The sequence below is a fragment of the Streptomyces sp. NPDC005820 genome, assembly GCF_040630255.1.
Classification (GTDB): domain Bacteria; phylum Actinomycetota; class Actinomycetes; order Streptomycetales; family Streptomycetaceae; genus Streptomyces.
The window spans coordinates 115,344-160,113 of the sequence record NZ_JBEXXE010000026.1 but is presented as its reverse complement, the minus strand read 5'-3'; the positions used below and the strand labels follow the sequence as shown (position 1 = coordinate 160,113).

The window sequence follows — 44,770 nt, the reverse complement described above, 5'->3', positions numbered from 1 at the left end:
ACGAAAGCTTCCTTTGTACTTGCCTGAGAGACTCTCTCAGGTTTTCCTCCGGGCTTCCCTTCGGTCTTGCGTTTCCGACTCTATCAGACCTTTTCGGTGTCCGATTTCCTCGGTGCTTTCCAGGTTCTCGCTCTCGCGTTTCCCTTTCCGGCGGTTCCGACTCTATCAGATCCTTTCGGCGTCTGATTCCCAGTCAGCGGGGTTGTCTTCCCGGCCCTTCGGCCGTTCCGACGTCTCAAACCTTAGCGGATCCTCTCGGCAGTTCCTAATCGAGCTGCCGGCCCCAAATCGAATTGAATTCGGGCACGCCGAATTCGACCCCGTTGGGAGATCGTGCTGATGGTTTGAGGTGCCGCTGCTGCGGCGGGAGTGTCATCGAAGAACCGTTCCGGCTCCCCGACAACCCGAAGAACTCTACGCGCCCGGCAGAGGTGCGTCAAGCATCGCCTGTCAAGATCTTTTCGGACCGGGTCAGTCCAGGTCGCTGAGCCGCCCGCCGGCGTCCGGCTGGGCGTGCTCGACCCGGCGCAGGAGTCTGGTCAGGACGTCGCCGAGGGTCGTGCGCTCCTCGGCCGAGAGGTCCTGGAGCAGATCCTCCTCGAAGACGGTGGCCAGACGCATCGCCTCCAGCCACTTCTCCCTCCCCTCCGGCGTCAGCTCCACGATGACGCGCACCCGGTTGGACTCGTCCCGTTCCCGGGTCACCAGTCCCTCCGCGACCATGCGGTCGATCCGGTGGGTCATCGCGGCCGGCGTCAGACCGAGGCGCTTGGCCAGGTCGCTGGGGCCCAGGCGATAAGGGGCGCCGGAGAGGACGAGGGCCTTGAGGACCTCCCACTCGGCGTTGCTGATGCCCAGCTCGGCGGTCTGGCGGCCGTAGGCGACGTTCATCCGGCGGTTGAGCCGGGAGAGCGCCGAGACGATCTTCTCGACCTGGGGGTCGAGGCCCCGGAACTCGCGCTGGTAGGCGGCGATCTGTTCTTCGAGCGTCGGCTCCGTGACGCCGGGGGTCTCGGCCATGTGCGCAGTATCGCACGCACTTCCTTTGCCTTGAAGTCCTTCGATCTGTACTGTTTAGCTTCGAACTTTAGGTTTGAAGTCTTCACTCCTAACTAGTGAGAGAGGTGAACGTGACCAGGGCCAAGGGCGCAGCGATGCGCCGGATCCACGTGGGCAACGCACTCAGCGCGTTCGGGCTCGGCTTCACGGTCCCCTACCTGTACGTCTATGTGGCGCAGGTACGGGGACTGGGGGCCATGACGGCGGGGCTCGTCCTCGCCGTCTTCGCCGTGGCCGCGCTGATCGTGCTGCCGTTCGCCGGACGGGCGATCGTGCGGCGCGGTCCACTGCCGGTCCTGCTGGCCGCCCTGGTCACCGCTGCCGTCGGGGCGCTGGGTCTGGGGCTGGCCGGTACCGCCACCGCCGTACTGGCGGCGTCGGCCGCGTTGGGCGCGGGGCAGGCCGTGATGCAGCCGGCGCTGGCGACGATGATCGTGGACTGTTCGACGACCGAGACGCGGTCGCGGGCGTTCGCCATGCAGTTCTTCCTGCAGAACCTGGGGCTGGGCATCGGCGGGCTCATCGGCGGTCATCTCGTCGACGCCACGCGCGTGTCGTCGTTCACGCTGCTGTTCGCGATCGAGGCGGCGATGTTCCTGCTGCTGGCCGTGGTGATGGCGACCGTGCGGGTGCCGTCCGCGCCGCGGGTCGGGGACGCGCCCCGGCAGTCGGCCAGGGGCAGTTGGCGGCAGCTGCTCGGCAACCGGGCCATGGTGCAGTTGTCCGTACTGGGCTTCGTGCTGTTCTTCGCCTGCTACGGCCAGTTCGAGTCGGGGCTGAGCGCGTACGGGGTCGAGGCCGTCGGGATCTCGACGTCGGCGCTCGGTACGGCGCTGGCCGCCAACACGGCCATGATCGTCGTCGCCCAGTTCGCCGTGCTGCGGTTCGTCGAGCGGCAGAAGCGGTCGCGGGTGATCGCGGCCGTGGGGCTGATCTGGGCCGTGGCGTGGGTCGTGGCGGGGTACGCCGGGCTGGGGCACGGCAGCCGGGAGATGGCGACGGCGGCGTTCGTGTCGACGTACGCGCTGTTCGGGCTCGGTGAGGCGATGCTGTCGCCGACGGTGGCGCCGTTGGTGGCCGATCTGGCGCCGAGCGGGATGGCGGGGCAGTACAACTCCGCGTTCGCCCTGGTGAAGCAGCTCGCGCTGGCCCTGGGGCCGGCGGTGGGCGGGCCGATGGGGGCCTCGCTGCACGCGCCGTACATCGTGACGTTCCTGCTGTTCTCGCTCGGGATCACCTACCTGGCGCTGCGGCTGGGGCGGCAGCTGACCGCCGTACAGGATCAGCCGTGGCTGGTGCGGAACCGGGTGGTGGCCAAGGGTGGGGCCGTTGTGGAGCCGGTGGCTGCGGAGGCGTGAGACGGGTGAAGGCGGTCGTCGTCCCGGGGGACGGCGGCCGCCTTCTTGCTGTCAGCGGACGGCGGTCACCAGGGTGACGGTGAAGGGAAAGGCCGTGGTGTCCGGGGGGAGGCGGTCGATGACGGTGCGGGCCGTCCGGGTGAAGATCGGGTCGTCTCCCGTCTCGGCGACGGTCTGGCCCCAGCCGGTGGCGGAGAGGTGGCCGGGGACGTACTGCTCCAATGGGGGGAGGCCGATGGTGAAGGTGAGGGTGCGGCGGGTCGTGTCGTGGAAGCCTGCGCGGTCGACGGCGGTGGTCAGGCGGTCGGCGCCCTGGAAGGCCGCTTCGTAGGCCGTCGTCGACTGCGGGCCGTCGTGCTCCTCGATGGCCGCGCGGACGGCGACGAAGTACGGGGAGTCGGCGAGGTGGGACCAGACGGTGGCGGCGAAGCGGCCTCCGGGGCGGGTGACGCGGGCCGTTTCGCGCAGGACCGCGTCGAGGTCGGGGAAGAACTGGGCACCCTGCTGACAGAGGACGGCGTCGAAGGCCGCGGCGGGGTGGGGGAGGTCGTCCGCGGGGGCGCGGGTGAACTCGATGTCCGGGTAGAGGCGGGGGTGGCACGCTTCGGCGATCTTGAGCATGCCCTCGTTGATGTCCACGCCGGTGACCCGGCCGGTGGGGCCCGCCTGGGCGGCCGCGGCACGGGCCGCGAAGCCGGTGCCGCAGGCGAGGTCGAGGACGGTGGCGCCGGGAAAGAGGTCCGCGGCGTCCACGAGTGCGGTGACGAAGGGCGCCATGAGAGGCGCGACGTAGTGTTCGTAGCGCTCGGGGGCGCTTCCCTTGAGGTGAAAGCCCGTTGCGTCTGCCATTGGGAAGCAATTAGCACCGGGGGGCGGGTTCGCCTAGGCCGTCGGCAGGACGAACTCGCACCACACCGCCTTTCCGCCGCCCGGCGTGCGTCGGCTGCCCCAGTTCGAGGCGATCGTGGCGACGATCGCGATGCCCCGGCCGGACTCGTCGCCCGGTTCGGCGCGGCGGCGGCGCGGGAGGTGGTCGTCGCCGTCGGTGACCTCGATGATCAGCCGGCGGTCGGTGCGGCGCAGCCGCAGCCGCATGGGTGGGGTGCCGTGCTGGAGGGAGTTGGCGACGAGTTCGCTGGTGGCGAGGACGCCCGCGTCGTGGAGGTCGCCGGGGAAGCGCCAGCTGGTGAGGACGCCGGAGGCGAAGGCACGCGCGCGTGGGGCGGCTTCGACGCCGCCGAGGAGTTCGAGGGCGGCGTTGCGGAAGAGCTCGGCGTCGGCGCCGGTGCGGGCGGGGTGCTGGAGGACGAGGACGGCGACGTCGTCGTCGTGGTCGGCGGTGACGCCGGCCGAGCGGACCAGGCGGTCGCAGACGACCTGGGGGGTGCCGGTGGCGCCGGCGAGGGCGCGCTCCAGGGCGGCGATGCCCTCGTCGAGGTCCTCGTCGCGGCGTTCGACCAGGCCGTCGGTGTAGAGGACGGCGGTGGAGCCGGGGCCGAGGGGGATGGAGCCGGAGGCGTGCATCCAGCCGCCGGTGCCGAGGGGCGGGCCGGTGGGTTCGTCGGCGCGCTGGACGTGTCCGGTGTCGTCGCGGACCAGGATGGGGAGGTGGCCGGCCGAGGCGTACACCAGGCGGCCCTCGTTGGGGTCGTGGACGGCGTAGACGCAGGTGGCGATCTGGTTGGCGTCGATCTCGGTGGCGAGGCCGTCGAGGAGGTTGAGGACCTCGTGCGGGGGGAGGTCGAGGCGGGCGTAGGCGCGCACGGCGGTGCGGAGCTGGCCCATGACGGCCGCCGCGCGGACGCCTCGGCCCATGACGTCGCCGATGACGAGGGCGGTGCGGCCGCCGCCGAGGGTGATGACGTCGTACCAGTCGCCGCCGACGGCGGCTTCGGTGCCGCCGGGCTGGTAGGTGGCGGCGATCCGCAGGTCGTCCGGTTGTTCGAGTTCCTGGGGGAGGAGGGAGCGCTGGAGGGTGACGGCGGTCTCGCGCTGGCGGCGTTCGCTGGCGCGCAGGCGTTCGGCGGCCTCGGCGTGGTCGGTGACGTCGGTGGCGAAGACGAGGACAGCGCTGTCGGCTCTGTCGGCGGAGCCCGGGCCTTCGCCGTCGGCGTCGGCGACGGGGGTGCAGGTGAAGGTGTAGTGGCGGCCGTCGGGGGCCTTGCGGGACTTCAGGGTGCGGGGTTTGCCGCTGCGCAGGGCCTGGTCGAGGAGGGGCATGAGACCGAGGTCGCGCAGTTCCGGGAGGGCCTCGGCCGCCGGTTCGCCGCAGGGGCGTGCGCCGAAGGCCGCCGTGTAGGCGTCGTTGACGTAGGCGAGGCGGTGGTCGGGGCCGTGGACGAGGGCGACGAGGGCCGGGACGCGGTCGAGGACCTCACGGACCGGGAGTTCGTCGACGGCGGGCACGGGCGGCGGCTCGTCGGTCAGTTGTTCGGCGCGGGCCGCGGGTACGGAGCCCTCGCTCCGTCGGTCCGTGGTGGTGACCGTGTGCTCGGCCCGCGCGGCGGCGCGGCGCTGAGTTCCGGGGAGCCGGGAGCTCCAGCGCGTGAAGTTCACGAATCCTTGCCTCGTGTAGTCGTCGTCGGCCGGCTCCGGGCCCGGCCTGGGCTCCGGGGGCCGCGCGGCGGTGGCCGCACATTGTTGCAGCACCCGGGGTGTGGAGCACTGGGGAACAGCCTCCGAGTGGGGGCTATGAGCAGGGAGCAGTCTGGCAGGGTGGCCGCGGTCCGGGCCGACATTCGTCAGACGTGGGGGCGGCCGGGGGAGTTCCTGGTTCGGGTCAGGACGACCCCTTCGGGTCGTCGGGCGACTCGTCAGAAGGCTTTCCACCGGCAGCGAGTTCGAACTCGGCGCGAGGATGTTCGAGGGATCCCAGGGAGACGATCTCGCGTTTGAAGAGCCCGGAGAGGATCCATTCGGCGAGCACGCGCGCCTTGCGGTTGAAGGTGGGCACGCGGCTGAGGTGGTAGGCGCGGTGCATGAACCAGGCGGGGTAGCCCTTGAGCTTGCGGCCGTAGACGTGGGCGACGCCCTTGTGGAGGCCGAGTGAGGCGACCGAGCCGACGTACTTGTGGGAGTACGTCTGGAGGGGTTCGCCGCGCAGGGAGTGCGCGATGTTGTCGCCGAGGACCTTGGCCTGGCGGACGGCGTGCTGGGCGTTGGGGGCGGTCTCGGCGCCGGGTTCGGCGGCGGTGACGTCGGGGACGGCGGCCGCGTCTCCGGCCGCCCACGCGTGCGTGACGCCGTCGATGGTCAGCTCGGGGGTGCATTTCAGCCGACCTCGTGCGGTGCGGGGGAGGTCGGTGGCGGCGAGCACGGGGTGGGGTTTGACGCCGGCGGTCCACACGACCGTACGGGTCGGGAAACGGGCGCCGTCGCTGAGGACGGCGATGCGGTCGGCGCAGGACTCCAGGCGGGTGTTCAGGCGGACGTCGATGTTGCGGCGGCGCAGTTCACTGACGGTGTAGCGGCCCATGTCCTCGCCGACCTCCGGCAGGATCCGGTCGGAGGCCTCGACGAGGATCCACTTCATGTCCTCGGGCTTGACGTTGTGGTAGTAGCGCGTGGTGTAGCGGGCCATGTCCTCCAGTTCGCCGAGCGCCTCCACTCCGGCGAAGCCGCCGCCGACGAAGACGAAGGTGAGGGCGGCGTCGCGGATCGCGGGGTCGCGGGTGGAGGAGGCGATGTCCATCTGTTCGATGACGTGGTTGCGCAGGCCGATGGCCTCCTCGACGGTCTTGAAGCCGATGGCGTGGTCGGCGAGGCCGGGGATGGGGAGCGTGCGGGCGACGGAGCCGGGCGCGAGGACGAGTTCGTCGTACGTCAGCTGCTGGGCGCCGGTGCCCTCCTCCTCGGTGGCGAGAGTGGTGAGGGTGGCGGTGCGTTTGGCGTGGTCGACGGCGGTGACCTCGCCGACGAGGACCCTGCAGTGCGGCAGGACGCGGCGCAGCGGGACGACGACGTGGCGGGGGGAGACCGCGCCGGCGGCGGCCTCGGGGAGGAACGGCTGATAGGTCATGTAGGGCTCGGGGGTGACGACGGTGATCTCCGCGTCGCCCCGGGCGAGTTCCTGTTTCAGATTTCGCTGGAGCCGCAGTGCCGTGTACATCCCGACGTAGCCGCCGCCGACAACGAGAATGCGCGCACGTTCCTTCACCATCCCATGACGCACCCGACGCCGGAGTTTGTCCACAGCCCCGACCATTTGTGTGACCGCGAGTCGAGTGGGCGCGGGGTTGGCCGAAACACCGGCGTGCGGGGCAGATGTGCAGGTCAGAAGGTGTGCGCCGGGGTGCGGGAGGGGGTGCATTCGGGACGTAAACGACCCGTACTCCGATCGGGGGGCGCTCCGTGCGGAACCTGCCCCTTCTGAATTGACTGCCTCTCAACTATGTTCGTGTCGACGGGGTGTCAGGGGGAAGCGTGTTCCACGGGTCCGCGACGGGCGGGCCGGGAAGCGGTCCCCTGTTCCACGCGCCCCGGAATTCGATGGCGGGGAGAGTCTCCGGGGGGAGACGTCATTACCGGGGGATCATTCATGCACATTCAGGACACACATTGGTCGTCCGCCTCCGCGCTTGCGCACGGGGGCGGAGTGAGCGCGGCGGTGGGCAACGGACGCGGGGACGGCCCGCGGACCACACCGCTGCGCGTGGACGCACAGCGCAATCTGGAACACGTCCTGCGGGCGGCGCGCGAGGTGTTCGGCGAGCTGGGCTACGGCGCGCCGATGGAGGACGTGGCGCGGCGCGCGCGCGTGGGCGTGGGGACCGTGTACCGGCGGTTCCCTAGCAAGGACGTCCTGGTCCGGCGGATAGCCGAGGAGGAGACCTCCCGGCTGACCGACCAGGCACGGGCGGCGCTGGGGCAGGAGGACGAACCGTGGTCGGCGCTGTCGCGCTTCCTGCGGACCTCGGTGGCCTCGGGTGCCGGGCGGCTGCTGCCGCCGCAGGTGCTGCGGGTCGGCGCCTTCGCCGAGGACGGCACGGAGGGCCCGGGAACCGAGGAGGCGCGGGTGCCGCAGCAGCGGACCCAGCCGGGCAGCGGTGAGCTGCGGCTGGTCTCCGAGGGCGGCGCGGCCACGGGTGCCTCGATGGGCTCCGCGAGCGCGGTCGGCTCCACGGGCTCGGTCGGCTCCACGGGCTCGGTCGGCTCCGTCGGCTCCGTGGGTGACGATGCGGGGGCGGCGGCGCTGCTCGACGTGGTGGGCCGGCTCGTGGAGCGGGCGCGGGCGGCGGGTGAGCTGCGGCCCGACGTGTCGGTGTCGGAAGTCCTGCTGGTGATCGCGACGGCGGCGCCCTCGCTGCCGGACCCGGCGCAGCAGGCGGCGGCTTCGGCGCGGCTGCTGGACATCCTGCTGGAAGGGCTGCGCTCGCGGCCGTCCTCCTGAGGGAGCGGTCGCGGGTCACTCGAAGGGGTGGGCGGGGCGGGGGCGTGTCGACGCTCTCGCCCCGACCCGCGCCGCTCGCACATTCGGGGCAGTACGGGAATGCGACAGGTCCCCACGGATGAGTGGAGGGCCCGTCCCGTCCGGTCCTGACCAAAAGCCGCTATGGCACTCTGACCCGGTGTCGGGACCGGTAGGGCAGGCGGCGGGGGCTTTCCGCGATGAGCGTTGACGGGCGGGACGAGCAGGTACCGAGCCAGGGCAGGCGCACCCCGTCGGGGGGCGGCGTCCCCGCGCAGTGGGAGCGCTCCGGCGACGGCGCCCTGCCGCCGCCCCGGGATCTGCCGCCCGCCGACACCGATCTGATCGCCCGGATGCGCGGGGGCGACGACACGGCGTACGAGGAGCTGTACCGGCGCCATGCCGACGCCGTGCGCCGCTACGCGCGCACCTGCTGCCGGGACGCCCACACCGCCGACGACCTCACCGCCGAGGTCTTCGCCCGCATGCTCCAGGCCGTACGCGGCGGCTCCGGGCCCGAGTACGCCGTCCGCGCCTATCTGCTCACCTCCGTCCGGCGCGTCGCCGCGGGCTGGACGCGGTCGGCGAAGCGCGAACAGCTCGTGGACGACTTCGCGCTGTTCGCCGCCCAGGCGGGCCTCGCCTCGGAGGCCTCCGACGACACGGCGTCCCTGGGCTCCTTCGGAGCGGGCCTGGACCTCGGCGCCGATGTGCGCGCCCTGCACGAGGCCGAACAGTCCATGGCCATGCGGGCCTTCCGCTCCCTGCCCGAGCGCTGGCAGGCCGTGCTGTGGCACACCGAGGTCGAGGACGAGTCGCCGAGCGAGGTCGCGATGCTCTTCGGCCTCGACGCCAACGGCACGCGCGTGCTCGCCAGCCGCGCCCGCGAGGGCCTCAAGCAGGCCTACCTCCAGGCCCACGTCAGCGCCACCCTCACCAGCGACGAGGAGTGCGCCCGCTACGCCGACCAGCTCGGCACGTACGCCCGCCGCCGGCTGCGCACCCGGGCCGAGCGCGGGCTGCGCAAGCACCTGGAGGAGTGCGCCAAGTGCCGGCTCGCCGCCCTGCAGATCGAGGAAGTGGCGAGCAGCATCCCCGCCGTCGTACCGGTCGCGGTCATCGGCTGGTTCGGCGCCGCCGGATACGCCAAGGCGCTCGGGCTCATCGCCGGCGGTGCCGGGGCGGCGGGTGCCGCGGGCGCGGCTGCCGCGGCGAGCGGGAGCGCCGCCGGCGGGGCGGCCGGAAGTGGCGGTGCCGCCGGCGGGGCGGCCGGAAGCAGCGGTGGGTCGGGTGGGAGCGCGGCTGCCTCGGAGGGGGTGGGTGCGCCCGTGAAGGCCGGGATCGCCGCCGGTGTCGTCGCGGTCGCGGCCGCCGCGGTGGCCCTCGCCCTCGTCGGCGACGAGAGCCCCGTCCAGCCTCCCGAGGCCGCCCCCGCGGCCTCCGCGCCCGTGGTGCGCCCGCAGGACCCGACGCCCGCGCCCACGCGCACGACGGAGTCGCCCGAGCCGGAGGAACCCCCGGCGATCGTCCCCGCCGCGGCCCCGACCCGGACGCCCCCTCCCACCCCGCGCCGCACCTCCGCGCCGGCAACGGCCCTCACGCCCACGCCCACGTCCACTCCGACGCCCGCACCGCCCCCGACGCCCACGCCGACCCCCAGCCGGCGCCCCGCGCCCGCTCCCCCGCCCGCCCCGGCCGTCTTCCCGCTGAGCGAGCTGTCCTTCGACGTCAACGGCGACGGCACCGGACCCGAGATCCGGCTGAGCGGCAGCAGTTGGGTGTGGCAGCGCTACGAGGTGTCCATCGCCGACCGGCGGTACGCGCGCGGGGTGACCGTCCACGGCCGGTCCTCCGTCACCGTCGACCTCAACCGCGCCTGCACCTCCTACGACGCACTGGTCGGCCTGGACGACCTGACGCTGAACCTCGGCGAGGTGACGTTCGCCGTCTACGCCGACGGGGCCCGTCTGTGGACGTCCGGGACGGTGAAGGGCGGTGATCCCGCCGTGCCCGTCCATGTGGACCTCGGCGGCCGGGCCACCGTCCGGCTGGTGGTCGAGCCGCACAGCCCCTTCGACGGGGTGGCTCTCGCGGACTGGGCCGAGTCGAAGTTCAGCTGCCCGTAGCGGCCGGCGGGCTCACGGCCGGCGCCGGGTGGGCCCGTACGGCCTCGGCGAGTTCCTTCATCACCTCGGTCACCGTCAGGTCGGCGCCCCGGGCCCGCTCGGCGGCGTGACGCTCGGCCCCCAGGGCCCGACGGGCCTGCGACTCCGCGCGTTCGAGGCGCCCGCGCCGCAGGGCGGCACGGGGATACGGGCCGCGCAGCCGGTCGGCCGCCGCCAGCAGCCCGACCGTGCGCGGGAAGTCGCCGAGCTGGGCCAGCTGATCCGCCGCGCCGTCCACGAGCCCCGAGACGATCGCCTCGGTGCACTGGTCGGCCACCGCCCGGCGCAGCCCTTCGGCGAGCATCGGCAGGGCGTGCTCCGGGCCGGACTCCACGGCGGTGAGCCCCGCGTCGAGCAGGGTCAGGGCGGCGATGAACTGCGGCGGCGGAGTACCTTGCCGCACCGCCTCGAGGGTCGCGTCGCACAGCTCGCGCGCGCGGACGACGTCCTCCTCCTCCAGCGCGATGCAGGCGCGCAGCAGGATCACGAAGGCCTGGGCGTCCGCCACTCCCTGACGGTCGGCGGCGGCACTCGCCTCGTCCAGGACGACCATGGCGCCGGGGAGATCGCCCGACCGGTAGGCGATCTCCGCGAGCCGGGCCATCAGGAACGGCGCCTCGGCGTACGCGCCGACCTCGTAGGCGAGCCGCAGCGCCTCCCGGTACTCCGCCTCCGCCTGCGCGAACCGGCCGCGCACCATCTCCGCCTCGGCGGCCGCGCTGCACACCTGGGCCAGCATCCAGCGGTCGCCGACCCGCCGGCTGATCGCGCGCAGCTCCGCCAGGTCGTCGTCCACGCCGTCCATCCCGCCGGGGGAGTCGACCACCATGTGCGTACGGAACATCAGGGTGCAGCCCAGCTCCCAGTCGCCGCCGTGGGTCCGGCAGTTGGCGACGGCCGCGTCCAGGATGCCGCGTACGTCGAGCGTGCCCCGCATCTCGAAGGCGGCCGCCACCGGCCAGACCAGCCCGGGCATCCTGGCCGCCGCCGGGCCGCCCGGCTGGAAGCGGGCCCGCAGGCGCAGGAGATAGGCCCGGTAGCGGGGGTCGCCTTCGACCTCTCCGGGCTCGGACTCGGAGAGCAGGAACACGTGCAGCATCCGCAGGTCCATCCGCTGCGCATGCCGGGAGTGACCGCCGGACCCGTCGTCGTCGGCGTCGCCCTCGGTGTCCGGCTGGGCGAGGAAGGCCTCGACCGGGTCCACGGCGGCCATACGGGCGGCGAGGTCGGTGGGGACGGGGAGGGAGCGGCAGGTGAGTGCGGATGCCGTCGGGGTGGGGTGCGCGGTGTCCGTCGGCGGGGCGGGGAGCGTGTCCAGGGCCGTGCCCAGGCGCAGGGTGCGGTCGGCCCAGGCGGCGCCTTCCTGGCGGTAGTTGCGCAGCCACCAGAACCAGCCCATGGCGAGACAGAGGGCGGCGGCCTGCTCCTCGTCGGCCGCGGTGATCGCGCGCCCGGTCGCCACCCGGATGTTGTCCAGCTCGGTCTCCAGGCGGGAGATCCAGGGGAGTTGCTCGGCGGAGCGGAGCAGGGGGTCGGCGCGCTCCACGAGCGCGCGCACCCAGGCGCGGTGCCGTCGCTCGGCCGCCACGCGTGCGTGCGGCTCCTCGGCGGCGCGCTCCACGGCGTACTCGTGGATCGTCTCCAGCATGCGGTAGCGCATGCCTTCGCCGCCTTCCTCGCGGCCGTCGCCGTCGCCGTCGGGCGTGTGCGGGGCGGCCAGGACCAGGGACTTGTCGACCAGCGCTCCGACGAGGTCGGCGACCGGGCCGGTGCACACGGCCTCGGCGGCCTCCAGGTCCCAGCCGCCCGCGAAGACGGACAGCTCACGCAGCAGGGTCCGCTCCGCTTCGTCGAGCAGGTCCCAGGACCAGTCGACGACGGCCCGCAGGGTCTGCTGGCGGGGCAGGGCCGTACGGCTGCCGGAAGTGAGGAGGCGGAAGCGGTCGTCGAGGCGGTCGGCGATCTGCCGGGGGGTGAGCAGCCGGAGCCGGGCGGCGGCCAGCTCGATGGCCAGGGGCAGTCCGTCGAGGCGTCGGCAGATCTCCGCGACCGCCTGCTCGTCCCGGTCGGGCGGGGCGGCGGCCGTGGTGGGGCGTACGGCGGCGGCGCGCTCCCGGAAGAGGCGGTGCGCCTGGTCGGGGAGGAGGGGGTCGACCGGGCGGACCGACTCGCCGGGGACGCCCAGGGGTTCACGGCTGGTGGCGAGGATCGTGAGCCCGGGGCAGCGGGTGAGGAGGGTTTCGGCGAGGGCGGCGGCCGCGCCGATGACATGCTCGCAGTTGTCAAGGATCAGGAGTCGGCTGCGCGTGGCGCAGTACTCGACGAGCAGGGCGACCGGGTCGTCCTGCGGTGTCGCGAGGTCGGTGGCCATCAGGACCGTCTCGCGCAGACCGAGGGCGCTGACCACCGCGCCCGGTACCGCCTCCGGCCGGTCGAGCGGCGCCAGCTCGACCAGCCACGCCTGCGGGAGCCCGGCGGCGGCTTCCTCGGCGAGACGGGTCTTTCCCGAGCCGCCCGGTCCGGTGAGGGTGACGAGGCGGGCCCTGTGCAAGTCCGAACGGATGGCGTCGATCTCGGGTTCCCGGCCCACGAAAGAGGTAAGACGCGGACGGATGTTGCCGTTTCGCTCGGGCGGTGCGGCGGGTGCCGTCCGGGGCCGGGGCGCGGGGCGGGCGAGGAGTTCGGCGTGGAGGGCGCGCAGTTCGGGGCCCGGGTCGGCGCCGAGGGCGTCGGCGAGGGTGCGGCGGGCGGTCTCGTAGGCGGCGAGGGCGTCGGCGGCACGGCCCGTGTCGCGCAGGGCGCGGATGAGGAGGGCGTGCAGGGGTTCGTCGTACGGGTGTGCGGTGGTGAGTTCTCTGAGGCGGGGTACGGCTTCGCGGGCGCGGCCGAGGAGGAGGTCGGCCTCGGCGCGGGCGCGGGTGGCTTCGAGGTGGAGGGCCTCGGGGCGGGCGGCGGGGGTGCGGTCGGGGAGGTCGGCGAGGGCGGGGCCGCGCCAGAGGGCGAGGGCGGTGTCGAGGGTGCGGGCGGCGGTTTCGGGGTCGCCGCCCTGGTGGAGGGTGGTGGTGGCCTCGCGTACGAGGCGTTCGAAGACGTGGAGGTCGACGTCGTCCTCGGTGGCGGTGAGGCGGTAGCCGCCGGGGATGGAGCTGACGGTGTCCTTGCCGAGGGTGCGGCGGAGGCGGCCGACGAGGGCCTGGAGGGCGGCGGGGGCGTCCTGGGGCGGGGCTTCGGGCCAGATCTCGTCGATGAGGGTTTCGGGGGGCGTGGGGTGGCCCGGGCGGAGGGCGAGGGCGGTGAGGAGGGCGCGGAGGCGGGGGGCGGTGAGGGGTATGGGGGTGCCCTGGTCGTCCTCGGTCTGGGTGACGCCCAGGATGTTGATCCGCACGGGGTCATTGTCGCCGGGGGGTGGGGTGGGGGCACGGGGTTTGCGAAGCGGGGTGTGTTGGGCCGGGGGTTGGGCTGATGAACGTCGGCTCCTGCTCACCCTGAGCCGGTGCCGACCGGGACGGGGTCTCGCTCACCGGCGCCGGCCGGGCACCGCCGCGCCCACCCGTGCCGCCCCAAATGAACTGCGCGAGCAGCCACAGGCGGGCCCGGGGCTGAGGTGAGCAGAACAATCGGCCAACGCAACCGCACCCCACCCAGGGGCGCGGGGAACTGCGCGATCAGCCACAGGCGGGCCCGCGCCCGAACGACGGGCCCGCGGCACGCCAAGGACAGCGCACCGCAGCGTGAAAGGGGAGGCGAGTTTCCCCACCCCCCGGCTCAGCCTCCGGAGGACACCGCTCGGCGTTGGGGGGCGATTCCCGCCGGTACCGCGCGGGCGCGGGCCGGGGTGCCGGTCCAGCAGGTGCCTCGGCGGGAGAGCAGGCGGCGGAGCCAGAGTTCGAGGGAGATCAGGTCGGCGAGGCCGTCCAGGGGGAGGGGTTCGCCGGAGGCCGCCGCGCGGACCGCCTTGCGGACGACCCGGGCCTCGATCAGGCCCGCTTCCGCGAGGAGGGGCGCGTCGAAGAGGGTGAGGAGGGTGTCGGTGGCGAGGCGGAGGCCGTTGCGGGCGGCGGTGGCGGTGGTGCCGTGGGCGGGGGCGCCCCAGCCGGGCGGCAGGTCGGTGATGCCGGCGCCCTTGAGGACGGTCCGCAGGATCGCGGCACGCGCGCCCGGCTGCACGCGCAGTGTCTCGGGGAGGGCGCGGCAGGCACGGACGACCTGGTTGTCGAGGAAGGGGGCGTGCAGGCGCTGGGAGCGGATCTCGGCGGCCTGTTCGAGGATGCGCAGGTCGGCCGCGTGCCGGGTGAGGGCTGCACGCGCGCGGTAGTCGCCCGGACGCTGGCCGGGGCCGACCCCGGCGCGATGGGCCGAATTCTGCAGAAGAACCGATACTTCAGCCAGCGCCTCACCCGTCAGCCAGCGTGCCGCGGGGCCGGGTCCGGCCCAGGTCAGCGCCGCCAGCGAGGCACCGACCGCGCCTCCCGGGTCGTCCTCGAAGCTGCGGTGCAGCAGGCGGTCTGCGAGGTTCTCGACGCCCGCGCGGTACGGCGTACGGGCGAGTCTTCGGGCCGCGCCGTACACGCGCGCGGGGACGAGGACCGAGCCGTCCGCCTTGGTGAGGGCGGCCACCGGGCGGACCAGATGGCGGCGTTTGCGGTCCATGAGCAGGTCGGCGAGGCGGGCCGGGTGGGCGTCCAGGACCTGCCGGGCGCCGTAGCCGGTGAAGTGGTCTGCGCTGCCCGCTCCGAGGCGGGCGCGGTGGCGGGCGGCGGTGACCAGGCTGGGGCCGGGTTCGTCGGTCAGCGGGCCGTCCAGGTCGGCGTACGGCAGGGTCTCCTCGGCGCCGGTCACGACGACGTGGTGCAGGCGCGGGTTGGCCGCCAGGGCGCCGGCCCGTTGCAGTTCCTCCTCACGCGCGCGTGTCGTCAGGTCGTTGAAGGTGACCGCCAGCAGCCGCTCCCCCGCGCCCGTGCCGTGGCCCAGGACGGTGCCCGGCATTCCGGGCAGGCCGGCGGCGAGCAGGGCCAGCGTGCCGGAGGCCGGGCCGCCGGAGAGGTCGGCGCCGATGCCCGGGACCGGCATCCCGCGCGCGGCGCGCCGCTCGGCGGGACCCATTCCGGGCACGGGACCGGGATCGATGTCGGGCACGTGTCTGGGCGCGGACAGACGCGCGCGTACGGCGTCTACGAGCGCGTCGCGGACGGCGTCGACCGCGCTGTCCGGGTCGGCCGGCGGGGCCGCCACGGCGAGGGACGCGACCGGGTCGTAGCCGGCGATCTCACGCGCCCCGGCGCGCAGGATCAGCGCATGCCCCGGCGGAACGCGCCGCACGCCGTCGTACGGGGTGGAGTCGTGCAGGGCGGCGGGGACGTCCGGGGCGGCCAGGAGTGCGGCCAGGTGGCCGAAGTCGAGGTTGGCCTCGATGAGGTCGGCGAGCGGCAGCGCGGCCGTGGCGTAGGCGGTTCCGCCTGCCCACGGGGTGTGGAAGACGGGGCGGGCGCCCGCGAGGTCGCCGCAGACGGTGACCCGGCGGCCGACCTGGACGACGGCGGTGTAGCTGCCCGGCCAGGCCGTCAGATGGCGCAGTGCGCCCCCGCGCGCGGCGAACAGTCCGACGCGCAGCTGCTCGTCGCTCGCCCCGCAGGTGCCGAGGACCGCGATGCGGGTCCGGGCGTCGGCCTTGACCACCCGCACCTCGTCGGGGCGCCAGTCGCCGACCGCCCACAGCGGATCGGGGTCGCCCCACAGGAGTTGGGAGCCGACGGGGTGCAAGGTCTCCCCGTCGTAGCCGACTTGACCGCCGTAGGTGTCGCCGCCGTCGTAACGGCCTTCGTCGCGGCCGCCGTAACCGACGGCCGCGCCCAGCGCACCCGCGGCGGTGCTGCTCCACCCCACCAACCACCGCATCGACGCCTCCACGGGCTGTGGACAACCGAGTGCACCGTACGAACGGTTCACCATGCTGCCACGAAGAACGCGCCACAGAGGGAGGCGACGCCGCTTGCGATCCGGGAAGCGCACCCGCGTCAACGCGTCGGCGCCGGCCTGCGCGGCCGTGGGTACCCCGGTGTCTGCGGCATGAATGCGCCCCCGGTACGCTCCCCCAAGACGCCCTGTGCGCCCTCGATTTCCATGGTCGGAGGCGTTGTCACCCATGGAACGCAGGGTCGATTTTCGGCCAAATCCGGCGCGGGCGATTCCTGTTGGCCTTCGCGCGCGCAGGCTCCGCACACGCTCCGTGCACACGCGCGTAACGCCATGAGTCGCGCCGGCCCGGGAGACGTAAGGCGCCTCCCGGACCGTTCCGCCGCCCGCGGGGATGAAGGCGGCGGTGTCCCCCAGCCCACTGGATCCAGTACAGCGGGCCGACCCACGCACGACCCATGGAACCGCTCCCCCGATGGCCGGAGAAGAGCGCACGCGCAGGCGCACGGCCACACAGCGGGAGCACGCGGCGACGGACGGTACCGAGAGCCGTACTGCAGTACGGACCACAATCCCGCCAACCGGCAGAATGCCCCTTAACGCTTGGGATGCGGCGAACTACGCTGGGTTTACGAATGCCGCGTGGTTATGCCAGAGCGGCAGCCGGATGTGTCGAGGGGTGGCGCAATGTCCAGGGAGCAACGCGGGCCGAACGAAAAGCTCGGCGCCGTTCTCGCCCTCGCGGGAATCAGCAACGCAGGACTCGCGCGACGCGTCAACGACCTTGGCGCTCAACGCGGGTTGACTCTTCGCTACGACAAGACGTCCGTGGCGCGCTGGGTGTCGAAGGGCATGGTGCCGCAGGGCGCCGCGCCGCACCTCATCGCGGCCGCCATCGGGCAGAAGCTCGGCCGCCCGGTGCCGCTCCACGAGATCGGCCTGGCGGACGCGGACCCCGCGCCCGAAGTGGGCCTCGCCTTCCCCAGAGACGTCGCCCAGGCCGTGCGCTCGGCGACGGAGCTCTACCGCCTCGACCTGGCCGGCCGCCGGGCAGGATCGGGGGGCATCTGGCAGTCCCTGGCCGGATCATTCGCAGTAAGCGCATACGCAACGCCCGCGTCGCGCTGGCTGATAACCCCGGCCGACAGTTCGGTGGCGCGTGAGGCCCACTCCCTGGAGGGGACCGGCGCACCGCTCAAAGTCGGCCACAGCGATGTGCAGAAGCTCCGGGAGGCCGCCGAGGACGCCAGGCGATGGGACTCCAAGTACGGGGGCGGGGACTGGCGTTCGTCGATGGTGCCCGAGTGCCTGCGGGTGGAGGCCGCGCCGCTGCTGCTGGGCGCGTACTCCGACGAAGTCGGGCGCGCCCTGTTCGGGGCGAGCGCCGAACTGACCCGGCTGGCGGGGTGGATGGCCTTCGACACCGGTCAGCAGGAGGCCGCCCAGCGGTACTACATCCAGGCGCTGCGGCTCGCGCGCGCGGCGGCGGACGTACCGCTCGGGGGGTATGTGCTGGCGTCGATGTCGCTGCAGGCGACGTACCGGGGCTTCGGCGACGAGGGAGTCGACCTCGCGCAGGCCGCCCTGGAGCGCAACCGGGGGCTGGCGACCGCCCGAACGATGAGCTTCTTCCGTCTCGTCGAGGCACGCGCGCATGCCCGCGCGGGTGACGCGCAGGCCGCCGGGGCGGCCCTGAAGGCCGCGGAGAGCTGGCTGGAGCGGGCGCGGGAGGGCGATCACGATCCGTCGTGGCTCGGGTTCTATTCGTACGACCGGTTCGCCGCCGATGCGGCCGAGTGCTACCGGGATCTGAAGGCGCCACGGCAGGTGCGGCGCTTCACCGAGCAGGCGCTGTCGCAGCCGACGGAGGAGTTCGTGCGGTCGCACGGGCTCAGGCTGGTCGTGTCCGCGGTCGCCGAGCTGGAGTCGGGCAATCTCGACGCGGCGTGCGAGCAGGGGGTGCGGGCGGTGGAGGTGGCCGGGCGGATCTCCTCGGCCCGGACCACCGAGTACGTGAAGGATCTTCTGCATCGGCTGGAGCCGTACGGGGACGAGCCGCGGGTGGTGGAGCTGCGGGAGCGGGCCCGGCCCTTGCTGATGGCTCCGGCTTAAGCGATCCTCGCCTCTCGTCCGCCCTGCGCTGTGGTCGGAGGCAAGCTGCCGTCCCCCGCGTTTGAAGTCACTGTCAGTGGCGCAGTGCACTATCGGAGGCGGAGGTGGTGCCGGTGGTGGCGTACGACTGTGATGTGCTCGTGATCGGCGGGGGGATCGTCGGGCTGTCGACCGCGTATGCGATCTCCCGCGCCGCGCCGGGGACCCGGGTGACCGTGCTGGAGAAGGAGGCGGGCGTCGCCCGGCATCAGACCGGGCGGAACAGCGGGGTGATCCACAGCGGGATCTACTACCGGCCCGGATCGCTGAAGGCGCGGTACGCGGTGCGGGGCGCCGCGGAGATGACCAAGTTCTGCGCGGAGTACGGCATCGCGCACGCCGTCACCGGCAAGCTGATCGTCGCCACGGAGCGGGACGAGCTGCCCCGGCTGCACGCGCTCGTGCAGCGCGGCCGGGAGAACGGCATACCGGTGCGGGAACTGGGCGGCGCCCAGATCGCGGAGTACGAACCTGAGGTGCGGGGGCTCGCGGCGATCCATGTCGGGACGACCGGGATCTGCGACTACACGGCGGTCGCCCAGCGGCTCGGGGAGGCGTCCGGGGCGGAGATCCGGTACGGCGCCGAGGTGGTGCGGATCGACCGGCGGCCCGAGCGGGGAGTGGCCGTGCTCACCGCGCGCGGGGACGTCGTACGGGGCCGGGTTCTGGTGAACTGCGCCGGGCTGTACTGCGACGGGATCGCCCGGCTGACCGGGGACGAGCCGGGGGTGCGGATCGTGCCGTTCCGGGGCGAGTACTACGAGCTGGCGCGGCCGGAGCTGGTGCGGGGACTGGTCTATCCGGTGCCCGATCCGGCGTTCCCGTTCCTAGGGGTGCATCTGACCACGGGCATCGACGGCGGGGTGCACGTGGGCCCCAACGCGGTGCCGGCGCTGGCCCGCGAGGGGTACGACTGGACCGTCGTACGGCCCCGGGAGGCGCTGGCGACGGCGGCGTGGCCCGGGGTGTGGCGGATGGGGCGCCGGCACTGGCGGTACGGGGCCGGGGAGCTGCGGCGGTCGATGTCCAAGGGGGCGTTCGTGCAGGCCGTGCGGCGGTTGTTGCCGGCGGTGCGGGAGGGGGACCTGGTGCGGGCGGAGGCGGGGGTGCGGGCGCAGGCGGTGCTGCGGGACGGCGGCCTCGTGGACGACTTCCTGATACGGGAGGGCGCCCGGGCGGTGCATGTGCTGAACGCGCCCTCACCGGCGGCGACGGCCTCGCTGCCGATCGGCCGGGAGGTGGCGCGCAGGGCCTTGGAGGTGCTGGGCACCCGGTGAACCCGGTGAGTCCGGTGCACGGCAGTAAAATCGACCCCACTGTGTCTGATTCCGTGAACACCCCCGAAGTCCCCCGGCCCGCTCCCGGCGGCGAGCACCACCCTGGCCAGTCCGTCCGCCACACCCGGGCCAAGGGGGAGCCACGCTTCCCCGACGGCCCGAGGGCCGACCCGGCCGGGTCGCACTTCGAGCGGCGGATCAGGAGCTTCCAGCCCCGGCGCAGCCGGGTGACGGCCGGGCAGGCCGACGCCCTGCAGCGGCTGTGGGCGCGCTGGGGCCTCGACATCGACGGGCACGCCGTCGACCTCGCCGAGCTGTTCGGGAACGACGGACCCGTGGTGCTGGAGATCGGGTTCGGGATGGGCGAGGCCACCGCGCAGATGGCGGCCGCCGACCCGGACACCAACCTTCTCGCCGTCGATGTGCACACCCCCGGCCAGGGCAATCTGCTCAACCTCGCCGACCAGGCCGGGATGGACAACGTCCGGGTCGCCAACGGCGACGCGATCATCCTGCTGCGGGAGATGCTGACGCCCGACTCGCTGGACGGGCTGCGCGTCTATTTCCCCGACCCCTGGCCGAAGAAGCGCCACCACAAGCGGCGCCTCATCCAGCCGGAGTTCCTCAGCCTGGCCGCGACGCGGCTGCGGCCGGGGGCGACCGTGCACTGCGCCACCGACTGGGAGCCTTACGCGGAGCAGATGCTGGACGTCCTCACCGCGCACCCCGACTTCGAGAACACGCAGGCCGACGGCGGTTTCGCGCCCCGGCCCGCGTTCCGGCCGCTGACCCGTTTCGAGGGCCAGGGGCTGGACAAGGGTCATGTGGTGAACGACCTCCTCTTCCGTCGCGTACAGCACGGCGATCGCTGACCGACAGCCCGTCCACCACAGTCCCCTCCCTCGTTAGGGTCGATGCAGTGGCCATCAGTCACCCGTTTCCGCCGTACCCACCGCATCCGGGCGGTCCCGCCGAGGACGCCGGGCGCAGGCGAGTGCACTGGTGGCGGAGGAGATCGGTCCGGTACGGGGCGCTCATCACCCTGCTCACGCTGTCGGGGCTGGTGATCCTGGCGCTGGTGCGGGAGCAGACCGGCACCGAGGGGTTCCTGGTCGGGCTGGGGCTCGCGGTGCTGCCGGTGCCGCTGCTGATAGCCGCCTTCCGCTGGCTGGACCGGGTGGAGCCCGGGCCCTGGCGGAACCTGGTGTTCGCCTTCGCCTGGGGCGCGTGCGCGGCCGCGCTGATCGCGATCGTCGCCAACAGTTTCGCCACGCGCTGGATAGCCACGGCCACCGCGGATCCGTCCGGCGCGGACACCCTCGGGGCGACGGTCATAGCGCCCGTCGTCGAGGAGTCCGCCAAGGCCGCCGCGATCCTCCTCGTGTTCCTCTTCCGCAGACGGGACTTCACGGGGCTGGTCGACGGGGTGGTCATCGCCGGGGTCACCGCCACCGGCTTCGCGTTCACCGAGAACATCCTCTACCTGGGCACCGCGTTCGGCACCGACCAGCTGAGCGGGGACAGCGGCATCGCCTCCGTCACGGCCGCGACCTTCTTCGTGCGGATCGTCATGTCGCCGTTCGCGCACCCCCTGTTCACCGTGCTGACCGGCCTCGGCTTCGGTCTGGCGGCGCGCTCCGGGCACCGCCGGCATCTGCGGCGCGTCCTGTTCCCGCTGGGCGGACTGCTTCTCGCGATGGGCATGCACGCCCTGTGGAACGGCTCCTCGACCTTCGGCGAGTTCGGGTTCTTCGCGGTGTACGCGTCGTTCATGGTGCCCGCGTTCGGGCTGCTCACCTGGCTGGTGGTGTGGACCCGTCAGCGGGAGCTGCGCACGGTCCGCGAGGAGCTGCCGGCGTACACGGCGGCCGGCTGGCTCACCCCGGCCGAGCCGTACGCGCTGGGCTCGATGCGGGCGCGGCGGCTGGCCCGCGAGTACGCCAAGCGGCATCTGGGGCGGCCGGCGGCGCGGGCGGTCGCCGAGTACGAGGCGTACGCGACCTCGCTGGCGTTTCTGCGGCACCGGGGACGGAGTGGACGGGCGGGCGACGACTTCGTCGTACGCGAGAGGGAACTGCTGAACGAGCTGTGGCGGCGCCGGGAGGTCGCCCGGCCGGCGCTGGACCACGCGGCGCGGATGACGGTGCCTGCGGCGCCCGGGCCGGTGTACGGGTACGGGAACCCGCACGGGTACGGCACCCCGCACGGGTACTACGGGTACCAGGGGTACGGGTATCCGGCGGGGCCGTATCCCGTCCAGAACCCCTATCGGTCGTAGGGGTCGTAGGGGTCGGGGCGGTTCGGCACCGCCGGAATGCGCCGTCGCGGCTGAGCGCCGTCGGGGCGGAGAAGACCGGTTACGCGGATGCCTGCGTCAGCTTGGTGATCTCCTCGTCCGTGAGCTCGACGTCCGCCACCGCCAGCAGGGGCGGCAGTTGCTCGAGGGTGCGGGCCGAGGCGATGGGGGCGACGACCGTCGGACGGGCGGCGAGCCAGGCCAGGGCGACCGTGGCGACCTCGGTGCCGTGGGCCTGGGCGATCTCGTCGAGGGCGGCGAGGACGCGGACGCCCCGATCGGTGTCGAGGTGCCTGCCGGCGCCCGCGGCTCGCGGTCCCTCCACCGTCGTACCGGGCCGGTACTTGCCGGTGAGGAAGCCGGAGGCCAGGGCGTAGTAGGGGACGGCCGCGAGGCCGGCGCGGGCCGCGAGGTCCTGCAGGCCGCCCTCGTAGGTGTCGCGGGAGACCAGGTTGTAGTGCGGCTGGAGGGCGACGTACCGGGCGAGGCCCTCGCGGTCGGAGAACTCCAGGGACTCCCGAAGGCGTTCGGGCGAGATGTTGGAGGCGGCGATGTGCCGCACCTTGCCCGCCGTCACCAGCTCGTCGAGCGCGCCGATGATCTCCTCGACCGGCACTTCGGGCTTGTCGAAGTGGGTGTAGTAGAGGTCGATGTGGTCGGTGCCGAGGCGGGTGAGGGAGGCGTCGGCGGCGGCCTTGATGTTGGCGGCGGTCAGGCCCGGGAAGTCGGGGTGCTGGCTGACCTTGGTGGCGATGACGACGTCGTCGCGGTTGCCGCGCTTGTTCACCCACCTGCCGAGGATGGTCTCGGACTCGCCGCCGCTGTTGCCGTCGACCCAGGCCGAGTAGGAGTCGGCGGTGTCGACGAAGTTGCCGCCCGCGGCGGCGTAGGCGTCCAGGACGGCGAAGGAGGCCGCCTCGTCGGCGGTCCAGCCGAAGACGTTGCCGCCGAGGGCGAGGGGGAAGACCTCGAGGTCCGAGGAGCCGAGCTTGCGCAGAGAAGTCATGTCCTACGTCAACAACGGTTTCGGAGCGGCCCATTCCGTGCGCCGTACCGAAGAAGACGAAGAACGTGTGAACAGGACCGCTCCGGGAAGGACCCCCGGCGCCCTTAGGGGTTGAGCCCCTTGCTCTGCAGCCAGGCCATCGGGTCGATGCCGTTGGCGGCGCCGTCCGGGTGGACCTCCAGGTGGAGGTGGGCGCCGGTCACGTTGCCGGTGGCGCCCACGCGGCCGATCACGTCACCGGTGGAGACCTTCTGGCCGGCGCTGACGTTGATCGAGGACTGGTGGCAGAACCACAGCTCGGTGCCGTCGTCCAGGGTGAGGATGGTGCGGTAGCCGTAGGAGCCCGCCCAGCCCGCCTCGGTGATGGTGCCGCTGTGGACGGCCTTGATGAGGGTGCCGGTGGGGGCGGCGAAGTCCAGGCCGGTGTGGTAGCCGGAGGACCAGTAGGCGCCGGCCTGACCGAAGGTCGCGGTGAGCGTGTACGAGGAGGTCGGCAGCGTGTACTGCTTGGCGAGCTCGGCGAGGCGAGTGGCCTCGGCCTTCTCCTTGGCGGCCTGCTCGGCCTTCTCCTTCGCGGCGGCGGCCTCGGCCTTGGCGGCCTTCTCGGCCTTGGCGACGGCGGCCGCCTCCGCCTTGGCCGCGGCGGCCTCGGCGGCGGCCTGGGCGCGGTCGGCGACCTGGGTCTGCTGCGACTCGGCCTGCGCCATGATCCGCTCGCGCAGCGCCTCACCGGCGTCGGCGGCGCCGCTCTGGTCGGTGGCGTCGGGGGCCTCGGAGCCGAAGCCGGCGAGGGCGGGCGCGGCGTCCTGGCCGGAGTCGTCGTCGGAGATGAAGGAGCCCACGGAGGGCAGGTCCGGCATGGAGATGGAGACCGGCGGCTTGCCGGTGTTGGCGCTGGCCATCCCGCCGGCGCTGAAGGCGGCTATGACGCCGACGCCGAGGACGGTGGAGCTGCGGGCGAACCCGCCGCCGCCGCGCTGCTTGGCGACCCGGTGCTTGCCGCGGGCCGGGGCGAGGGACTCCTCGGTGGGATTCCACTCCTCCCAGGGGCCCTCGTCGCTGCGATAGCTGCCGTAGCCGAAGGTGTCGGAATCGGAAGAGGAACGCTGGCTCGGCACGAAGGGGGCTTCGGGAGCAGGGCGGTTGGACGCCACGCGGGCGCACTCCTTTCCTTCCGTCGCCTACCGGGTTAGCTGACGGGTTCGGAGCGGGAAGGTCTCCTACGCGCGTAAACCGTTCGTGACTCTGCGAGTTCACGGCGGCTTCCGTGCGATTCACCCCAAGGTGGTGGTTCCCCGGTTCCCTTACGGGATTCGGCGCGTGCGCACGGAGCCGACTCTTGTGACGGCTGGGACGACCGCGCTGCGTTATCGAACGTTAATAGACCCGGGCGTAGCTTTCCAAGCTCTACAGCTTGATCAACAACCTTTTTTGGCCTGGACTTTCGGGCCATGACCGGTGAAAAACGGGCGAGTTGCCGGAATTCACAGCACACGCACAGCCCTGGCCCGAGGCTTTCCGGAGAACGCACCGAGGGCCGGAATCCTTGTGGATTCCGGCCCTCGGCCTTCAGTAGCGGGGACAGGATTTGAACCTGCGACCTCTGGGTTATGAGCCCAGCGAGCTACCGAGCTGCTCCACCCCGCGTCGGTGAAACCACTCTATCACCCGGTCAGGTGCAGGTTCGCCACCTTCGCTCGCTCGGCGTACTCCGGGAGTACGACGACGACGGCGCCCTCCGCCGCGAGCAGCCCGTTTCCGTCGGCGGCCGTCACGAAGGTGTCGGGCTCCTGCCAGGCGGTGACCACCCGGCGCACCCCCGCGTCGAGGATGAGACGGGCACAGGGCTTCGGGCGGGAAGCGCGGCGGGCGCAGGGTTCGAGGCTGCTGTAGACGGTGGCCGTGGCCAGGCGGGGGTCGGCCGGGTCGAGTTTGGCGAGGGCGGCCTCCTCGGCGTGGACGACCGGGTCGCCGGCCTCGCGGGAGTGGCCGCGCGCCAGTTCCGTGCCGTCCGCGGCGACGATGACCGCGCCGACGCTGAAGGCGGTCCGGGAGGGCGGGCACTCGGCGGCGAGTTCGCAGGCGAGGGCCAGCCAGTGGCGGTCGGCGGCGGAGGGGAGCGGGCCGGTGCCGGGGGCGGTGGGCTCGTAGCGCATGAGGACGACGTCCTCGATCCGCCGGGTCTCGGTCAGCCGCAGCCGTCCGCCCTGGTAGGCGCCGGGCCCGAAGAGGCGGGGCGCGTCCGGGTCGCCGACGAAGAGGGGGGCGAGGACGAGCTGGACCTCGTCGGCGAGGCCCTGCTGGAGCAGCTGGGTGTGAATGGTGCCGCCGCCCTCGACCATGAGCCGGCGTACGCCGCGCTCGTCGTGGAGGTGCTCCAGGAGGCGGCGCCAGTCCAGCTCGGGGCCGAGCGGGACGAGATCGGCGGCGATGCCGAGCGCTTGGGCCCGCCGAGCGCCCTTCTCCGTCGTGTAGACGACCTTGTCGCCGCCGGTGTGCCAGAAGTGCGCGGCCGGGTCGAGGTCGCCGGAGCCGCTGACGGTGACCTTGAGGGGGTATTCCGGTTTTCCGGCCGCCACGCGCGCGTGCCTGCGGTCGGCGGAGTTCACCAGCAGCCGGGGGTTGTCGGCTCGGATCGTGCCGGCGCCGATCAGGATCGCGTCGACCGAGGCCCGTACCTCGTCGACGCGGTCGAAGTCGGCGGGGCCGGACAGCAGCAGTCGCTCGGGGGTGGTGTCGTCCAGGTAGCCGTCGAGGGAGACGGCGGCGGACAGCAGGACGTACGGGTACGGCATCGGCGCGGCTCCCCTGGGGCGGCGGACGGGTGACGTCCGCGCGGATCGGCGGGCAGGTCTTGGTTCAAGTTTGAAACAAAACTACACTGGGCGCATGACGACCCGCTGGCTCACCCCCGAGGAGCAACGCGCCTGGCGCGCGTACGTCGCCGGCTACCTCCTCCTGGAGGACGCCATCGACCGGCAGCTCCAGCAGGAGGCCGGCATGCCCCACCTGTACTACTCCATCCTCGCGAACCTGTCCGAGTCCCCTGAGCGACGGCTGCGGATGACCGATCTCGCGGAGTCGCTGAAGATCACGCGCAGTCGGCTGACGTACGCGGTGACCCGGCTGGAGAAGGACGGGCTGCTGCGGCGCGAGGACTGCCGCTGGGACAAGCGCGGCAGTGTCGCGGTGCTGACGGAGGAGGGTATGGCGGCCCTCGAGCGGCTGGCCCCCGGCCATGTGGAGACGGTCCGCGCCGGCCTCTTCGACCGGCTCACCCCCGAGCAGGTCCGCCAGCTGGAGGAGATCTTCACGCAGGTGGTGGGCGGGTTCCAGGACGACGGCGAGGCGCTGCCGGAAGAACTGCCGTGGCGGCGGCGTTCATCCGGATGTTCCGGAAGCTCGTGAGCCGGGCCACAATCCCGTTGCTTCAAATTTAAAGCATGGGGTAGGGTCTCACCCGGCACACTGCTTCAAATCTGAAGCAGCTGCTTGTTCCGCGCACCGACCGCACTCGCACCGGGAGACCCGCATGCCCGACACCCCCGCCGCCACCCAGCGCGCCCGCGTCCGGGTTCCGCTGCGCTTCCACGACGGCTACTCCGTCGACGCCGAGCTGGTCACCTTCCACGGCCTGGCCGACGGGCAGGAGCATGTCGCCGTCGTGCTCGGCGAGCCCGCGCCCGGCACCGTCCCGCTGGTCCGGCTGCACTCCGAGTGCCTCACCGGGGACGTGTTCGGCTCCGCCCGCTGCGACTGCGGCCCGCAGCTGCGCGAGGCCGTGGAGCGCATAGCCGAGACCGGCGGCATCCTGCTCTACCTGCGCCAGGAGGGCCGCGGCATCGGCCTCTACAACAAGCTCGACGCGTACGCCCTCCAGGACCAGGGCCTGGACACCTACGAGGCGAACGCCGCCCTCGGACTGCCCGAGGACGGCCGCGACTACACCGCCGCCGCCCAGATGCTGAGCGCCCTCGGCGTCACCAGCCTGGACCTGCTCTCCAACAACCCCGACAAGGCCGAACAGCTGCGGGCGCTCGGCATCGACGTCCACGACCGGGTCCCGACCGGCGTGTTCACCACCCCGCACAACGTCCGCTACCTGCGCGCGAAGGTCCTGCAGACCCAGCACACGCTGCCGCTGGCCCAGCTCAGCGCCGGCTGAACAGGACGCCGCCGCCCCCGCCCTGCCCGCGCCCTGCCAGCGCCCTGCCTCAGCGCCGGCCGAACGGGCCGTCCAGGGCGGCCCACTGGAGCAGCATGATGGTCTTCGCGTCGGCGATCGCGCCCGAGCGGACCATGCCGAGGGCCTCCTTGAACGGCAGTTCCACGACCGCGATGTCCTCGCCCTCGGCCGCCACACCCGCCCTGTCGGCGCCGGGGGCCGAGCCGTCGTAGGGGGCGGCGAAGAAGCCGAGGCGCTCGGTGACCGAACCGGGACTCATGAAGGCGTCGAACACGTGCTCCACCTCGTGGACGGTACGTCCCGTCTCCTCGACGGCCTCTCGGCGGATCGCCGCCTTCGGGTCGTCGCCGTCCAGCAGCCCCGCCGCGGTCTCCAGGAGCATGCCGTCGGGATGGCCGTTGACGTAGGCGGGCAGCCGGAACTGACGGGTCAGCAGGACCGTTTCCCGTAGGGGGTCGTAGAGCAGGATCGTCGCGCCGTCGCCCCGGTCGTAGGTCTCCCGCCGCTCCCGGCTCCAGTGGCCGTCGTGGTGCCGGTAGTCGAAGGTGGTGCGGCGCAGGACCGCCCAGTCGCAGGCGAGGACCTCGACGTCGAGGATGCGGACGCGCGGGTTGCCGGTCAGATCGCGGCCGTGGAGGTGCAGGCCCGTGCGGCCGCGGGGGTCGGGGGTGTCGATGCCGGCCGTCATGAGCGGGTGCCGGAGGGGGTGTTGGGGGGCGGGGGTGTCATGGGGGCTGGGCTCCTCGGGGGTGGGGTCGGGGTGGTGTCGGGGTCGTAGGGGTCGTACGGGGTCGTGGAAGCCGTACGGGGTCGTACGGGTCGTACGGGTCGTACGGGTCACGCCTCTGGCGGGGGATCTCGCGCGTGCCCGTACGGAGGCTCGCGTGACCCGCGCGGAGGGTCCAGGATCCTCGATCAGCCAAGATGCGCCGCCCCTTCCCTGCCCACAGGATGGGAAGGGAATCGACTTCCCCGGACAGCTTCCCCGGACAGCTGGAGAAGACGGTGAACGCTGAACAACTCCCGCCGTCGTGGCTCTTTCCCCCGGTTCAGCCCCAGGGGCCGCGCACAGCGGTCACCGACCGCGCGCCCACGCTCACGGCCGACGCCACGGAGGAGGCCTGCGACTGCGGCTTCCTGCGCGGGATCATCGAGGGCACCTCCGCTCCCGTGATCATCCTTGACACCCATCTGCGCTATCTCTACGTCAATCCCGCCTGGTCCCAGGCCACCGGTGTCCCCGCCACCGCGTTCGTGGGCCGCAAGTTCGGCGAGGTGCTGCCGGAGGTCCAGGTGCCCGACGACGTCCTGATCGAGGTGCTCGCGGACGGGCGGTCCCGGGAGGTGACGCTGACCACCGACCTCGACCCCGCCCCGGGCGGACGCCGGCTGTGGCGGGCCGTGGTCCACCGACTCGAGTCGCACGGGCAGGTCATCGGGGTGTGCGCCATCGGCGTGGAGGTCAGCAATCTGCGCCAGTACATGGACGACCTGGAGGACGCCCACCAGCGGCTCGCCCTGCTGGACGCCGCGACCGTCCGTGTCGGCACCACTCTGGACATGGCGACCACCTGCGGCGAACTCGCCGACTTCCTCGCCCCGTCCCTGGCCGACGTGGCCGCCGTGGCCATCATCGACGACGAGCCCCAGGACGGGCCTCCGCTGCGCCCCGGCGTACTGCGGCTGAGGAAGATGCAGCTGGCGGCGCCGCCGGAGCTGAAGTGGCACCTGCGTGAACTGTCCGGCCCCGGCCCCTACGTCGATTTCCCGCGCGGCTCCCTCGTCCGCCGCTGCATGGACAGCGGACGCCCGTGGCGCGGCAACATGGCCTCCGACGAACTGTTCCGGAAGCTCGTCGCGGAACCGGACCACGTCAAGGTCATCCGTGCGGCCGGCATCCACTCGGTGCTCGTCGCCCCGCTGCGCACCACGGGCCGCTCCGTCGGGGTCGTCATCCTGATGCGGGCCGGGGACTCCGCCCCCTTCACCGACGACGACATGCTCACCGCCCAGGGAGTGGCCGGCCGTGCGGCCGTCTCCATCGACAGCGCCCGCCGCTACACCCACGACCACACCATGACCCTGGAACTCCAGCGCGCGCTGCTCTCCGAGCCCGACAGCGTCAACTCCAGTGTGGAGGTGGCCACCCGGTATCTGCCCTCCGGCCGCAGCGCCCTCGTCGGCGGGGACTGGTACGACTCCATCGCCCTGCCGTGCGACCGCACCCTGCTCGTCATGGGCGATGTGATGGGACACGGCTTCAAGGCGGCCGTCGCCATGAGCCAGTACCGCTCCGTCCTGCGCACGGTCGCCACGTCCTGTCTGCCCGTCGACGCCATACTCGCCGAGGCCGACCGGCGGGCCGCCCGCCTCGGTCTCGACCGGGTCGCCACCTGTCTCCTCGTCCTCGTGGACCCCGAGACCGACACCTGCACCGCGGCCACGGCCGGCCATCTGCCACCCGTCCTCGTCCGCCCGGACGGCGACGCGAAGGTGCTGAGCCTGCCGGCCGGTCCCCCGATCGGTACGGAACTCGGCGACTACGAGGTGACAACGTTCTCCTTCGGGCCCGGAGACGTGCTCCTCCTCTACACCGACGGCCTCGTGGAACAGCGCGGGGTGGACATCGACGACGGCATGCGCGCCCTCACCGAGATGGGTCTGTCGGCCGACGGCCCGCTGGAGCAGCTGCTCGACACCCTGCTCACCCAGCTGACCAACGGCAGGTTCGAGGACGATATCGCGCTGCTGGCGGCCCGCCGACGGGCGTGAAAACGCCGCGGCGCCCGATCCGGCCGAAGCCGAACCGGGCGCCGCACAGCAGATCGGAGGCGATATCCCCCGACCACCGTCCGTAGGCCCTGTGGGACTCGAACCCACAACCAATGGATTAAAAGTCCACTGCTCTGCCAATTGAGCTAAGGGCCCAGGCGATGTTGCCTCCCCGAGCATAGCCGGACCCGGCCGCGTCTCCGATCGGGTATTGGCGACGCGGCCGCGTCGAGCGGTCGGAAGCGGTGAAGATCGGCCCGTTACGGGGTCTTCGCCGCCCTTGCCGCCTCCCGTGCGACGGTCCGTTCATGGTCGGGGTTGAGGAACCACTTCCGCGCCGAAGCCAGCCACCACGCGCCCGCGAAGCCGAGGACGACGAGGACGGCGACCGGGGCGTAGTTGAAGTTCTCCCAGGTGACGGGGGCGACCTGCGGCAGCATGAACAGCACCGTGATCACCACGACCCACGCCACCGACACCACGCCGATCGCGCGCGACCAGCGGCCCAGATGCCACGGACCCCGCTCGAAGTCCTCGCCCTTGCGGACCCGCAGCAGCGTCGGGATGACATAGGCGATGTAGAGGCCGATCACGGCGATGGAGGTCACCGCCGCGTAGGCCGTGAGGTTGATCAGATACGGCAGGCCGAGGACCAGCGCGCCGCCGGCCGCCAGCCAGACCGCCGCCACCGGGGTCCGGGTGCGCGGGCTGACCGTGTGCCAGACATGCGACCAGGGCAGCGCGCCGTCCCTCGAAAAGGCGTAGATCATACGGCTGTTGGCGGTCACCGAGGCCATCCCGCAGAACAGCTGGGCGCCGATCACCACCAGGAGCAGCAGCTTGCCCGCCGTGGCGCCGAGGGCGTCGAGGAGGATCTGGGCGGGCGGTGCGCCGGTCGGGGAGTTGCGGGCGCCGTCGTAGGACTGGATGGCGAAGGTGAAGCCGAGCAGCAGGACGAAGCCGGCGATCCAGGAGGTCCAGATCGACTGGACGATGCCCTTGGGGCCGGCCGTGGAGGCGTCGTGCGTCTCCTCGGTCATATGGGCGGAGGCGTCGTAGCCGGTGAAGGTGTACTGGGCCATGAGGAGGCCGAGCAGCACCACGTAGAAGCCGCTCCCCCAGCCCGTGTGGTTGACGAACTCCCCGAACACGAAGGACGCGGACTGGTGGTGGTCCGGTACGAAGGCCAGGGCGCCGACGATCACCGCTACGCCGATGACGTGCCACCACACGCTCACGCTGTTCAGCAGTGCGACGATCCGCACGCCGAAGGTGTTCAGCAGACCGTGCAGGAGCAGGATCGCGGCGAACAGCACGACCGTGCGGCCGGGCGTCACCTCGAAGTCGAACTGGAGGTTGAGGTACGCCCCGAGGAAGGACGCCGCACCGAAGTCGATGCCCGCGGTGACGGCGACCTGGCCCAGCACGTTGAACCAGCCCGTGAACCACGCCCACGCGGCGGCCGTACGGGGCGGGGCGAGGCGGTGGGCCCAGAAGTACAGGCCCGCGGAGGTCGGGTACGCCGAGCAGATCTCGGCCATCGACAGGCCCACGAAGAGGGTCATGAGGCCCACGGCCACCCAGCCCCAGGTGATCACCGCGGGGCCGCCGGTGTTCATCCCGAAGAGGTAGAGGGTCAGACAGCCGGAGAGGACCGAGATGATCGTGAAGGAGACCGCGTAGTTGGAGAACGCCGACATGCGGCGGGCGAGAACCTGCGTGTAACCGAGCTGGGCCAGCCGCTCCTCGTCCGAGAGGCCGCTCCCTGTGCCTTCATCTGTCATGCCCCCAGCAATGCCCGCGTCGGGGCCGTGACACACGTCACAACTTGGCTGAAAACTGGGGTCGGGCGCCGAAAGGGCCCGTACGACGAGGAGTCGTACGGGCCCTTCAGTCACCTAGTGGCCGGCGTCAGCCGTTGCGCTTCCAGCGCGGCTTGTCGTCGCGGCGGCCGAAGGAGCCGCTGCCGCTGCCGCTGCCGCTTCCCCGGTGCTCACCGCGGTGGTCGTCGCGGCGGCCGAACGGGCGGTCGTGGCCGCCGGAGCGGAAGCCCGGGCGGTCGTCGCGGCGGTCACGGTTGAACGGGCGGTCGCTGCCCCGGTGACCGGCACGGTCGTCACGGCGGAAGCCGCCACGGTCGTCACGACGCTCGAAGCCACGGCTGCCACGGTCGTCGCGGTCACGGTTGTCGCGGTTGTCGCGGTTGTCGCGGTTGAAGCCGCCGCGGTTGTCGCGGTTCTCGCGGTCGTCACGGCGGAAGCCACCGCGGTCGTCACGACGCTCGAAGGAACGGCCACCACGGTCGTCACGGTCGCGGTTGAAACCACGGGCGCCACGGTCGTCACGGTTGAAGCCGCCACGGTTGTCGCGGCTGTCGCGGTTGTCCCGGTCGTCACGGCGGAAGCCGCCACGGTCGTCACGACGCTCGAACGGACGGCCACCACGGTCGTCACGGTCGCGGTTGAAACCACGGGCGCCACGGTCGTCACGGTTGAAGCCGCCACGGTTGTCGCGGTTGTCCCGGTCGTCACGACGCTCGAAGGAACGGCCACCACGGTCGTCACGACGCTCGAACGGACGGCCACCACGGTCGTCACGACGCTCACGGCGCTCGTACGACGGCGTGGACGGCGTGCGCTCCTCGCGCGCGACCCGGTCGATGTCACGCGCGGCCGGCTGCTCGGGGACGGAGGCCGCCTCGACCGCCGCCTGCACCTCGGCCTCGGCCTGCTCCTGCGCCTCGGCCACCGCCGCCTCGGGGTCCTCGCCGCGCTCGCGGGCGACCCGGGCGACCAGCCGGTCCGCCTCCTCGCGCAGCTCGGTCGCGCGACGCTGCGCCCGCTCCAGCTGCTTGCTGAGGTGGGCGACCTCGCGCTCGGCCTGCTGGGCCGCGTTGCCCGCGGACTCCGCCTGGACCTCGGTCATCGAGCGGGCGCCGGTGATCTCGGCGACCTCCGGGTCGAAGGCGGCGCCGCCCTGGATGATGTGGCGCGCGGCGTCGACGCCGGCGTCCTCCATCAGCCGGAAGATCTGACGGCGCTGGTGCGGCAGGGAGAGGGACACGACCGTGCCCGTACGCCCGGCACGCGCCGTACGGCCGGCCCGGTGCAGGTAGTCCTTGTGGTCGCCGGCCGGGTCGACGTTGAGGACCAGGTCGATGCCGTCGACGTGGATCCCTCGGGCCGCCACGTCCGTCGCGACCAGGACGTTGACGTACCCGTCCTTGAAGTCGGCCAGCGTGCGGGTCCGCGCGCCCTGCGTCATGCCGCCGTGCAGCGCGTCCGCCTTCACGCCCGCCTCGCGCAGCTGCTCGGCGACGCGGTCGGCGCCCAGCTGGGTGCGGACGAAGATGATGGTGCGGCCCTTGCGGGAGGCGATCGCGGCGGTGACCGGCGCCTTGTCCTTGGGCTTCACGATCAGGATGTGGTGGGACATGGTCGTGACGGCGCCCTGGGCGGCGTCGACCTCGTGCGAGACCGGCTTGTTCAGGTAGCGGTCGACGAGGGTCTTGATCTCGTTCTCCATCGTGGCGGAGAAGAGCATGCGCTGGCCGCCGGCCGGCACCTGGTCGAGCAGCTCGGTGACCTCGGGCAGGAAGCCCAGGTCGGACATCTGGTCGGCCTCGTCGAGGACGGCGATCTGCACGTCCTCGAGGGAGCAGGCGCCGCGGTTGATGATGTCGCGCAGCCGGCCCGGGGTGGCGACGAGGATGTCGACGCCGCGCTCGAGGGCGTAGATCTGGTTGCCCATCGACGTACCGCCGCAGACGACCTTCATCTTCAGGCCGAGGACGTCGCCGTACGGCTGGAGCGCGTCGGCCACCTGCATGGCCAGCTCACGGGTGGGGGTGAGGATGACGGCGCGCGGCTTGTGGCGCTGGGTGTGACCGCCGGCCAGCGTGGCCAGGGTCGGCAGACCGAAGGAGAGGGTCTTGCCGGAGCCGGTGCGGCCACGGCCGAGGATGTCCTTGCCGACCAGGGCGTCCGGGATGGTCGCGGCCTGGATCGGGAAGGGGACCGTCACACCGTTCTGCGCGAGCTTGCGCACGACGCCCTCGGGCAGGCCCAGGTCGGCGAAGGTGATCTCGGGGGTCTGGTCGGTCGTGTCGGTCTCGTCGGTCGCGTCGGCGACCTCGACGATGTCGACGATCTCGTTGTCGAGGTCGTCGAGCTCGACGTCGCCGATGCTGTCGAGCTCGACGACCGCCTCGGCCGTCTCGGTCTCGACGGTCTCGGGGGCCTCAATGTCCTCGGGCAGGACGGCGTGATCGGCACTGGAAATGGACATGCGTAAGCGAAACCTTCCGGAGTCTCGTCGGCACGCGCCCGTCAACTCCGTGTTCGCATTACGACCGCCTCAATGCGGTCCGCCACGGCAAGGGAGAGTACGCGCCACACGGCGCGCTCTGTGGTGGCGCCGGGCAAATGGGATCAAACGATCTACCACCATACGCACCCTGCCCCACCGAAGGCAAATCAGACCCCCGGAACACCGGGGAGACCCTCGCCACGTCACCTCGCGGCCCGGGACCGGTCACCGGCGCTAGACCGGCGCCCCCGCCTCCGGTGCCGGCTCCCGCTGGAGCATCTGGGCGGCCGTTCCGCCGCCGGTCTCCTCGTGCGCGGAGGACGAGGGTTCCGCGACCGTCGGGTCCGGCGCGGGCGACGGCGGCTCGGGGGACGGCGCCGGAGGCTCCGGGGCGGGCGAGCCGGGCGTCGTCGGCTGCTCCTTCGTCGGCGTCGGCTCGCCCGGCTTCACCGTCCGCCCCGGCTCGGCCGGGCCCGCCGACGCCGACGCGCTGCCGCCGGCGGACGGCGAGGCGGTCGCCGAGGCGGAGGCGCTCGCCCCGTGCCGGCCCCGGCCCTTCCCGTGCCCGTGCTTGCCGTCCCCGCCCGCGGCGCCCAGGTAGCCGCCGCCCACGCCCGCCGGACCCCCGTCGGGCTCCGCGCCGCCCCGCTGCCCCGCCGAGTGCGACGGCTTGGCCGGGCCTTCCGCGTCGTCCCCCACGCTCATGCAGCCGGCGGCGGCGGTGACGGCCAGAACGGTGGCGGCCAGACGAACGGGTACGTACATGGGGCGCACGGGGCCACCTCCGGTGCAGGCGCAGATGAGTCAACCTCACCAACTCCCGCCGCCCGCAGGAGGACACGCGCCCCGTTCACGAAGGACGCCGGCCCTGACCATGCGGCTCGGGCGTGAGCGTCAGCCGTGGCCGTGGCCGTGACCGTCAGCCGTAGCCGAGGGCGTGCAGCCGTGCGTCGTCGATACCGAAGTGGTGGGCGATCTCGTGCACCACCGTCACCTCGGTCTCCGCGACGACCTCCTCGCGGGTCCCGCACATCCGCAGCGTCGGCCCCCGGTAGATCGTGATCCGGTCGGGCAGCACCCCCGCGTACCACTCCCCGCGGTCCGTCAGCGGAGTCCCCTCGTACAGCCCGAGCAGCTCGGGATCGTCCGCCGGCGGCTCGTCCTCGACGAACACCGCGACGTTGTCCATCAGCCGCGTCAACTCCGGCGGAATCCGGTCCAGCGCCTCGGCGACCAGTTCCTCGAACTCCTCGCGCGTCATCTCCAGCACAGGCCCATTGTCGGGTACACCACCCCTGTCGGAGGAGAACCTGCCGCCGACCACGACAGCGAGGGCCGCCGACCGTCCGACCGCATACCCGGCCGCGCACCCGGGCATACGGCACCAATGGCTCGCGTCCGTGTCCGTTTCCGTGTCCGCGCCCCCCGTAAGCCCCCCGCTCCCACCACGCCCACGCTCGACCTCGCACCCCGCCCGCGCCCCTGGTCCCGCACGCTCGGCCTCGTCGCGGTGGTTCTGCTGGGCGCCTGGCTGGGGCTGCTGGTCGTCGGGAACGTACGCGTACCGGTCGGCCCCATGAACACGACGATGACCCTGCGCCCCTCCCTCACCGGCGGCACCAAGATCAACGTGTCCCCGCTGGGCGCCCTCACCCTCGACAGCCACACCGCCCCGCTCCGCCTGGACGTCAACGTCGACCAGCTCGACCCCTCCCGCTCCCAGGCCCTCGTCGACCACCCCGAGCGCCTCTCCGGCCTCCAGGACGAGGTGGCCCACGACGTCGAGCACGGCACCCTGGACCTCGCCGTGCGCTCCTGCGTCGCCGTCGTCTCCGGGGCCACCGCGCTCGGCCTCGTCGTCTACCGCCGCCCGCGCCGCGCCCTCGCCGCCGGCGGCCTCGCCCTGGCCCTCCTCGCCGCCTCCGGCGCCACCGCGTACGCCACCTGGAACCCGAAGTCGGTCCTCGAACCCCGCTTCTCCGGCCTGCTCTCCTCCGCGCCCTCCCTCGTCGGCAACGCCCGCAGCATCGTCACCGAGTTCGACGTCTACCAGCAGGAACTGGCCCGCCTGGTGACGAACGTGACCAAGCTCTACGACGTCACCTCGACCCTCCCGGCCTACCAGCCCGACCCCACCACGGTCCGCGTCCTGCACGTCTCCGACATCCACCTCAACCCCGCGAGCTGGAAGATCATCGCCTCGCTGGTGGAGCAGTACAAGGTGAACGTGATCGTCGACTCCGGCGACACCATGGACCACGGCACGTCCGCCGAGAACGGCTTCCTCGACCCCATCGCCGACCTCGGCGCACCGTACGTCTGGGTCCGCGGCAACCACGACTCCCGGGTCACCCAGGGCTACCTGGAGCGCATCAAGAACGTGCACGTCCTCGACGAAGGCCGGGCCGAGACCATCGCGGGGCTGCGCTTCGCGGGCATGGGCGACCCCCAGTTCACCCCCGACCGCTCCTCGGTACCGGGCGCCGGGGCGTCCCAGGAGGCGGCGGGCGACCGGCTGGCGGAGGCGCTGCGCACCGAGACGACCGCCGGCACCCCGGTCGACGTGGCCGTCGTCCACGAACCGTCCGCGGCCCGCCGCACGGACGGCACGGTTCCCCTCGTCCTCTCCGGCCATCTCCACCACGAGGAGATGGAGATCATGAAGAACGGCACCCGGCTGCGCGTGGAGGGCTCGACGGGCGGCAGCGGGCTACGGGCCGTCGAGGGCGAGTACCCCGACCCCATCGAGGCCTCGATCCTCTACTTCGACCGCGGCACCAAGCGCCTCCAGGCCTGGGACGAGATCAAACTCGGCGGGCTGGGCCTGACGACGGCAGAAGTCAGCCGCCACCTCCCGAAGGAGAACCAGCCCGGAGCCTCCCCGACCCCGCCCTCCTCCTCGCCCCCGTCACCCGCCTCCCCCACCTCTCCCAGCGCCTCCCCGTAAACCGTTTTGGCGATCCCTCCCGCCATCCCATATGCTTCTCACGTCCCCGACGCGCTGAGAAGCGCGCAGGCGGGCCGATAGCCCTCATCGTCTAGCGGCCTAGGACGCCGCCCTTTCAAGGCGGTAGCACGGGTTCGAATCCCGTTGGGGGCACGCAACATCGTGTGCGACACTGTCGTACGCAACAGCTTGGTCCTGTGGAGCAGTTTGGAGTGCTCGCCACCCTGTCAAGGTGGAGGCCGCGGGTTCAAATCCCGTCAGGACCGCTGAGGTTTCACGTGAAACCTCGTGGCTGGGTAGCTCAGTTGGTACGAGCGATCGCCTGAAAAGCGATAGGTCGCCGGTTCGACCCCGGCCCCAGCCACAACCGCTGAACAGCGGAAAGACCCCCGCCGGGAAACCGACGGGGGTCTTTCGTTGCTTTCCGTTCGGGGTCGTGGTCGAGTTCGCACCCACCCTGACCCAGACCACCTGGAAGTCGGCGACCCCTGCCAGTCAAGATCGAGCCGGTGTCACTAGATTGACGGCGGCCGCTCCTGCTTCCGTCCCCTTCTCCAGTCCCTTCTCAGGCCCCTCCTCACCCGGTCGGCATCCGGTACGTTCGTGGCCGTCGGTGTGTTGCGGAGGGGCGGGGAGCGCGTGAGCGGGAGCGTCGCACTGGAGAAGGACCGGGCGCGGTACGGGCTGATGGCGGTGATCGTCAGCAATCTGGCGGTCGCCGGGATCGCCGTCTTCGGGGTCTGGCGGCTGGACGGGGACCGCTCGGTGATCATCGGGGTGCTGACCGCCGCCTTCACGGCCGTGAGCAGCACGACCACCGCCTATCTGGGCATCAAGGCCGTGTCCAACACGGCGAAGACCATCGCCCTCGCGGATCCCCAGCGCCGCGCCGAGGCCGCCGCGCTGGCCGCCGCAGCGGCGGCACCCTCGACGCCCTCGGCGCCCCCGGCACCCGCAGCCCCGGCAACACCCGCAGCGGCCACCCCGGCGCCCTCCTCCCCCGCCGCACCGGCCCCCGTCGCTCCCCCGGCGCCGCGCAGCTCCTGACGCGTACGCAAAAGGGTTCGCCACGTATTTGGCGGGGATGAGATCCTGGATCGCGTATGTCTACGCACCCTGCCCCCGCCCTCGGCGCCCTCGCCCCCCGCCTGGCCGAGCTGTCCCTGCGCGACGCGCACCGGCTCGGGCGCAGGCTCGAAGGCGCGCGCAAGATCCGCAAGCCGGAGGCCCGTGCCGCCGTCCTCGCCGAGATCGAGGCGGAGGTAACACAGGTCGAGGAACGGATGGTCCTGCGGCGCGGCCGCGTCCCGGCCGTCACGTATCCCGAGCAGCTCCCGGTCAGCCAGAAGAAGGACGAGATCGCGGCCGCCATCCGTGATCACCAGGTCGTCATCGTCGCCGGTGAGACCGGGTCCGGCAAGACGACCCAGATTCCGAAGATCTGTCTCGAGCTGGGCCGTGGCGTCCGCGGCATGATCGGACACACCCAGCCGAGAAGGATCGCCGCCCGTACGGTCGCCGAGCGCGTCGCCGAGGAGCTGCGGACGCCGCTCGGTGAGGCCGTCGGCTGGAAGGTCCGCTTCACCGACCAGGTGAACCCGGACGCCACCTTCGTGAAGCTGATGACGGACGGCATCCTGCTCGCCGAGATCCAGACGGACCGCGAGCTGCGCGCCTACGACACGATCATCATCGACGAGGCCCACGAGCGGTCCCTGAACATCGACTTCCTGTTGGGGTATCTGGCGCAGCTGCTGCCCCGGCGGCCCGATCTGAAGGTCGTCATCACCTCCGCGACCATCGATCCCGAGCGTTTCTCCCGGCACTTCGGCGACGCACCGATCATCGAGGTCAGTGGACGGACGTATCCGGTCGAGGTGCGGTACCGGCCCCTCCTAGAGGAGGACTCCGAGGACGCCGACCGCGACCAGATCACCGCCATCTGCGACGCCGTCGAGGAACTCCAGGGCGAGGGCCGGGGCGACATCCTCGTCTTCCTCTCCGGTGAGCGCGAGATCCGGGACACGGCGGACGCGCTGGAGAAGAAGCAGTACCGGTTCACGGAGGTGCTGCCGCTCTACGCCCGCCTCTCGCACGCCGAGCAGCACCGCGTCTTCCAGCCGCACACCGGGCGCAGGATCGTTCTGGCGACCAACGTCGCCGAGACCTCCCTCACCGTCCCCGGCATCAAGTACGTCATCGACCCCGGCTTCGCCCGGATCAGCCGCTACAGCCATCGCACCAAGGTGCAGCGCCTGCCCATCGAGCCGATCAGCCAGGCCAGCGCCAACCAGCGCAAGGGCCGCTGCGGACGCACCAGCGACGGCATCTGCATCCGCCTCTACACCGAGGACGACTTCAACGCCCGGCCGGAGTTCACCGACGCGGAGATCCTCCGTACGAACCTCGCCTCCGTCATCCTGCAGATGACCGCGGCCGGCCTCGGCGACATCGAGAAGTTCCCCTTCATCGACCCGCCGGACCACCGAAACATCCGCGACGGCGTCCAGCTGCTCCAGGAGCTGAACGCGCTCGACCCGGCCCAGAAGGACCCGCGCAACCGCCTGACCCAGACCGGCCGCAAGCTGGCCCAGCTCCCCGTCGACCCGCGCCTGGCCCGGATGGTCCTGGAGGCCGAGAAGAACGGCTGTGTCCGCGAGGTCATGGTCATAGCCGCCGCGCTGTCCATCCAGGACCCGCGCGAGCGCCCGTCCGACAAGCAGACCCAGGCCGACCAGCAGCACGCCCGCTTCAAGGACGAGACGAGCGACTTCCTGGCGTACCTCAATCTGTGGCGGTACGTCCGTGAGCAGCAGCGCGAGCGCGGCTCGTCGTCCTTCCGCCGGATGTGCAAGCAGGAGTACCTGAACTTCCTGCGCATCCGTGAGTGGCAGGACATCTATACGCAGCTGCGAACGGTCGCCAAGCAGATGGGCCTCCCTCTCAACGAGCAGGACGCCCCGGGCGACAGCATCCATGTGTCCCTGCTCGCGGGTCTGCTGTCCCACGTGGGCATGAAGGACGTGAAGGACGGCGCGAAGAACGAGTACCTGGGCGCGCGGAGCGCGAAGTTCGCGATCTTCCCGGGCTCGGCGCTCTTCAAGAAGACGCCCCGTTTCGTCATGTCCGCCGAGCTGGTCGAGACGTCCCGCCTGTGGGCGCGGGTCAACGCGAAGATCGAACCGGAGTGGGTCGAGCCGCTCGCCGGGCATCTCCTGAAGCGGACGTACAGCGAGCCGCACTGGGAGAAGGACATGGCGGCCGTGATGGCGTTCGAGAAGGTCACGCTGTACGGCGTGCCGATCATCGCCCAGCGGAAGGTCAACTACGGCCGGATCGACCCGGAGACGAGCCGGGAGCTTTTCATCCGCAACGCACTCGTCGAGGGCGACTGGCGGACGCACCACAAGTTCTTCGCCGACAACCGCAAGCTCCTCAGCGAGGTCGAGGAGCTGGAGAACCGGGCCCGGCGCCGGGACATCGTCGTGGACGACGAGACGCTGTTCGACTTCTACGACCAGCGGGTGCCCGAGCATGTGGTGTCCGGCGCCCACTTCGACTCCTGGTGGAAGCGCAAACGGCAGGAGCAGCCCGACTTCCTGGACTTCGAGCGGGAGATGCTCATCCGGGAGTCGGCGGAAGCGGTCACCAAGGCCGACTATCCCGACTCCTGGCGGCAGGGGCAGCTGAAGTTCCGTGTGACGTACCAGTTCGAGCCCGGTGCGGACGCGGACGGTGTGACGGTCCACATCCCGCTGCAGGTCCTCAACCAGGTCACGGACGACGGTTTCGACTGGCAGATCCCGGGCCTGAGGGGAGAGGTCGTCACAGAGCTGATCCGCTCCCTGCCCAAGCCGGTCCGCCGCAACTACGTGCCGGCGCCCAACTTCGCGAAGCGCTTCCTGGACCAGGCGGTCCCCCTCCAGGAGCCCCTCACGACCGCCATGGCCCGCGATCTGAAGCGGATGGTCGGTGTCCCCTTCGAGGCGGAGGACTTCGACTGGTCGAAGCTCCCCGACCATCTGAAGATCACCTTCCGGATCGTCGACGAGCGGCGCCGCAAGCTCGCCGAGGACAAGGACCTGGAGGCGCTGAAGCTGCGGCTGAAGCCGAAGGCGCGCGAGGCCATCTCCCAGGCGGCCGCCGCCACCGCCGTACGGCAGGGCGGTGAGTCGCTGGAGCGCAAGGGGCTGACGGACTGGTCGATCGGCTCCCTCACGCAGGTGTTCGAGACGCGCCGCGCGGGCCAGCCGGTGAAGGCGTACCCGGCGCTGGTGGACGACGGCGACACGGTGTCGGTCCGCCTCTTCGACACGGAGGCGGAGCAGGCGGAGGCAATGTGGAAGGGCACCCGGCGGCTCATTCTGCGCAACATCCCGGTCAATCCTGCGAAGTTCGCGTCCGAAAAGCTCACAAACGCTCAGAAGCTCGCTCTGTCGGCCAATCCGCACGGTTCGATCCAGGCCCTGTTCGACGACTGCGCGATGGCGGCGGCGGACAAGCTGATCGCCGATCTCGGGGGGCCGGCGTGGGACGAGGAGTCGTACCGGAAGCTGTACGACAAGGTGCGCGCGGAGATCGTCGACACGACCGTGCGGACCGTCGGGCAGGTGCAGCAGGTGCTGGCCGCCTGGCAGGCCTGTGAGCGGCGACTGAAGGCCGTGCGCAGCCCCGCGCTGCTCGCGAACCTGACCGACGTGCGCAAGCAGTTGGACGCCCTGGTGAAGCCCGGCTTCGTGACCTGGGCGGGGCTGCGCCGGCTGCCGGACCTCATGCGCTACCTGGTGGCCGCCGACCGGCGCCTTCAGCAGATGCCGACGGGGGTCCAGCGGGACACCACGCGCATGGAGAAGGTCCACGAGATGCAGGACGAGTACGCCTGGCTCCTGGAGCAGCTGCCCCGGGGCCGGCCCGTCCCATCCTCGGTCCTGGAGATCCGCTGGATGATCGAGGAGCTCCGGGTCAGCTATTTCGCCCATGCGCTGGGCACGGCGTACCCGGTCTCGGACAAGCGGATCGTGAAGGCGATCGACGCTGTCGCTCCGTGACGGCACCCGCACGGAGGGTGAGTTCGACCAGCGGGCTCACCCTCCTGTACAGTCCTTCTCGCAGCACAGCACAACACGAAGTGCCGCGAAACCTGGTCCTGTGGAGCAGTTTGGAGTGCTCGCCACCCTGTCAAGGTGGAGGCCGCGGGTTCAAATCCCGTCAGGACCGCAAGACAAGAAGCCCGGATCTTCGGATCCGGGCTTCTTCGCATGCCACGAACCCCGCTCGCCACCCTGTCAACGTGGAGGCCGCGCCCGCGGCGGAGCCGCAATCAGGCACAGCAAATCCCGTCAGGACCGCAAGACAAGAGGCCTGAATCTTCGGATCCGGGCCTCTTCGTGCATCCCCGATCCCGGCACCGGCCACGGCAACTCAGCCCGTCCGGCGTTTGAGGACGAGGCCCGTTCAGGGCCGAAGCGGGGGTCCGGGGGGCGGCAGCCCCCGGTCGGCGACCCCAGGCGGCAGCCACGGGGGGCCGCCAAGGGGGGCCGCCAAGGATGGCACCCCCGGGCCACGGCCCCAGCGCCGCCGGCGATTTGCGGCCAACCCGGCGGAGCCCGTCTCTTGACGGCGTCACATTCGCTCGGTACCCCAGAACTCAGGGCACCTTCCCCGTGTGGCCCTCCTGGAGGTGGCGTATGGCGGCATCGGCTAGGCACGAGACGCGGGCATTACTCCGCGCGCATCTGTCGGCCGCGTCGTCGTACGGGCATCTGACCCGCCACTGTCCGATCTGCCACCGCCTGCTGCGGCTGGCCATGGACGGCGCTCCACGGGGCGTACAGGCCCCCGCAGAGACGCTGGAGGAGGCCTTGGAGGAAGCCTTCGAGGAAGCCCTGGAGGACGGCAGCTCCTCGACGGCATGATCAACGACGGTGCCGCCAGGGGCAGTTGCCCGCTCCTTCACTAGCGCAGGGAAGCGCGCCGCAACAAGGCCACTGGCATGTGACAGGTGTCACGGAATAAGTTTTGGAACCGGGCGTTCTTACCCGTCTCCTACAACTGGTCAATTTAATATGTGCAATTGCACCACTGGGGAGGAAGTCCGCGGGACACCCTGAAGCCCCTCCGTCAGGTGCTCCCAGGAACCCACGCACACCCTCCCCAGAGTCCGACAGGGTCGCTCACAGACCGACCGGATCGCACCCCACAGACGCCCTCCAGCGGTCCCGAGCGACCTCAAGCGCACAAAAAAGATCGCGCTGGACCCGGCGGAGTCCAGCGCGATCGACGACGTTCCCGGTGGGCGAGGGACCTGTTGGGGCAGGACCCACGTCGCTTGGAGCTAGGTTTCGGGCGTCCGCACAGGTTGGGGGACCTGGCGTATTGCCCGGTTATTCAGTTGTTCAGGCCTCGGTGCGCTGCTGCGGAATACCCGCCAGCAGGGCGCGGACCTCGGCCTCGCGGTAACGGCGGTGTCCGCCGAGCGTACGGATCGACGTGAGCTTGCCGGCCTTCGCCCACCGCGTGACCGTCTTCGGGTCCACGCGGAACATGGTGGCGACCTCAGCCGGGGTCAGCAGCGGCTCAGCATCAGGGGTGCGAGCGGTCATGAGCGGCCTCCTCGGGAGAACCGAACCTTCTCGGTTCTTTCCTCTAAATTCTGCACCTTGACCCGCGTTGCCCGAAATGGCGGACGCGAGTCGAGTCGGTTATAGGACGAACGGCTTGTCCTCGGCACTACAACTACACCATCTGTCCAGCCGCGTCGGCCAAACCGATGGAATTGCCCCCCAGGTGTTCATCGGCGACGGAAGCCGATGGACCATGCCATAGCGGACAGTCACGTCACTGTGACGATCAGTCACAGGGGCGCTCAGGAGTCACCAGACCCCCCAAAGCGTGCAATGCTGAGATTCCCCCCACCATGGAGCATAAGTAGGCGGATGGAGCCCTCCCCGGACTCCTTGTCCTATTTTGGCACGAGGAGGGGCAAGCGGCGCAAGGGCCGTGTACGTGCGGTCCGTCACCCTTGGGACATAAGCCCGGATCAGGGACCTACGTCCCGTCAGTTCCGTGAAGTGCGGTTGACCGTACGCCGTTCGACCCATTTCGGCCGTGACCCAGGTCACTCGGGAAAGCGCTGTCGCAGCTGTCACACCGTCAGATCACAGCATGCCGGATCAGACGCCTGTACGACGGGGTCCCCTAATTGGCGGAACGCCGGTCCCGGACCGCCCGCCATCGCTCCACGAGCCGCCCGTACGCCTCGCCCGCCGCCGCCCCGTCGCCCACCCGCAGCGCCTCGATGCCCTCGGCGACGTCCGCCGCCGAGTGGTCGCCCTCCAGACCGCCGGCCGGAAGGGTGTGCACGAGGCCGCCGTAATCCAGTTCCACCAGCGAACGCGGATGGAACTCCTCCAGCCAGCGGCCCACGTCCAGCAGACCGTCGATGAACGGCCCCTCGTCCATGGCCTCCTTGAGCGTGCGCAGCCCCCGGGCCGTCCGCCGCCGCGCCTGGACCATCGGCGTGCGGTACCTCAGCACGGGCGCGGACTCCCCGGTCCCCTTCTCGTACACCCGCTCCTCGTCGGAGAACAGCACGAACCAGTTCAGCGGCACCTGCCAGGTCGCCGTACGGATCCAGGGGCGCGCGTCGGGGTTGAGCTCCCGCCAGCGCTCGTAGTCCTTCGCCGCCTGCGCCCGTACGACCTCCGGAAGCACCGCCTCCAGAACCGTCCCGGGCAGTTCGTCCCCCAGCTCGGACAGGGCCTGCCAGCCGCGCAGCCGGGTGCGCCACGGGCAGATGTGCAGCACCCCGTCCATCTCGGCGACGAACGCCTCGCCGCTCTCGTGCACCGGCACCGCGACCGGCGGGGTGGGCAGCAGGTCGGCCAGGGAGCGGCGCAGCTCGTCCTGGTAGGAGGGCCGGTCCG

Annotated in this window: 30 protein-coding genes, 6 tRNA genes and 1 riboswitch (1 of these 37 running past the window's edge); of the genes, 18 read left to right on the top strand and 18 right to left on the bottom strand. The window is 71.8% G+C overall.

What is annotated here, in order from left to right; all coding sequences use genetic code 11:
- Positions 1–471: 471 nt before the first annotated feature.
- A complete protein-coding gene (locus tag ABZ464_RS30130; RefSeq protein WP_359281745.1) occupies positions 472–1,020 on the bottom strand; it encodes a MarR family transcriptional regulator in 549 nt (182 codons plus the stop codon).
- Positions 1,021–1,130: 110 nt separating this feature from the next.
- Here ABZ464_RS30130 and ABZ464_RS30125 point away from each other — a divergent pair, with 110 nt between their 5' ends.
- Positions 1,131–2,417: an MFS transporter gene (locus tag ABZ464_RS30125; RefSeq protein ID WP_359281744.1), complete on the top strand. Its 1,287-nt coding sequence runs from the start codon at positions 1,131–1,133 to the stop codon at positions 2,415–2,417.
- A 51-nt stretch (positions 2,418–2,468) separates the two neighbouring features.
- Here ABZ464_RS30125 and ABZ464_RS30120 read toward each other — a convergent pair whose 3' ends face one another.
- From ABZ464_RS30120 to ABZ464_RS30110, 3 genes are all read right to left on the bottom strand, one after another.
- Entirely contained in the window at positions 2,469–3,266 is a 798-nt protein-coding gene (locus ABZ464_RS30120; protein WP_359281741.1) for a methyltransferase domain-containing protein, read from the bottom strand.
- A gap of 33 nt (positions 3,267–3,299) precedes the next feature.
- Entirely contained in the window at positions 3,300–4,973 is a 1,674-nt protein-coding gene (locus ABZ464_RS30115) for a SpoIIE family protein phosphatase (RefSeq protein ID WP_359281740.1), read from the bottom strand.
- Positions 4,974–5,196: 223 nt separating this feature from the next.
- Complete coding sequence (locus ABZ464_RS30110; RefSeq protein ID WP_359281737.1) at positions 5,197–6,576, bottom strand: NAD(P)/FAD-dependent oxidoreductase; 1,380 nt, start codon at positions 6,574–6,576, stop codon at positions 5,197–5,199.
- A 378-nt stretch (positions 6,577–6,954) separates the two neighbouring features.
- Between ABZ464_RS30110 and ABZ464_RS30105 the strand changes: the two genes are divergently transcribed.
- On the top strand, positions 6,955–7,806 hold the full coding sequence (locus tag ABZ464_RS30105; RefSeq protein WP_359281734.1) for a helix-turn-helix domain-containing protein: 852 nt from the start codon (positions 6,955–6,957) through the stop codon (positions 7,804–7,806).
- 218 nt (positions 7,807–8,024) lie between these two features.
- Positions 8,025–9,950 carry a sigma-70 family RNA polymerase sigma factor gene (locus ABZ464_RS30100; protein ID WP_359281731.1) on the top strand — a complete coding sequence of 642 codons (1,926 nt, stop codon included), beginning with the start codon at positions 8,025–8,027 and terminating at the stop codon, positions 9,948–9,950.
- Here the strand turns inward: ABZ464_RS30100 and ABZ464_RS30095 are convergent.
- Positions 9,937–13,374, bottom strand: a complete 3,438-nt coding sequence (locus tag ABZ464_RS30095) for a BTAD domain-containing putative transcriptional regulator (protein WP_359281728.1) — start codon at positions 13,372–13,374, stop codon at positions 9,937–9,939. The genes ABZ464_RS30100 and ABZ464_RS30095 overlap by 14 nt on opposite strands.
- Positions 13,375–13,754: 380 nt before the next feature.
- On the bottom strand, positions 13,755–15,884 hold the full coding sequence (locus tag ABZ464_RS30090; RefSeq protein ID WP_359281725.1) for an asparagine synthase-related protein: 2,130 nt from the start codon (positions 15,882–15,884) through the stop codon (positions 13,755–13,757).
- Positions 15,885–16,589: 705 nt separating this feature from the next.
- Between ABZ464_RS30090 and ABZ464_RS30085 the strand changes: the two genes are divergently transcribed.
- The 4 genes from ABZ464_RS30085 (at position 16,590) to ABZ464_RS30070 (ending at position 21,608) form a co-directional block, all read left to right on the top strand.
- Positions 16,590–18,014, top strand: a complete 1,425-nt coding sequence (locus ABZ464_RS30085; protein WP_055638960.1) for a hypothetical protein — start codon at positions 16,590–16,592, stop codon at positions 18,012–18,014.
- A 107-nt stretch (positions 18,015–18,121) separates the two neighbouring features.
- Positions 18,122–19,330, top strand: coding sequence for an L-2-hydroxyglutarate oxidase (gene lhgO / locus ABZ464_RS30080; protein ID WP_359281767.1), 1,209 nt, complete (start codon positions 18,122–18,124; stop codon positions 19,328–19,330).
- Positions 19,331–19,371: 41 nt separating this feature from the next.
- Positions 19,372–20,202 (top strand): tRNA (guanosine(46)-N7)-methyltransferase TrmB, encoded by an 831-nt coding sequence (trmB, locus tag ABZ464_RS30075; RefSeq protein WP_359281724.1) that lies wholly within the window; start codon positions 19,372–19,374, stop codon positions 20,200–20,202.
- A gap of 122 nt (positions 20,203–20,324) precedes the next feature.
- Positions 20,325–21,608, top strand: coding sequence for a PrsW family intramembrane metalloprotease (locus ABZ464_RS30070; RefSeq protein WP_359281765.1), 1,284 nt, complete (start codon positions 20,325–20,327; stop codon positions 21,606–21,608).
- A 79-nt stretch (positions 21,609–21,687) separates the two neighbouring features.
- Here ABZ464_RS30070 and ABZ464_RS30065 read toward each other — a convergent pair whose 3' ends face one another.
- The 4 genes from ABZ464_RS30065 to ABZ464_RS30050 all read right to left on the bottom strand — a co-directional run bounded on the left by ABZ464_RS30065 (position 21,688) and on the right by ABZ464_RS30050 (position 25,427).
- Positions 21,688–22,632 carry an aldo/keto reductase gene (locus ABZ464_RS30065; RefSeq protein ID WP_359281722.1) on the bottom strand — a complete coding sequence of 315 codons (945 nt, stop codon included), beginning with the start codon at positions 22,630–22,632 and terminating at the stop codon, positions 21,688–21,690.
- Between the two features lie 104 nt (positions 22,633–22,736).
- Positions 22,737–23,786 (bottom strand): M23 family metallopeptidase, encoded by a 1,050-nt coding sequence (locus ABZ464_RS30060; RefSeq protein ID WP_359281719.1) that lies wholly within the window; start codon positions 23,784–23,786, stop codon positions 22,737–22,739.
- Positions 23,787–23,793: 7 nt separating this feature from the next.
- Positions 23,794–23,961, bottom strand: a riboswitch (cyclic di-AMP (ydaO/yuaA leader).
- A gap of 244 nt (positions 23,962–24,205) precedes the next feature.
- A tRNA-Met gene (locus tag ABZ464_RS30055) sits at positions 24,206–24,279 on the bottom strand.
- Between the two features lie 17 nt (positions 24,280–24,296).
- Complete coding sequence (locus tag ABZ464_RS30050) at positions 24,297–25,427, bottom strand: dihydrofolate reductase family protein (protein WP_359281717.1); 1,131 nt, start codon at positions 25,425–25,427, stop codon at positions 24,297–24,299.
- A gap of 94 nt (positions 25,428–25,521) precedes the next feature.
- Here ABZ464_RS30050 and ABZ464_RS30045 point away from each other — a divergent pair, with 94 nt between their 5' ends.
- On the top strand, positions 25,522–26,040 hold the full coding sequence (locus ABZ464_RS30045; protein WP_359281715.1) for a MarR family transcriptional regulator: 519 nt from the start codon (positions 25,522–25,524) through the stop codon (positions 26,038–26,040).
- A gap of 124 nt (positions 26,041–26,164) precedes the next feature.
- Positions 26,165–26,797, top strand: coding sequence for a GTP cyclohydrolase II (gene ribA / locus ABZ464_RS30040; RefSeq protein ID WP_359281712.1), 633 nt, complete (start codon positions 26,165–26,167; stop codon positions 26,795–26,797).
- Between the two features lie 49 nt (positions 26,798–26,846).
- Here the strand turns inward: ribA and ABZ464_RS30035 are convergent, their stop codons facing one another.
- Positions 26,847–27,506, bottom strand: a complete 660-nt coding sequence (locus tag ABZ464_RS30035; protein ID WP_359281762.1) for an NUDIX domain-containing protein — start codon at positions 27,504–27,506, stop codon at positions 26,847–26,849.
- 317 nt (positions 27,507–27,823) lie between these two features.
- Here ABZ464_RS30035 and ABZ464_RS30030 point away from each other — a divergent pair, with 317 nt between their 5' ends.
- Positions 27,824–29,590, top strand: coding sequence for a SpoIIE family protein phosphatase (locus tag ABZ464_RS30030; RefSeq protein ID WP_359281710.1), 1,767 nt, complete (start codon positions 27,824–27,826; stop codon positions 29,588–29,590).
- Positions 29,591–29,673: 83 nt separating this feature from the next.
- Here the strand turns inward: ABZ464_RS30030 and ABZ464_RS30025 are convergent.
- The 5 genes from ABZ464_RS30025 to ABZ464_RS30005 all read right to left on the bottom strand — a co-directional run bounded on the left by ABZ464_RS30025 (position 29,674) and on the right by ABZ464_RS30005 (position 35,168).
- A tRNA-Lys gene (locus tag ABZ464_RS30025) sits at positions 29,674–29,746 on the bottom strand.
- A gap of 104 nt (positions 29,747–29,850) precedes the next feature.
- The gene (locus ABZ464_RS30020) at positions 29,851–31,374 is read right to left on the bottom strand and encodes an amino acid permease (RefSeq protein WP_359281708.1); all 1,524 of its coding nucleotides are present in this window, start codon (positions 31,372–31,374) and stop codon (positions 29,851–29,853) included.
- Between the two features lie 127 nt (positions 31,375–31,501).
- Positions 31,502–33,877: a DEAD/DEAH box helicase gene (locus ABZ464_RS30015; RefSeq protein ID WP_359281706.1), complete on the bottom strand. Its 2,376-nt coding sequence runs from the start codon at positions 33,875–33,877 to the stop codon at positions 31,502–31,504.
- Between the two features lie 255 nt (positions 33,878–34,132).
- Positions 34,133–34,672 (bottom strand): hypothetical protein, encoded by a 540-nt coding sequence (locus ABZ464_RS30010; RefSeq protein WP_359281704.1) that lies wholly within the window; start codon positions 34,670–34,672, stop codon positions 34,133–34,135.
- A gap of 145 nt (positions 34,673–34,817) precedes the next feature.
- Entirely contained in the window at positions 34,818–35,168 is a 351-nt protein-coding gene (locus ABZ464_RS30005; RefSeq protein ID WP_189776386.1) for a metallopeptidase family protein, read from the bottom strand.
- Between the two features lie 117 nt (positions 35,169–35,285).
- On the opposite strand from ABZ464_RS30005, the gene ABZ464_RS30000 reads away from it, so the two are divergent.
- From ABZ464_RS30000 to ABZ464_RS29965, 8 genes are all read left to right on the top strand, one after another.
- Positions 35,286–36,845, top strand: coding sequence for a metallophosphoesterase (locus ABZ464_RS30000; RefSeq protein WP_359281703.1), 1,560 nt, complete (start codon positions 35,286–35,288; stop codon positions 36,843–36,845).
- Positions 36,846–36,925: 80 nt separating this feature from the next.
- A tRNA-Glu gene (locus ABZ464_RS29995) sits at positions 36,926–36,998 on the top strand.
- A 38-nt stretch (positions 36,999–37,036) separates the two neighbouring features.
- Positions 37,037–37,111, top strand: a tRNA-Asp gene (locus ABZ464_RS29990).
- A gap of 24 nt (positions 37,112–37,135) precedes the next feature.
- Positions 37,136–37,209 (top strand) — tRNA-Phe (locus tag ABZ464_RS29985).
- Between the two features lie 275 nt (positions 37,210–37,484).
- Positions 37,485–37,892, top strand: a complete 408-nt coding sequence (locus ABZ464_RS29980; RefSeq protein ID WP_359281701.1) for a hypothetical protein — start codon at positions 37,485–37,487, stop codon at positions 37,890–37,892.
- 56 nt (positions 37,893–37,948) lie between these two features.
- Positions 37,949–41,893 (top strand): ATP-dependent RNA helicase HrpA, encoded by a 3,945-nt coding sequence (gene hrpA, locus ABZ464_RS29975; protein ID WP_359281699.1) that lies wholly within the window; start codon positions 37,949–37,951, stop codon positions 41,891–41,893.
- Positions 41,894–41,987: 94 nt separating this feature from the next.
- Positions 41,988–42,062 (top strand) — tRNA-Asp (locus tag ABZ464_RS29970).
- 470 nt (positions 42,063–42,532) lie between these two features.
- The gene (locus tag ABZ464_RS29965) at positions 42,533–42,760 is read left to right on the top strand and encodes a DUF6274 family protein (RefSeq protein WP_359281697.1); all 228 of its coding nucleotides are present in this window, start codon (positions 42,533–42,535) and stop codon (positions 42,758–42,760) included.
- Between the two features lie 480 nt (positions 42,761–43,240).
- Here the strand turns inward: ABZ464_RS29965 and bldC are convergent, their stop codons facing one another.
- Together bldC and ABZ464_RS29955 are read right to left on the bottom strand one after the other, a co-directional pair.
- On the bottom strand, positions 43,241–43,447 hold the full coding sequence (gene bldC, locus ABZ464_RS29960) for a developmental transcriptional regulator BldC (protein ID WP_033321412.1): 207 nt from the start codon (positions 43,445–43,447) through the stop codon (positions 43,241–43,243).
- Between the two features lie 595 nt (positions 43,448–44,042).
- A protein-coding gene (locus tag ABZ464_RS29955; protein WP_359281694.1) for a hypothetical protein crosses the window boundary here: on the bottom strand, positions 44,043–44,770 show its 3' portion. 115 nt of this gene lie beyond the right edge of the window; only the last 728 of its 843 coding nucleotides appear in the window; its start codon lies off the right edge, out of view; it ends in the stop codon at positions 44,043–44,045.

Coding starts and splice junctions, on each gene's coding strand:
- ABZ464_RS30065 (WP_359281722.1), bottom strand. CDS start 22,632: ATGACTTCTCTGCGCAAGCTCGGCTCCTCGGACCTCGAGGTCTTCCCC.
- ABZ464_RS30110 (WP_359281737.1), bottom strand. CDS start 6,576: ATGGTGAAGGAACGTGCGCGCATTCTCGTTGTCGGCGGCGGCTACGTC.
- ABZ464_RS30015 (WP_359281706.1), bottom strand. CDS start 33,877: ATGTCCATTTCCAGTGCCGATCACGCCGTCCTGCCCGAGGACATTGAG.
- ABZ464_RS29965 (WP_359281697.1), top strand. CDS start 42,533: ATGGCGGCATCGGCTAGGCACGAGACGCGGGCATTACTCCGCGCGCAT.
- ABZ464_RS30105 (WP_359281734.1), top strand. CDS start 6,955: ATGCACATTCAGGACACACATTGGTCGTCCGCCTCCGCGCTTGCGCAC.
- ABZ464_RS30035 (WP_359281762.1), bottom strand. CDS start 27,506: ATGACGGCCGGCATCGACACCCCCGACCCCCGCGGCCGCACGGGCCTG.
- hrpA (WP_359281699.1), top strand. CDS start 37,949: ATGTCTACGCACCCTGCCCCCGCCCTCGGCGCCCTCGCCCCCCGCCTG.
- ABZ464_RS30085 (WP_055638960.1), top strand. CDS start 16,590: ATGTCCAGGGAGCAACGCGGGCCGAACGAAAAGCTCGGCGCCGTTCTC.
- ABZ464_RS30000 (WP_359281703.1), top strand. CDS start 35,286: ATGGCTCGCGTCCGTGTCCGTTTCCGTGTCCGCGCCCCCCGTAAGCCC.
- ABZ464_RS30100 (WP_359281731.1), top strand. CDS start 8,025: ATGAGCGTTGACGGGCGGGACGAGCAGGTACCGAGCCAGGGCAGGCGC.
- ABZ464_RS30120 (WP_359281741.1), bottom strand. CDS start 3,266: ATGGCAGACGCAACGGGCTTTCACCTCAAGGGAAGCGCCCCCGAGCGC.
- ABZ464_RS30020 (WP_359281708.1), bottom strand. CDS start 31,374: ATGACAGATGAAGGCACAGGGAGCGGCCTCTCGGACGAGGAGCGGCTG.
- ABZ464_RS30090 (WP_359281725.1), bottom strand. CDS start 15,884: ATGCGGTGGTTGGTGGGGTGGAGCAGCACCGCCGCGGGTGCGCTGGGC.
- ABZ464_RS30050 (WP_359281717.1), bottom strand. CDS start 25,427: ATGCCGTACCCGTACGTCCTGCTGTCCGCCGCCGTCTCCCTCGACGGC.
- ribA (WP_359281712.1), top strand. CDS start 26,165: ATGCCCGACACCCCCGCCGCCACCCAGCGCGCCCGCGTCCGGGTTCCG.
- ABZ464_RS30045 (WP_359281715.1), top strand. CDS start 25,522: ATGACGACCCGCTGGCTCACCCCCGAGGAGCAACGCGCCTGGCGCGCG.
- ABZ464_RS30130 (WP_359281745.1), bottom strand. CDS start 1,020: ATGGCCGAGACCCCCGGCGTCACGGAGCCGACGCTCGAAGAACAGATC.
- bldC (WP_033321412.1), bottom strand. CDS start 43,447: ATGACCGCTCGCACCCCTGATGCTGAGCCGCTGCTGACCCCGGCTGAG.